Origin of the sequence: Gordonia sp. NPDC062954 (assembly GCF_044543825.1) — a bacterium.
Lineage (GTDB): Bacteria > Actinomycetota > Actinomycetes > Mycobacteriales > Mycobacteriaceae > Gordonia > Gordonia tangerina.
Genome location: NZ_JBITWL010000007.1, coordinates 1 through 56,820 on the forward strand (window position 1 = coordinate 1; position 56,820 = coordinate 56,820).

General features: G+C 66.9%; 56 protein-coding genes and 1 pseudogene (1 of these 57 only partly in view). 33 read left to right on the plus strand and 24 right to left on the minus strand.

Annotated features, from left to right (window positions below):
• Together ACIGKQ_RS09170 and ACIGKQ_RS09175 are read left to right on the plus strand one after the other, a co-directional pair.
• Window positions 1–822: pseudogene (locus ACIGKQ_RS09170) on the plus strand (hypothetical protein); the annotation flags it as partial.
• 379 nt (window positions 823–1,201) lie between these two features.
• Window positions 1,202–2,671: a hypothetical protein gene (locus tag ACIGKQ_RS09175; protein WP_396573342.1), complete on the plus strand. Its 1,470-nt coding sequence runs from the start codon at window positions 1,202–1,204 to the stop codon at window positions 2,669–2,671.
• Between the two features lie 29 nt (window positions 2,672–2,700).
• Here the strand turns inward: ACIGKQ_RS09175 and ACIGKQ_RS09180 are convergent, their stop codons facing one another.
• Entirely contained in the window at window positions 2,701–3,159 is a 459-nt protein-coding gene (locus tag ACIGKQ_RS09180) for a Rieske (2Fe-2S) protein (RefSeq protein WP_396573344.1), read from the minus strand.
• 167 nt (window positions 3,160–3,326) lie between these two features.
• Here ACIGKQ_RS09180 and ACIGKQ_RS09185 point away from each other — a divergent pair, with 167 nt between their 5' ends.
• The 8 genes from ACIGKQ_RS09185 to ACIGKQ_RS09220 all read left to right on the plus strand — a co-directional run bounded on the left by ACIGKQ_RS09185 (window position 3,327) and on the right by ACIGKQ_RS09220 (window position 11,470).
• Window positions 3,327–4,217: a MoxR family ATPase gene (locus ACIGKQ_RS09185; RefSeq protein ID WP_235723628.1), complete on the plus strand. Its 891-nt coding sequence runs from the start codon at window positions 3,327–3,329 to the stop codon at window positions 4,215–4,217.
• A complete protein-coding gene (locus ACIGKQ_RS09190) occupies window positions 4,214–5,308 on the plus strand; it encodes a VWA domain-containing protein (RefSeq protein WP_328715837.1) in 1,095 nt (364 codons plus the stop codon). Before ACIGKQ_RS09185 ends, ACIGKQ_RS09190 begins: the two co-directional genes overlap by 4 nt.
• Window positions 5,309–5,469: 161 nt before the next feature.
• Window positions 5,470–5,949 (plus strand): (2Fe-2S)-binding protein, encoded by a 480-nt coding sequence (locus ACIGKQ_RS09195; RefSeq protein WP_328715836.1) that lies wholly within the window; start codon window positions 5,470–5,472, stop codon window positions 5,947–5,949.
• Window positions 5,946–8,354, plus strand: coding sequence for a xanthine dehydrogenase family protein molybdopterin-binding subunit (locus ACIGKQ_RS09200; protein WP_396573347.1), 2,409 nt, complete (start codon window positions 5,946–5,948; stop codon window positions 8,352–8,354). The genes ACIGKQ_RS09195 and ACIGKQ_RS09200 overlap by 4 nt, the downstream gene beginning before the upstream one ends.
• Window positions 8,351–9,205, plus strand: a complete 855-nt coding sequence (locus ACIGKQ_RS09205) for an FAD binding domain-containing protein (RefSeq protein ID WP_396573349.1) — start codon at window positions 8,351–8,353, stop codon at window positions 9,203–9,205. The genes ACIGKQ_RS09200 and ACIGKQ_RS09205 overlap by 4 nt, the downstream gene beginning before the upstream one ends.
• 2 nt (window positions 9,206–9,207) lie before the next feature.
• The gene (locus ACIGKQ_RS09210) at window positions 9,208–9,894 is read left to right on the plus strand and encodes an SRPBCC family protein (protein ID WP_235723623.1); all 687 of its coding nucleotides are present in this window, start codon (window positions 9,208–9,210) and stop codon (window positions 9,892–9,894) included.
• Between the two features lie 110 nt (window positions 9,895–10,004).
• A complete protein-coding gene (locus ACIGKQ_RS09215; protein ID WP_396573351.1) occupies window positions 10,005–11,189 on the plus strand; it encodes an alpha/beta hydrolase in 1,185 nt (394 codons plus the stop codon).
• A 50-nt stretch (window positions 11,190–11,239) separates the two neighbouring features.
• Window positions 11,240–11,470: a hypothetical protein gene (locus ACIGKQ_RS09220; protein ID WP_235723621.1), complete on the plus strand. Its 231-nt coding sequence runs from the start codon at window positions 11,240–11,242 to the stop codon at window positions 11,468–11,470.
• 24 nt (window positions 11,471–11,494) lie between these two features.
• Here ACIGKQ_RS09220 and ACIGKQ_RS09225 read toward each other — a convergent pair whose 3' ends face one another.
• Window positions 11,495–12,403, minus strand: a complete 909-nt coding sequence (locus tag ACIGKQ_RS09225; RefSeq protein WP_266059653.1) for an alpha/beta hydrolase — start codon at window positions 12,401–12,403, stop codon at window positions 11,495–11,497.
• A gap of 64 nt (window positions 12,404–12,467) precedes the next feature.
• On the opposite strand from ACIGKQ_RS09225, the gene ACIGKQ_RS09230 reads away from it, so the two are divergent.
• Window positions 12,468–13,625 (plus strand): MFS transporter, encoded by a 1,158-nt coding sequence (locus tag ACIGKQ_RS09230; RefSeq protein WP_266059654.1) that lies wholly within the window; start codon window positions 12,468–12,470, stop codon window positions 13,623–13,625.
• An 18-nt stretch (window positions 13,626–13,643) separates the two neighbouring features.
• Here the strand turns inward: ACIGKQ_RS09230 and ACIGKQ_RS09235 are convergent, their stop codons facing one another.
• A complete protein-coding gene (locus ACIGKQ_RS09235) occupies window positions 13,644–14,780 on the minus strand; it encodes a TDT family transporter (RefSeq protein WP_266059655.1) in 1,137 nt (378 codons plus the stop codon).
• 126 nt (window positions 14,781–14,906) lie between these two features.
• Window positions 14,907–15,227, minus strand: coding sequence for a putative quinol monooxygenase (locus tag ACIGKQ_RS09240; protein WP_235723617.1), 321 nt, complete (start codon window positions 15,225–15,227; stop codon window positions 14,907–14,909).
• Window positions 15,228–15,386: 159 nt separating this feature from the next.
• Here ACIGKQ_RS09240 and ACIGKQ_RS09245 point away from each other — a divergent pair, with 159 nt between their 5' ends.
• A complete protein-coding gene (locus tag ACIGKQ_RS09245; protein ID WP_328715844.1) occupies window positions 15,387–16,811 on the plus strand; it encodes an aldehyde dehydrogenase family protein in 1,425 nt (474 codons plus the stop codon).
• Between the two features lie 136 nt (window positions 16,812–16,947).
• Here the strand turns inward: ACIGKQ_RS09245 and ACIGKQ_RS09250 are convergent, their stop codons facing one another.
• Window positions 16,948–18,357: a carotenoid oxygenase family protein gene (locus tag ACIGKQ_RS09250; RefSeq protein WP_287014859.1), complete on the minus strand. Its 1,410-nt coding sequence runs from the start codon at window positions 18,355–18,357 to the stop codon at window positions 16,948–16,950.
• A 305-nt stretch (window positions 18,358–18,662) separates the two neighbouring features.
• On the opposite strand from ACIGKQ_RS09250, the gene ACIGKQ_RS09255 reads away from it, so the two are divergent.
• The gene (locus tag ACIGKQ_RS09255; protein ID WP_396573355.1) at window positions 18,663–20,156 is read left to right on the plus strand and encodes an alpha/beta hydrolase-fold protein; all 1,494 of its coding nucleotides are present in this window, start codon (window positions 18,663–18,665) and stop codon (window positions 20,154–20,156) included.
• Window positions 20,157–20,174: 18 nt separating this feature from the next.
• Here ACIGKQ_RS09255 and ACIGKQ_RS09260 read toward each other — a convergent pair whose 3' ends face one another.
• Both ACIGKQ_RS09260 and ACIGKQ_RS09265 read right to left on the minus strand, forming a co-directional pair.
• The gene (locus ACIGKQ_RS09260) at window positions 20,175–21,008 is read right to left on the minus strand and encodes an alpha/beta hydrolase (protein WP_287014858.1); all 834 of its coding nucleotides are present in this window, start codon (window positions 21,006–21,008) and stop codon (window positions 20,175–20,177) included.
• A 14-nt stretch (window positions 21,009–21,022) separates the two neighbouring features.
• Window positions 21,023–21,439, minus strand: a complete 417-nt coding sequence (locus ACIGKQ_RS09265; RefSeq protein ID WP_328715834.1) for a hypothetical protein — start codon at window positions 21,437–21,439, stop codon at window positions 21,023–21,025.
• 136 nt (window positions 21,440–21,575) lie between these two features.
• On the opposite strand from ACIGKQ_RS09265, the gene ACIGKQ_RS09270 reads away from it, so the two are divergent.
• Together ACIGKQ_RS09270 and ACIGKQ_RS09275 are read left to right on the plus strand one after the other, a co-directional pair.
• Window positions 21,576–22,547: a pirin family protein gene (locus ACIGKQ_RS09270; RefSeq protein ID WP_396573358.1), complete on the plus strand. Its 972-nt coding sequence runs from the start codon at window positions 21,576–21,578 to the stop codon at window positions 22,545–22,547.
• Window positions 22,544–22,996 carry a MarR family winged helix-turn-helix transcriptional regulator gene (locus ACIGKQ_RS09275; RefSeq protein WP_287014776.1) on the plus strand — a complete coding sequence of 151 codons (453 nt, stop codon included), beginning with the start codon at window positions 22,544–22,546 and terminating at the stop codon, window positions 22,994–22,996. Before ACIGKQ_RS09270 ends, ACIGKQ_RS09275 begins: the two co-directional genes overlap by 4 nt.
• A 46-nt stretch (window positions 22,997–23,042) precedes the next feature.
• On the opposite strand, the gene ACIGKQ_RS09280 is transcribed toward ACIGKQ_RS09275, so the two are convergent.
• Together ACIGKQ_RS09280 and ACIGKQ_RS09285 are read right to left on the minus strand one after the other, a co-directional pair.
• Complete coding sequence (locus ACIGKQ_RS09280) at window positions 23,043–23,972, minus strand: LLM class F420-dependent oxidoreductase (RefSeq protein ID WP_287014775.1); 930 nt, start codon at window positions 23,970–23,972, stop codon at window positions 23,043–23,045.
• A gap of 27 nt (window positions 23,973–23,999) precedes the next feature.
• The gene (locus ACIGKQ_RS09285; RefSeq protein WP_396573360.1) at window positions 24,000–24,998 is read right to left on the minus strand and encodes a cation diffusion facilitator family transporter; all 999 of its coding nucleotides are present in this window, start codon (window positions 24,996–24,998) and stop codon (window positions 24,000–24,002) included.
• A gap of 162 nt (window positions 24,999–25,160) precedes the next feature.
• On the opposite strand from ACIGKQ_RS09285, the gene ACIGKQ_RS09290 reads away from it, so the two are divergent.
• Window positions 25,161–25,574, plus strand: a complete 414-nt coding sequence (locus ACIGKQ_RS09290; RefSeq protein WP_287014774.1) for a hypothetical protein — start codon at window positions 25,161–25,163, stop codon at window positions 25,572–25,574.
• 40 nt (window positions 25,575–25,614) lie between these two features.
• Here ACIGKQ_RS09290 and ACIGKQ_RS09295 read toward each other — a convergent pair whose 3' ends face one another.
• Window positions 25,615–26,124, minus strand: a complete 510-nt coding sequence (locus ACIGKQ_RS09295; RefSeq protein WP_287014773.1) for a DUF664 domain-containing protein — start codon at window positions 26,122–26,124, stop codon at window positions 25,615–25,617.
• An 82-nt stretch (window positions 26,125–26,206) separates the two neighbouring features.
• Here ACIGKQ_RS09295 and ACIGKQ_RS09300 point away from each other — a divergent pair, with 82 nt between their 5' ends.
• Window positions 26,207–27,616, plus strand: a complete 1,410-nt coding sequence (locus ACIGKQ_RS09300; RefSeq protein WP_328715833.1) for a YibE/F family protein — start codon at window positions 26,207–26,209, stop codon at window positions 27,614–27,616.
• Window positions 27,617–27,660: 44 nt separating this feature from the next.
• Here the strand turns inward: ACIGKQ_RS09300 and ACIGKQ_RS09305 are convergent, their stop codons facing one another.
• Both ACIGKQ_RS09305 and ACIGKQ_RS09310 read right to left on the minus strand, forming a co-directional pair.
• Window positions 27,661–28,521 (minus strand): hypothetical protein, encoded by an 861-nt coding sequence (locus ACIGKQ_RS09305; protein ID WP_372475003.1) that lies wholly within the window; start codon window positions 28,519–28,521, stop codon window positions 27,661–27,663.
• A 158-nt stretch (window positions 28,522–28,679) separates the two neighbouring features.
• A complete protein-coding gene (locus ACIGKQ_RS09310; RefSeq protein WP_372474997.1) occupies window positions 28,680–29,378 on the minus strand; it encodes a TetR family transcriptional regulator in 699 nt (232 codons plus the stop codon).
• A 159-nt stretch (window positions 29,379–29,537) separates the two neighbouring features.
• Between ACIGKQ_RS09310 and ACIGKQ_RS09315 the strand changes: the two genes are divergently transcribed.
• From ACIGKQ_RS09315 to ACIGKQ_RS09335, 5 genes are all read left to right on the plus strand, one after another.
• Window positions 29,538–30,614, plus strand: a complete 1,077-nt coding sequence (locus ACIGKQ_RS09315) for a ferredoxin reductase (RefSeq protein ID WP_328715832.1) — start codon at window positions 29,538–29,540, stop codon at window positions 30,612–30,614.
• A 1-nt stretch (window position 30,615) separates the two neighbouring features.
• Window positions 30,616–31,818 (plus strand): fatty acid desaturase family protein, encoded by a 1,203-nt coding sequence (locus tag ACIGKQ_RS09320; protein WP_396573363.1) that lies wholly within the window; start codon window positions 30,616–30,618, stop codon window positions 31,816–31,818.
• 37 nt (window positions 31,819–31,855) lie between these two features.
• On the plus strand, window positions 31,856–32,344 hold the full coding sequence (locus tag ACIGKQ_RS09325) for a hypothetical protein (protein WP_396573365.1): 489 nt from the start codon (window positions 31,856–31,858) through the stop codon (window positions 32,342–32,344).
• A 57-nt stretch (window positions 32,345–32,401) separates the two neighbouring features.
• Window positions 32,402–34,234, plus strand: a complete 1,833-nt coding sequence (gene recQ / locus ACIGKQ_RS09330) for a DNA helicase RecQ (protein WP_396573480.1) — start codon at window positions 32,402–32,404, stop codon at window positions 34,232–34,234.
• Window positions 34,235–34,301: 67 nt separating this feature from the next.
• Entirely contained in the window at window positions 34,302–34,799 is a 498-nt protein-coding gene (locus ACIGKQ_RS09335) for a DUF4395 domain-containing protein (protein ID WP_287014769.1), read from the plus strand.
• Between the two features lie 578 nt (window positions 34,800–35,377).
• Here the strand turns inward: ACIGKQ_RS09335 and ACIGKQ_RS09340 are convergent.
• The 7 genes from ACIGKQ_RS09340 to ACIGKQ_RS09370 form a co-directional block, all read right to left on the minus strand.
• On the minus strand, window positions 35,378–35,935 hold the full coding sequence (locus ACIGKQ_RS09340; RefSeq protein WP_266059675.1) for an RES domain-containing protein: 558 nt from the start codon (window positions 35,933–35,935) through the stop codon (window positions 35,378–35,380).
• Window positions 35,936–36,328, minus strand: a complete 393-nt coding sequence (locus tag ACIGKQ_RS09345) for an antitoxin Xre/MbcA/ParS toxin-binding domain-containing protein (protein ID WP_396573367.1) — start codon at window positions 36,326–36,328, stop codon at window positions 35,936–35,938.
• 34 nt (window positions 36,329–36,362) lie between these two features.
• On the minus strand, window positions 36,363–37,310 hold the full coding sequence (locus tag ACIGKQ_RS09350) for an exopolyphosphatase (RefSeq protein WP_396573368.1): 948 nt from the start codon (window positions 37,308–37,310) through the stop codon (window positions 36,363–36,365).
• Complete coding sequence (locus ACIGKQ_RS09355; protein WP_235725354.1) at window positions 37,307–37,858, minus strand: DUF501 domain-containing protein; 552 nt, start codon at window positions 37,856–37,858, stop codon at window positions 37,307–37,309. Before ACIGKQ_RS09355 ends, ACIGKQ_RS09350 begins: the two co-directional genes overlap by 4 nt.
• Window positions 37,855–38,535 (minus strand): septum formation initiator family protein, encoded by a 681-nt coding sequence (locus ACIGKQ_RS09360; protein ID WP_372512274.1) that lies wholly within the window; start codon window positions 38,533–38,535, stop codon window positions 37,855–37,857. Before ACIGKQ_RS09360 ends, ACIGKQ_RS09355 begins: the two co-directional genes overlap by 4 nt.
• A gap of 13 nt (window positions 38,536–38,548) precedes the next feature.
• A complete protein-coding gene (gene eno, locus ACIGKQ_RS09365; protein WP_235725352.1) occupies window positions 38,549–39,832 on the minus strand; it encodes a phosphopyruvate hydratase in 1,284 nt (427 codons plus the stop codon).
• 143 nt (window positions 39,833–39,975) lie between these two features.
• Window positions 39,976–40,728: a lytic transglycosylase domain-containing protein gene (locus tag ACIGKQ_RS09370; protein WP_266059682.1), complete on the minus strand. Its 753-nt coding sequence runs from the start codon at window positions 40,726–40,728 to the stop codon at window positions 39,976–39,978.
• A gap of 171 nt (window positions 40,729–40,899) precedes the next feature.
• On the opposite strand from ACIGKQ_RS09370, the gene efeU reads away from it, so the two are divergent.
• The 3 genes from efeU to efeB are packed head-to-tail and all read left to right on the plus strand — an operon-like array spanning window position 40,900 to window position 44,362.
• Window positions 40,900–41,814: an iron uptake transporter permease EfeU gene (gene efeU / locus ACIGKQ_RS09375; RefSeq protein ID WP_266059683.1), complete on the plus strand. Its 915-nt coding sequence runs from the start codon at window positions 40,900–40,902 to the stop codon at window positions 41,812–41,814.
• On the plus strand, window positions 41,811–43,019 hold the full coding sequence (gene efeO, locus ACIGKQ_RS09380; RefSeq protein ID WP_266059684.1) for an iron uptake system protein EfeO: 1,209 nt from the start codon (window positions 41,811–41,813) through the stop codon (window positions 43,017–43,019). Before efeU ends, efeO begins: the two co-directional genes overlap by 4 nt.
• The gene (efeB, locus tag ACIGKQ_RS09385; protein WP_266059685.1) at window positions 43,019–44,362 is read left to right on the plus strand and encodes an iron uptake transporter deferrochelatase/peroxidase subunit; all 1,344 of its coding nucleotides are present in this window, start codon (window positions 43,019–43,021) and stop codon (window positions 44,360–44,362) included. Before efeO ends, efeB begins: the two co-directional genes overlap by 1 nt.
• 21 nt (window positions 44,363–44,383) lie before the next feature.
• Here the strand turns inward: efeB and ACIGKQ_RS09390 are convergent, their stop codons facing one another.
• Complete coding sequence (locus tag ACIGKQ_RS09390) at window positions 44,384–45,322, minus strand: MazG family protein (protein ID WP_266059687.1); 939 nt, start codon at window positions 45,320–45,322, stop codon at window positions 44,384–44,386.
• A gap of 222 nt (window positions 45,323–45,544) precedes the next feature.
• On the opposite strand from ACIGKQ_RS09390, the gene ACIGKQ_RS09395 reads away from it, so the two are divergent.
• Together ACIGKQ_RS09395 and ACIGKQ_RS09400 are read left to right on the plus strand one after the other, a co-directional pair.
• A complete protein-coding gene (locus ACIGKQ_RS09395; protein ID WP_266059688.1) occupies window positions 45,545–45,715 on the plus strand; it encodes a hypothetical protein in 171 nt (56 codons plus the stop codon).
• 57 nt (window positions 45,716–45,772) lie between these two features.
• Window positions 45,773–46,087, plus strand: coding sequence for a hypothetical protein (locus tag ACIGKQ_RS09400; RefSeq protein ID WP_266059689.1), 315 nt, complete (start codon window positions 45,773–45,775; stop codon window positions 46,085–46,087).
• A gap of 213 nt (window positions 46,088–46,300) precedes the next feature.
• Here ACIGKQ_RS09400 and mfd read toward each other — a convergent pair whose 3' ends face one another.
• Genes mfd through ACIGKQ_RS09415 form a run of 3 tightly spaced genes read right to left on the minus strand, consistent with a single transcriptional unit; the run spans window position 46,301 to window position 51,231 of the window.
• Window positions 46,301–49,897, minus strand: coding sequence for a transcription-repair coupling factor (gene mfd / locus ACIGKQ_RS09405; RefSeq protein ID WP_266059690.1), 3,597 nt, complete (start codon window positions 49,895–49,897; stop codon window positions 46,301–46,303).
• Between the two features lie 54 nt (window positions 49,898–49,951).
• On the minus strand, window positions 49,952–50,485 hold the full coding sequence (locus ACIGKQ_RS09410) for a GNAT family N-acetyltransferase (RefSeq protein WP_235725350.1): 534 nt from the start codon (window positions 50,483–50,485) through the stop codon (window positions 49,952–49,954).
• Window positions 50,486–50,529: 44 nt separating this feature from the next.
• Window positions 50,530–51,231, minus strand: a complete 702-nt coding sequence (locus ACIGKQ_RS09415) for a TetR/AcrR family transcriptional regulator (protein WP_235725349.1) — start codon at window positions 51,229–51,231, stop codon at window positions 50,530–50,532.
• Between the two features lie 46 nt (window positions 51,232–51,277).
• Between ACIGKQ_RS09415 and ACIGKQ_RS09420 the strand changes: the two genes are divergently transcribed.
• The 5 genes from ACIGKQ_RS09420 to ACIGKQ_RS09440 all read left to right on the plus strand — a co-directional run bounded on the left by ACIGKQ_RS09420 (window position 51,278) and on the right by ACIGKQ_RS09440 (window position 55,553).
• On the plus strand, window positions 51,278–51,691 hold the full coding sequence (locus tag ACIGKQ_RS09420; RefSeq protein ID WP_235725348.1) for a nuclear transport factor 2 family protein: 414 nt from the start codon (window positions 51,278–51,280) through the stop codon (window positions 51,689–51,691).
• Window positions 51,692–51,926: 235 nt separating this feature from the next.
• Entirely contained in the window at window positions 51,927–52,571 is a 645-nt protein-coding gene (locus tag ACIGKQ_RS09425) for an ABC transporter permease (protein WP_235725347.1), read from the plus strand.
• On the plus strand, window positions 52,568–53,839 hold the full coding sequence (locus tag ACIGKQ_RS09430) for an ATP-binding cassette domain-containing protein (RefSeq protein WP_235725346.1): 1,272 nt from the start codon (window positions 52,568–52,570) through the stop codon (window positions 53,837–53,839). The genes ACIGKQ_RS09425 and ACIGKQ_RS09430 overlap by 4 nt, the downstream gene beginning before the upstream one ends.
• Window positions 53,836–54,573 carry an ABC transporter permease gene (locus ACIGKQ_RS09435; RefSeq protein WP_235725345.1) on the plus strand — a complete coding sequence of 246 codons (738 nt, stop codon included), beginning with the start codon at window positions 53,836–53,838 and terminating at the stop codon, window positions 54,571–54,573. Before ACIGKQ_RS09430 ends, ACIGKQ_RS09435 begins: the two co-directional genes overlap by 4 nt.
• On the plus strand, window positions 54,570–55,553 hold the full coding sequence (locus ACIGKQ_RS09440) for a glycine betaine ABC transporter substrate-binding protein (RefSeq protein ID WP_235725344.1): 984 nt from the start codon (window positions 54,570–54,572) through the stop codon (window positions 55,551–55,553). Before ACIGKQ_RS09435 ends, ACIGKQ_RS09440 begins: the two co-directional genes overlap by 4 nt.
• A gap of 6 nt (window positions 55,554–55,559) precedes the next feature.
• Here the strand turns inward: ACIGKQ_RS09440 and ACIGKQ_RS09445 are convergent, their stop codons facing one another.
• Window positions 55,560–56,222, minus strand: coding sequence for a TetR/AcrR family transcriptional regulator (locus ACIGKQ_RS09445; RefSeq protein WP_396573376.1), 663 nt, complete (start codon window positions 56,220–56,222; stop codon window positions 55,560–55,562).
• A 96-nt stretch (window positions 56,223–56,318) separates the two neighbouring features.
• Between ACIGKQ_RS09445 and ACIGKQ_RS09450 the strand changes: the two genes are divergently transcribed.
• Window positions 56,319–56,820 carry the start of an MFS transporter gene (locus ACIGKQ_RS09450; protein WP_235725342.1) on the plus strand. 1,013 nt of this gene lie beyond the right edge of the window, so only the first 502 of its 1,515 coding nucleotides appear in the window; it begins with the start codon at window positions 56,319–56,321; its stop codon lies beyond the right edge, outside the window.

The window sequence follows — 56,820 nt, forward strand, 5'->3', positions numbered from 1 at the left end:
AAAGAAGCCTTCGGCCACATGCAAATGTCGGCCTGCCTGAGCGCCGAACACGCCATCCACCTCCAACACCGCATCGCCGACCTCATCGCCGAACGCGTCTGCCGCCGCGACCCCCGCCGCGTCGGACACCGACGCGCCATCGCCCTCGCCGAAATCCACAGCGTCCCCGACGTGCGCCTGGAATGCGCATGCGGCTACGACACCTGCACCGCCCGCACCCGCAAGCGGGCCGCCGACGCGACCCCGTCGGTGGCGGTCGACGACAACGCGGTCACACCCGAGACCACGGCCACGCCCGTCGACGAGAGCACGGACTCCGCCGGCACCGATGAGCCCACCGAACCCGACACCACTACGGTCGAACCTTCTGCCGCACAGTCGACTTCCACCGACACCGCCGCTGATCCGACATCCGACGACGACCCCGGCGACGGTAGCGAATCAACAACGTGGACCGCGCGATGCGATGCACCGACCCCCGACGTGCGCGGACCGTCAGCCGACTGCCCCGACAACGTGGGGTCTGCACACAACCCCACCGAGGTCGACCCGCTCGCACACCACCACGTCGCCGAACACACAGTCGACGACGAAAGCCCAGGCCACCAAAGCCCACCCGACGGAAAACGACGCCCAGTCAACGGGAAACAGCGCCCAGTCGACGGGAAACGACGCACACTCGACGTGCGGCGGGTGCGCTGGAACGAGTCGGTACCTGCCGTCCTCGCACCGGCACCGGCGGTGCTCGAGCCCCGCTGCGCGGCGACCCCGCGCGTCCACCGGATCTTTCGCTACCGCGACTATCGCTGCCGACACCCGTAGGCGCAGGGCCGTCTCGCACGCGAGGCACAGCTATGCGCGGCGTCCACACCCGACCGCAATGGCCGGGCGTTGACGCATGCACATCTGACGGCCATGACCCGACTACGAGCCCCCAGAAATGGGGTCAGTCATCTACATTGACGATTCAGGTTCATACATTTGGTCGATAGATTTGCGATTTCGAATCTCCGTAACGTCATCAGAAGTATCGGGCATCGCACGGTACGAAGCATTGCTGCACTCAGCCCCGCAGCACCTATGTGACGGAGAAATGACATTGGCGCACCGCGGTAAGCATCGCCGACCAGCACAGTTGTCAACGAACCGATTCCGGAGCACATCGACGCGCGCGACAGCGGTATCGGCCGTCGCCGGAGCCGTGTGCATCGCGACGCTCGGCCCGCTCGGACCCGCATCGGCGGGCGCCACCGCCGTCGTCGACGACCTGATCGACGACGGCATCGTCTACGACGCGACCGACGACACCAACGGCCTCGACTTCCTGGACGACGTGCCCGGAAACGCGATCATCGTCGTGACCCCGGGGACCGATGACGCAACGCTCTTCCCGCGCATCTATCCACTCATGGGCAGCCGGACCACCCTGGTGGTCAACTATCCCGAGTCGTTCGGTCCCATCATCGCCGGCAAGACCGGGACACTGCCCTTCCTGGCGCCGCTCTACGACGACTCGAAAGACGTGGCAGTCGACCGCAATCTCGACGTCATGCGCGCGTTCGCCGGCGCAGCGCCCGGAGGGCCTCCGATGGTGGTCTACACCGGCTACTCGCAGGGCGCCGACGCCGTCGGCAATGCAGCCGAGATCGCCCACGAGGGTGGCGACCTCGATCCCACACGGACACGGATCGTCTTGGTCTCCGATCCGCGCAGCCCGTGGGGGATCAAGTCGTGGCTGGCCGATACGCCGATTCTGCCGCAGATCGCCGGCGTGATCGGCATCGAATCCGACGGGGCCCGCAACCCCGGCGCGACCGGGAACACTCCCGTGACGTCGGTGATCGTCGTCGGCGACCCCGTCGCCAACTTCCAGTGGGTGTGGTACCGGCCCGTGTCGTCGCTGATCGTCGACGCCGCAGGGTTTCTCACCGTCCACAGCGGCAACGGACCGCAGACATACGCCGACATCAACCGGTTCGACGACCCGACGGTCTATCACAGCGTCGACGGCAACACACGCTACGAGGTGTACGACGTCGGACATCCACTCGCGCTGGCCACCCAATGGGTGCACGACGAACTGGGCATCCCATACACCGCCGACGATGTCGAGGACTGGAACCGGGCGGCCGAAGCCTTCTATCCGATGCAGCGACCTGGAGTCGAGAACTCGGCCGTTCCGGTCACGGCTGCCCCCACCCCATACAGCGTGACGATGACCTCGGCCGCGGCCACCGGTGCGCCTGACACCGGAGCCGACCAGAGTCAGTCTCTCGCTGCCACAGACACATCGGCGACTGATCCCACCGATGATCCGTCTCCCACATCCGCCCGAATCAGTCCGAGCACGTCGGAGATCGCCGCGGCACCAGACCCGGTACCGCAAGCACCAGAGCCGACGCCGCCCACGACACAGTCCACGCCGCCGTCCGTCGACACCGGGCCGAGCGTCGACAACCAGGTACCGGCCCCGACCGTCGTCGCGGACTCCCCGGACGACCACGCCGACAACACGCCGGACACGACCGGACCGAGTGCTGAGTCCGCGTCGGGCAGTGCCGATCCGGACAGCGGGGTCGCGCCCGACACCGTCAGTTCACCGGAGACGGACACCTCGCCGGAAACTGCGGCGTCCACCGACGACGCCTCGGCGGGCTCGACCGAGAACTGACCGGCGGCGACGAACAACGCCGCCGGGCGTCAGCCCAGCGTGACCTTCCCGTCGGCGACGCTGATCGGTCGCGATGCCAACGGCTCGGTCGCGGGGCCTTCGATGACACTGCCGTCCTCGGCGGAGAACTTGCTGCCGTGACAGGGGCAGATGATCTCGTTGTCGGTGACATCGCTGACCGTGCAGCCCTTGTGGGTGCAGACCGCGGAGAATGCGTTGTACTCCCCGTCGGCAGGGTGGGTGACGACCGTCTTCACCGCCTCCATCACCACACCCCCACCGACGGCGATAGAGGCGGCATCGGGCAGCAGCCCGCCATCCCCGGACGATTCGGCACCGGACGAATCGGCATCGGCCGTGGTGGTGGACGCCGAATCGGTGCTGTCGTCGGACCCGCAGGCCGCGAGTGCGGCCGCACCGGCAACGGCGGCCGCACCGCCGAGCACCTTGCGTCGTCCGATCGTAATGGGCATGTTGACGTTGCTCATGACTCTCCCGGGCTGTGGGTAACTGGCATGACCTCGCGTTCATCGTGCCAAACATCGGGAGCCGCCACACCCGGGCCGCAGGATTGGCCGCAACGCGATCTCCCGGACGTCACGGCGATGTGCGCGGTCCCGACCTACCGGGCCGCGTCTGGGCATAGGCTCGCGAGGTGACCGACGCACGACCCGCCGCCGGATCGCCGCGCGAACTCGCGGCGGCTCTCGAGTCCACCGGCTATCTCGCCGATGACGGTCTGGCCATGGCCGCCTTCCTCGCCTTGCGAATGGGACGACCCCTGTTCTGCGAGGGCGAACCGGGCACCGGCAAGACCTCACTCGCGGTAGCACTGGCCGAGGCGTTGCAACTGCCACTGATCCGGCTGCAATGTCACGAGGGCATCGATGCCTCGCAGGCTCTCTACGACTGGGATTTCCCGCGCCAACTGCTGCACCTGCGCACACTCGAAGCGGCCAGCGGCGGCGCTCTGGACGCCGACGCAGCCGAATCCTCGCTCTACACCGAACGTTTCCTGCTCGCCCGGCCGCTCCTTCAGGCACTCACCGACGCGCCCTGTGTACTCCTCGTCGACGAGATCGACCGCGCCGACGACGAGTTCGAGGCGTTCCTGCTCGAGTTGCTGGACGAGAACGCGGTGACGATCCCCGAACTCGGACACATCCGGGCCGCAACGCCGCCACTGACGATCCTGACCTCCAACCGGACCCGTGAGGTGCACGACGCGCTCAAACGCCGATGCCTCTATCACTGGCTACAACACCCCGACCTGGACCGCGAGATCGCCATCATGCATCGCCGGGTACCGGGCATCGCCGACGACCTGGCCACCCAGGTGGCACAGGCAGTGCACGTCCTGCGCGGCCTGGAATTGCTGAAACCACCGGGCGTGGCCGAGACCCTGGATTGGGCACGCGCCCTGCGCGAACTCGATCGTGATGTGCTCGACGCCGAGATCGCCGCCGCCACCCTCGGTACCGTCCTGAAGTACCGCGAAGATCTCGATCGCGTCGCCCGCGCCGGGCTGGACCGTCTGCTCGCATGACCGGCGAGCTGATCGGCGTCGCTGGGTTCGCGCGGACCCTGACACACGCCGGGCTGCCGGTCGCGACCGACTCCGTCGAAACGTTCCTCCGCGCGCTGCGCGAGATCGACCTCGCCGACGTCGACGCGGTGTATTGGGCCGGCCGGGCAACCCTGTGCCGTGACCCGGACGACCAGCCGCGCTTCGATCTCGCCTTCGACGCCTGGTTCGGCGATCAGGTCCCACGCGCCACCCGACGCCCCACCCAGCCCAAGCACAGCCCGATGGCCGCGCTTCAGACCGCCGGCGAACAGCGCACAGACGGATCGGGGCCACAGCTGGCGGTGGCCGCCGACGACACCGAGGTGCTGCGCCACCGCGACATCTCCTCGCTGTCGGCGGCCGAACGCGCCCACCTCGCCGAACTCATCGCGGAGTTGCGGCCGCGCCCGCCGCGGCGGGCCGCCCTACGTCGTACCCCGGCCCGGCGGGGACGGGTCGATCCACGACGCACCGTGCGCGACATGCTCGCCGCCGGGGGCGAACCGGTACGTCCGAGCCACCATCGATCCGCCACCCGGCCACGCCGCGTGGTACTGCTGTTGGATGTCTCCGGATCGATGAGCCCCTACGCCGATGCCCTGCTGCGCTTCGCGCATGTGGTGACCCGCGCGAACCCGTCCGGGACCGAGGTGTTCTCCCTCGGCACCCGGCTCACGCGACTCTCGGTGGCGTTACGCGCCCGCGATCCCGAACTGGCGCTCGCCGCCGCCGGTCGCGCCGTGCCGGACTGGGCGGGCGGAACCCGGCTCGGCGACACACTGCAGGCTTTTCTGGACCGGTGGGGTCGACGGGGATTGGCGCGTGGCGCGGTGGTGGTGATCTTCTCCGACGGTTGGGAGCGCGGCGATCCGGCGCTGCTCGGGCAACAGATGGCACACCTGCGTCGCCTCGCCAAGGCTGTGTTGTGGGTCAACCCGCACGCCGGTGCGCCCGGCTACCAGCCCGTGCAGGGCGGGATCGCCGCCGCACTACCCCACCTCGACCTGCTGCTCGCCGGACACTCGCTGGCGACGTTGCAGGAACTGCTGGTTGCGGTCCGCGAGGCCTGATTCGTGTCTCGCAGGACACCAGCTCATAACGGCGACGAATCCGGGGCGCCTAGTACGGATTCCGCGATTTCGGTGATCTGGGACACAGTGGTGGCGCAGAGTGACGGTGGAAGGTTTCGCCCGGCGCCAGCCCACGACTGCCGGCATGCATTGGAGGCCCCATGCGCATCACCCTCACCGTCGACGGCACAACCTACACCGACGACGTCGAACCACGGACGCTACTCGTCCATCACCTACGCAATCAGCTGGGCAAGGTCGGCACCGTGGTCGGTTGCGACACGAGCAACTGCGGCGCCTGCACCGTCCTGCTGAACGGACACAGCGTCAAGTCCTGCTCGGTCCTGGCCGTGCAGGCCGACGGCGCCGACGTCACCACCGTCGAAGGGCTCGCCCGCGACGGCACGTTGCATCCCGTGCAGGCGGCATTCCGCGACAACCACGGCCTGCAATGCGGTTACTGCACTCCCGGCATGATCATGTCGACGATCGATCTGCTCGGCGACAACCCGAGTCCCGATGAGCACGCGGTACGCGAAGGCCTCGAAGGCAACCTGTGCCGCTGCACCGGCTACCAGAACATCGTCGCCGCCGTCCTCGACGCCGCCGACAAAATGCAGGCCACGGGAGGTGCCCAGTGACCGCGACCGTCGAACCGAGCGCTGCCGCCGAACACGAGATCGGCAAGGCCCGCGTCCGCAAGGAAGACGACCATCTCATCACCGGCCGTACCCGCTGGACCGACAACATCGTGCTGCCCGGCATGCTGCACATCGCGATCCTGCGCAGTCCGATGGCGCACGCACGCATCGCAAGCATCGATGCCGAGGCGGCCAAGCAGATGCCCGGCGTCGTCGCCGTCTACACCGGTGCCGACCTCGCCGAGGAACAAGCCTCCCTGCCCAACGCAATGCAGATCACGCCGGACATGAAAGTCCCACCGGCGCCGTCGCTCGCAGTCGACACCGTCCGGTTCGCCGGCGAGGCGGTCGCGATCGTCGTGGCCCGTGATCCGTACGCCGCGCATGACGCGTTGGAGAGCATCGACATCGACTACGACGACCTGCCTGTCGTGCTCGATCTCGCCGCCGCCGCGCAGGACGGAGCCGACCTGGTCTATCCGGACATGGGCACCAACGTCCAGGCAGTGTGGGTGTTCGACTCGGCCGAGGCGGGCACCGGCAGCAGTGTGGAGGACGCGATCCGCGATTCCGAGGTCGTCGTGGAACGCACGCTGCGCCAACAACGCCTGATCCCCGCGTTCATGGAGCCGCGGTCGGTGGTCGTCGACCCGACGGGCCCCCAGATCACCATGTGGTCGGCCACCCAGGTCCCGCACATCCTGCGATTGATGCTCGCGATGACACTCGGCATCCCCGAACACAAGTTGCGCGTCATCGCCCCCGATGTCGGCGGCGGATTCGGCGGCAAGCTGCAGGTGTGCCCGGAAGAGGTGCTCGCACTGCTGATCGCCCGGCGCCTGGGCAAGCCGGTGAAATACACCGAGTCGCGCAGTGAGTCGATGCAGGCCGCCCACCACGGCCGCGACCAGATCCAGAAGCTCACCCTGTCGGCGAAACGTGATGGCACGGTCACCGGCATGAAAGTCGAGTTGCTCGCCGACATGGGCGCCACCCTGCGGGTGTTCACCGCTGCGGTGCCCATCCTGGGCGCGTTCATGTACAACAGCATCTACAAGTTCCCGGCTTATCACTTCTCCTGCACCAATGTCTTCACCAACAAAGTGCCCACCGACGCCTATCGCGGTGCCGGACGTCCGGAGGCCACCTTCGCCATCGAGCGGATGATGGACGAGCTCGCCACCGAACTCGACATGGATCCACTCGCGCTCCGCGAGAAGAACTGGATCCGCCACGAGGAGTTCCCGTTCGACACCGTCGCCGGATTGACCTATGACACCGGCAATTACGAGGCGGCGACCGAAAAGGCGAAGGAGCTGTTCGACTACGAGGGACTACGTCGCGAACAGGCGCAGCGCCGCGAACGCGGCGACACGGTGCAACTGGGCATCGGCGTATCCACCTTCACCGAGATGTGTGGCCTCGCGCCGTCGCGGATCATGGGTCAGCTCGGCGGCGGTGCCGGCGGGTGGGAACACGCCGCGATCCGGATGCTGCCGACCGGCAAGGTCGAGGTGGTCACCGGCAGCTCAGCCCACGGCCAGGGTCACGAGACGGCGTGGAGCCAGATCGTCGCCGACCGACTCGGCGTGCCCTTCGAGGACGTCGAGGTCTTACACGGCGACACCCAGACCTCGCCACGCGGACTCGACACCTACGGTTCGCGCTCCCTCGCGGTCGGCGGCATGGCCGTCGTCAAGGCAGCCGAGAAAGTGGTCGACAAGGCGCGTCCCATCGCCGCGCACCTGATGGAGGCGGCCGAGGACGACCTCGAGTTCACCGACGGCAAGTTCACGGTGAAGGGCACCGAGAAAGCGGTCGGCATCACCGATGTGGCGCTCGCCGTGTTCGCCGCGCACGACATGCCCGAAGGCGTTGAGCCGAATCTCGATTCGGAGGCGACATTCGATCCGGAGAACTTCTCGTTCCCGCATGGCACGCATCTGTGCGCCGTCGAGGTGGATACCGAGACGGGGTTCGTGAAGATCCGCAAGTACGTGTGCGTCGACGACATCGGCAGCGTGGTCAATCCACTCATCGTGGAAGGACAGGTGCACGGCGGTCTCGCCCAGGGCATCGCGCAGGCCCTGTACGAGGACGCGATCTACGACGAGTCGGGCACGCTGCTGTCCGGATCGTTCGCGGAGTATCTGGTGCCGGGCACTCCGGATCTGCCGCCCTTCATCACCGACCGCACCGAGACCCCTGCCACCGGAAATGTGCTGGGCGTCAAGGGGGTCGGCGAGGCAGGCACCATCGCCTCGACACCCGCGGTGGTCAACTCGGTCCTCGACGCGCTGCGCCACCTCGGGGTGACCGAGGTCGAGATGCCGTGCAGTCCGATGCGGGTGTGGAAAGCCATCGAGGCGGCCCGCTCCTCGTCCACCCAGGGAGGTGCCAAGTGATTCCGTCCGAGTTCGAGTACGTCGCCCCGACCAGCCTGGCCGAGGCGCTGTCCGCACTGGCCGACGCCGGCGAGGACGCCAAGGTCATCGCCGGTGGGCAGAGCCTGATGCCGGTGTTGCGGCTGCGGTTGAACTCACCCAGCACGATCATCGATCTCGGCCGGATCGAGGAACTGCGTGGGGTGCGCGATGACGGCGACGCGCTCGTCGTCGGGGCGATGACCACCCATCACGACGTCATGACCGATGCTCTCGTCGGCCAACACGCCACGCTGCTCGCCGAGGCCACCGCGACGGTGGCCGACCCACAGATCCGCCACCGCGGCACATTCGGCGGTTCACTCGCCCACGCCGACCCGGCCGGCGATCTCGGCGCGGTGGCCGTCGCTCTCGACACCACCATGACCGTCGCCGGGCCCAACGGCCGACGCAGCCTCGGTGCCGATGAGTTCTTCACCGACATCTTCACCACCGCACTCGAACCCGACGAGATCCTGGTCGACATCCGCATCCCCAAGCACACAGGTTGGCGCGCCCACTACGAGAAGTTCCACCGGGTGTCACAGAGTTGGTCGATGGTCGCGGTCGCCGCGACCGTCGACGTCGACGGCGGGACCATCCGCAACGCCGCGGTCGCACTGACCAACATGGGCGCGGTACCGGTCAGGGCCCGCGGAGTGGAGCAGGCGCTGGTAGGGCAGTCCGCAGACATCGACGTGATCCGGGCGGCCGCCGACCACGCCGACGAGGGCGCCGAACCGATGAGCGACACCAACGCCGACGCCGAGTACCGCACCCACCTGGCGAAGGTGCTCACACGCCGAGCCGTCGTCACCGCAGCGGGAGTCTGACCATGCAGCTTGAACACGCCTTCTCCGTCGACGCACCGATCGACGACGTCTGGAATGCCCTGATCGATCCCGAGAGGGTCACCGGGTGCATGCCCGGTGCCAGCCTGACCGGGGTCGATGGGGACAGCTTCACCGGCCAGATCAAAGTGAAGATCGGCCCGGTTGCCCTGGTGTACAAAGGCACCGGGACCTTCGTCGAGAAAGACGAGAGTGCCCACCGCGCGGTGATCGAGGGCAACGCCAAGGAATCCCGCGGCCAGGGCACCGCCAAGGCATCGGTCACGATGACGCTGAAGGATGAGGGCGACCAGACCACCGGGACCGTTGTCACCGACCTGGCCATCACCGGCAAACCTGCCCAGTTCGGTCGGGGCATGCTGTCGGATGTCGGCGGCAAGATCATCGACCAGTTCTCGTCCTGCCTGTCGAAGAAACTCGGTGAACCGGCGCCGGCCGCGCAACCGGCAGCCACACCACCGTCGGGCGGGCAGCCGGCTGAATCCGAGGGCGCCGGGGCTGCCGCAGCCACCACCCCGGTCCAGCCGTCCACCGAGCCGCACGCCGAGGCAGAGGCGCTTGACCTCATGCAGTACGCCGGCGGCTCGGTGGCCAAGCGCGCGGCACCGCTCGTCGGTGCGTTGGTTCTCGGCGCGATCGTGTTCATCCTGGTACGCCGTCTCCGTAGCTGAGATCGATTCCCCCATCCGGTTGAATCGCGCGGACAACGGCCCGCCGCCGGTGTAGCGTCTGCGACGCAGACCCTGCCGGTCCGGAACCGGGTGGGGACACGGGGGTGATCGTGGCAATTCGGACGACGTTGTGCCGCATGGTCGCCGGCGGTGCATCGATCATGGTGGCCTGGGCCGCCGCCGCGCCGACACAGGCGGCGCCCACGCAGGCGGTACCCACCGTTGTCGCCGCGGAGGTGATCGCTGAGGGCCCGATGGTCGTCGACGGCGCGAGCACCACCTCACGCATCCGATACACCTCCACCTCGGTGCGCGGCGTGCGCACCGAGATGACCGGCACCCTCACGCTGCCGAGCGCGCCGGCCCCGGACGCCGGATGGCCACTGGCGGTGTGGAATCACATGACCGTCGGCGGCGCGGATCACTGCGCCCCGTCTACCGCGACCACCACGCATCCGGAGCTGCCTCGGATGACCTCCGGTGATCGGGTCATCGCCCATCTGCTCGACGCCGGATTCGCGGTGGTGCGCCCGGATTTCGAGGGTATCGGTGGTTCCGGACCGCATCCCTACCTCATCGCGGGATCATTGGCGCGTTCGACCATCGACGCAGCGGTCGCGGTCTCTCGGTACGACTCCCGGATCAGCCACGACGTGGTGGTCGCCGGCCACTCGGAGGGCGCGGTCGCCGCGTTGTCGGCCGGCGCCCGCGAGGCGGCACAGTGGAATGGGTTACGGCTTCGTGCCGTCGCCGCACTGGCCCCACCGACCGAGGTGGCCGCAATCCTCGACGCATTGTCCGGCGTACCGCTGGCGGGCCCCGCGATCAATGAACTGGTCGGCCTGGCCGCGCTGTTGGGCAGTGGCGCGGCAGCAGCGGATCCGGATTTCGCCGACCTGATGACGCACGGTGGTCTCAGTCGATCCGCGACCGTGCTGCTGCCCCACATCGAGGATCGATGCTATGCCGAACTCACCGAGCCCGACTCCTTCGGCGGACTCGCACCGACCCAGCTACTCGGCCCCGCGGGCGCGCAGATGAAGGCGAAGCTGGTGGAGATTCTCGAGCGCAACGACGTGCGGAATCTGCATATCCCCGCGCAGATTCCGGTTCGCGTGGATGCCGGATTCACCGACACGGTGGCACCGCAGCCTCTCGTCACGCGATTGGTCGACACCTACCGCCACAACGGAATGTCGGTGACCTACGTCGAGCATCCGGTCGGCCACGCCGGCGTGGCAACCGAGCCGGGTGCGGCCACCGACATCGCGCGGTGGTTGATCGCACAGGTGTGAAGCCCGGGCAGCACCCGAGCACCGCACCACCCGCGTGATGTACTCGTGCGATGACCACGTTCCCCGCCCTGACAGAGACACCGCTGGCGATGGCGGACGCGAATGCCGCCGGGCTCACCCTCGGCATCGCCGTCTATGCTGCGGCGATCCTGATCGGCATCGGCGTCGGCATCAACGCCGTGACCACCGGGCGCCGACGTCGTGCGGTGATCGCCGCGACCGTGGTGCTGGTGCTCACACTCGCCGGCCTGGTGATCGCGATCGCGAGCAGTATCGGCTAGTCGGGTCGCCCGGGCCGGTGCACCTCACGCCGATGCGGCGAATGCCGCGCGGAGCGCCGCCGTCTGCATCCGGAAGAACTCCTTGGACACCGGCGCGTTCGTCTGGATCAGGTCGAAGGCGTGATAGGCGCCGGGGATCACCTCCAGCGCGCAGTCCACCCCGGACTCGCGTAGGCGCTTCGCGTAGGCCACATCTTCATCATGGAAGAGGTCGAGTTCGCCGACGCCGATCCACGCCGGTGCAAGTCCGGTGAGATCGTCGCGACGAGCCGGCGCGACGATCTCGGGCGCGGCGCCGCCCAGGTAAGCCCCCCACCCGAACCGGTTGGAACTGCTGTTCCACATCCTGAATCGGTTCTCGATCGGCGACGGTCCGGCGGCGCCGGTGCGGTCGTCGAGCATCGGGTAGGCCAGCAGCTGCAGGACCGGTGCGCTCTCGCGACGTTCTTTGACCCGCAACGCCACCTGGGCGGCCAAACCACCGCCGGCACTCGCGCCGCCGATCGCCACCCGGGACGCATCCACACCATCGATCTCGTAGGCGAGCTGCAGGGCCTCGTGGCAGTCGTCGAGTGCCGCCGGGAACGGATTTTCGGGCGCCAACCGATAGTCCACCGAGATCACGACGGCGCCGATTTCGGCGCACAATCGCCGGCACAGGTCGTCGTCCTGCCGGGCCTCGCCAAGCACGAATCCACCGCCGTGAATCCACACCAGGGCCGGCGCCACCGCACGCCCACCGGTAGGCCGGAAGATGCGCACCCCGCCGCCGGAGGGCAGTGACCTCACCTCGACACCGCGATCACGCTGCAGCCGGGCGAGCCCGCCCTGTAGGAAGCGGACGATCCGCAGGCTTCGCGGGCCGGCGAGCCCGCGCGGCAACACACGTGCCGAACGCGCCAGGTCGGGATGAAACTCGTGCTGTGCGGTCATGGTCGACGCTCACCTTTCGCTGCGATTGGTTGAATCCAGGTATAACGCGGCAGAATCTCGCCCGATGAACATCGACGAGATCGGCACACGACGCTTTGCCCTCCCCGCGGTTCTGCTGGTGCTGTTCACCACTGGATGGGGCGCCAATCACTTCGCGTCGATGATCCCGGTCCTGCGGGTCGACAAGGGATTGTCCTCAACTGTGCTCACCGGCGCGTTCGGCATCTACGCACTCGGGCTGCTGCCGGGCCTGTTCGGCGGCGGCACGTTGTCGGATCGGACCGGCCGGCGGCCGGTGGTGTTGACCGGCGCGGTCCTGGCCGGGATCGGAAATCTGATGATGATCGTCTGGCACGAGGAGGCCGGAGTGCTCGTCGGTCGCCTCGTCGTCGGGCTCGGGGCCGGACTCACCATCAGCGCCGGCACCGCCTGGGCTGCGGACCTGCGCGGCCGATCCGGAGCGACGCTGGCCGGGGCCATCCTGACCACCGGCTTCGCCCTCGGCCCCGTCATCACCGGTCTGCTCGCCGAGTTCGTCCCGCATCGACTCGAGATGCCGTTCGCGGTGTCCGGGATCGCGTCGATCGCCGTGGCCGCGGCGGCAGTGGCACTCACGCCCGCGACCCCGGCACCCACCGCGCACGGCGCATCCGTCGACGATCCAGGGCGACGATCTGTGGGTGCCGCGTTGTCCTGGTCGGTGCCGATGGCGCTGTGGGTGTTCTCGTCGGTGACCGTCGCCGTCGTGGTGATGGCCGAGCGCATCGCCGACCGCTACGACGGCGCGTGGGTGCCCGGCCTGGCGGCCGCGTTGAGTCTGGGGTCGGGAGTGATCATCCAGTTCGTGGTGCGCCGACTGCACAGCGGCCCGTCGGCCGGGGTCGTGGGGGCAGCGCTGGCAGCCGCAGGCTTCCTGCTCGCAGCCGCGGGAGGCGCGCACCCGAGTATGGCCCTGTTCGTGATCACCGCGATCGTGTTGGGTCTTGCCTACGGTCTGTGTCTGCGCGACGGACTGATGGATGTCGAGACGATGACACCGTCGGAGAACCGGGGTGCGGTGACCGGGATGTTCTATGTCGCCTGCTACCTGGGGTTCGGATTGCCGGTGCTACTCACCAGCATTCGGCCCTCGACCGGTGTCGTCGCCCCGCTGGTCGTCCTGGCGGCCGCCGCCGCAGTGGCGTCGCTCGCCCGTGCCCTGCGCCTGCGCCGCCGCGTCTGACCGGCTCGCGACGCAGCGTCACGCAGGCAAGAAGACGCGACCACCGATCGCACCCCGTACGGTCCGGGCGGCAACGGTCACCCAGGCCGCGAGCAGAACGACGTAGAGCGCGGCACCCAGATCGCGAATCGGCGTGGAGTCCAGGGCGAACCCCAACGCGCACAGGCCCGTCACACAGGTGCCGACGGGAAAGGTGAAGCTCCACCAGGTCAGCGCAAACGGCAGCCCGCGGCGCACAGTTCGTACGGTGACGGCCACGGCGAGTGTGAACATGGCGATGCCGAAGCCACCCATCACCAACCCGTAAACGATGCCGAACACGGTCAGACCGACCGCGATCGGTGCGTGCCCACCGGTGAACACCAGATGCGACTGGACTGCGAGGAGGTTGGCCGCGGTGATCGACTGGCCGACCATGCCGAGCGTGATCCAGATCGTCGGGGCCGACCGCGACACCGGCACCCCACCGCGGAGCAGTCGGGCATAGATCAACGTCATGGTCATCAATCCGAGGATCAAACTCATGCCGAACAGTGCATAACAGCCGGCCAGCATCGTCAGTCGCAGCTGTCCAGCCGGAACGTAGGCCACCAGTGCGGCGCCCGTGGACGCCGACACCATCGGGGGCACCACCGGCATCAGCCAGGCGGGCAGGGCCGCGTGTTCGGACTTCTGCTCGGCGGTCATCATCGCGAACGGCACCCAGACCGCGGTCGCCACGCCGATCGCGGTGCCGGCTGCCCACAGCACGCCACTGATCGACAGTGCGACCGCGCCGCCCAGGATCGGCTCACCGAGATGCAGGGTGCCCGCGCCGACGGTGAGCAGAGCCATCGGCAACGCACCGTAGAACTGCGACATCACCGGGTCGGTGGCATACCGGCGCGCGGTCTCGCCGTGGCGACGCCAATGCACGGCGAACGCGACGCTGATCGCGACGAGCAGCACCGACGCGAGCAGCCAGATCGCGGTCGCGAACGCGGTGATGATCGCCGACTGCACCGGCAGCACGATCGCCGCGTTCGCGACGATCCCGGTGCCCATCACCGCAGCGAACCAGTTCGGCGTCAGGTGCTCGAACACCTGACGCGGATGGTCGAGATCGGGAAGGAGACGACGACGGACAACTCCGGTGCGCTCGAGCGTGGCGGTCATGGCTCCACTGTCGAGGAATCGCGCGTCCTCCGGCAGAGGGCCCGACCTTGTGTGCCCACAACCACCAATTGTGGGGCGCCACCGTCCCCGCTTGTGACCTCCGCACCGTATCGGCGGCAGACGGGATCAGTCCACCGACATCTCCCCCAGCTCCGACCAGCCGTCCTGATCGAGCGTGACGTTGATGATGTCGGGCGTGCGCTGCAGATACTTCGGCAACTCGGTCGTCGCGACCTGGAAGTGCGAGCTGTTCACATGCGCCTCGGCGGCGTCATCGTCGAACGCCTCGGTGAGCACGTAGGTGTTCGGATCGTCGAGACTGCGCGCCCACTCGAAGAACCTATTGCCCGGCTCGGCGCGGGTGGCCTCGGTAAAACTCTGTACGAGATCAGGCCATTGATCGGCGAATTCGGGCTTGATGGGCCACTTTGCCACGATGAAGATCATGCTCCCACTGTAATGATCCCAGCCCTGTCCACCACCTCGTCGCCGTCTCAATCAGAGACGGATATATCTGACAACCACCGTTTCCCGGAAGCCTCGTCGGCGATACCCGGAGGCGGCATAGTGTGGTGGAGACAACACGTGTCGAGTCGGAGGTACTACATGCGCGAGATCACCAAGTTCTACATCGACGGTTCGTGGGCCGAGCCCGCCGAGCTCAACCTCATCGACGTGATCAATCCGGCCACCGAGAAGGCCGCCGGCCACGTCGCCCTGGGCACCGCCGCCGACGTCGACAAGGCCGTCGACGCCGCCCGCAAGGCGTTTGTGACCTGGAGCCAAACGTCGGTGGACGAACGGGTCACCATCCTCAACGCCGTCGTCGCCGAGTACCAGAAGCGGATGCCCGATCTCGCCGCGGCAGTCACCGAGGAGATGGGCGCGCCCAGCGGCCTGGCCAACAACGTCCAGGTACCGATCGGACTGGCGCATTTGATGACCGCGGCCGCCCAGCTACCCACCTTCAGCTTCAGTGAGGATCGCGGGACCTCGCGGATCGTCAAGGAGCCGATTGGCGTGTGCGGCTTCATCACCCCGTGGAACTGGCCGCTCAACCAGGTCATGTGCAAGGTGGCCCCGGCGCTCGCGACCGGCTGCACCATGGTGCTCAAGCCGTCAGAGGTGGCCCCGTTCAGTGCCGCGATCGTCGCCGAGATCTTCGATGCCGCAGGCGTTCCCGCCGGCGTGTTCAACCTTGTCAACGGCGACGGCCCGGGCGTCGGCACCGCACTGGCCGCGCACCCGGGGATCGACATGGTCTCGTTCACCGGTAGCACCCGCGCCGGCATCGAGGTGGCCAAGAACGCCGCACCGACCGTCAAGCGCGTGGCCCAGGAACTCGGCGGCAAGAGCCCGAACATCATCCTCGACGACGAAGATTTCGCCGCCAACGTTGCCGGCGGTGTCGCAGCGATGATGATGAACTCCGGCCAGTCCTGCAACGCACCCACCCGAATGCTGGTCCCCTCGTCCCGGATGGCCGAGGCCGAGGAGGCGGCGAAGTCGGTCGAGGCCACCCTCACCGTCGGCGACCCGAGCGGTGACGTCCGGTTGGGTCCGGTGGTGTCCGAGCCGCAGTTCACCAAGATCCAGGGACTCATCGACCGCGGTGTGGCCGAGGGTGCCAAGGTGGTGTTCGGCGGGCCGGGACGCCCCGATGAGCTGCCCACCGGCTACTACGTCCGCCCCACCGTGTTCTCCGAGGTCACCAACGACATGGAGATCGCACGCACCGAGATCTTCGGCCCGGTGCTGGTGATGATCGGCTACGACTCGCTCGACAACGCGATCGAGATCGCCAACGACACCGAGTACGGACTGGCCGGCTATGTGTCCGGCAAGGACGTCGACGAGGTGCGCAAGGTGGGCGCACGGATCCGCGCCGGTTCCATCTCACTCAACGGCGCACAGCTCGATCCGGTCGCACCGTTCGGCGGCTACAAGCAGAGCGGTAACGGCCGTGAGTGGGGCGACTACGCTTTCGACGAGTTCCTCGAGGTGAAGTCGCTGCTCGGCTACGACGCCTGACACACCTCCCCGGGCCCCCCTCTCACGACCCGGGTTCTCCTCTCCCGACGACCGCTCTCGTATCACCTGCGAGGGCGGTCGTCGTGTGTCCGGGGCCGCCCCGGTGTCACGTCGCGGGTAGTCACATCGCGGGTAGTCACATCGCGGGCAGCCACGCCCCGTGCAGCCCCGCCGGCACCCTGATCGGCATGTGCACGGTGGCGAGCGGACCGGCGGCCGGATCGTCGGCGGGCAGGATGTAGAAGTACGACGACATGTCGGTCGGATCGGTACCGAACGCGCCCCAGTAGTCGCGCTCGGTCCCGGGCAGATAGATGGGCTCGCCGATCGCCACCGCTGGACGCCAACAGGACTCGCTGCCGGAACGGAGGTCGTGGAACCAAAGGCTGTCGAGTTCGCCGGAGTCGCCGGCACTCTTGCCGACCGTCGCCACCTGCGTATGTGACCGGGTGAGCATCCGGTCGTCGACTCGTGGGAACTCGACGTTGACACTGGTGCCCATGGTGGTCCGGACGATGGTGCCGCGGGCCGGGTCGAGTACCGCCCGAACCAGAGCGGAGGTCGCCGGGGTCGGCATGTCGGCGAAGCCACCCGGGTAGGTCCACTCGACGTAGTCGACGGTCACCGTGTCCGCGCCCGGTGTGTCGAACCCATTCGCGAAGTGCCACACCCACATCGGCTCGGCGTCGATCCAACCGATCGCGGAACCGTCCCGCGGGATCAGCGCGATGCGGGTACCGGAATCCGGTTGCCACCGCAGCAACCCGCCACCACTGAGCAGCGCCTCGATGTCGAAGACCAACGGGCACAGGAACAGCACGACGTAGCGCGACGTCAAGGCCATGTCGTGGATCATCAGGGGTCGGTCCACACCGTCCACCGGTGTCGGCGGTCGGAGCGTCTGACCGTCGCGGCCGATCACCGCCCACGTGAGGTACGGCGCCTCCAGTACGTAGTTGAACAGCACCAGCTCACCGGTCTCGGGGTCGAGCTTCGGGTGCGCGGTACTGCCCACTGCCATCGCGCCGTCGCAGTCGTCGCGCGCGATGGTCGCCAGGTCGGCCGGGTCGAGCCGGTAGGGCTGATCGGATTCGGCCATCGCGAGCAGCCGACCACCGTGTTCGACGACGTTGATGTCGGGCAGCTGGCGGAACGTTCCGGCGAGCTCTGGCCCCACCTCGGTGGCGGGCGGCGTGTACCCGTCGGTCAGGCCCGACCAGATGGCATGGCCGGCCTTCTCCTCGGCCACCACCATCGGTGTGCGGACGAAACGGTTGCGATAGTGCGCGGCACCGTCGCCGATGTCGAGTCGGTGCACCATCGCGTCGCCGTCGAGCGGATAGACGTAGGAGCCGATCGGATCGAACCGAGGATTCGGTCCGTTGCGCAGATAACTGCCGTGCAGGTCGTCGGGGATCTCGCCGGTCATCGCGAGGTCGCTGACGTCGACCTCCTGCCGTTGCGGCGCGAACACCCCGGACAGATGCGCATGGTGTGCCATGTCCACGGGTGCGGGGCGAGTCGGTGCAGTCTGCTCGGCGGACATTTGGATCCCCACTGTCGTTCCGATCGCCCACCACGACGTCCGGTCCGGCGCCACCGGGGCAGGGCCGCCCGAAGGGTACGGCCGCTCCCAGTGTCCCGCCTGGCACAGACGCGCGCTCGTCAATCGCGAAACGCTTGCCGCTGCCCGCCCTGTGGTCGCTGCCTCGCAGCGGATGCACAGTCGATGGCACAGCAACGATCGGTAACGCCCGCCTGCCCGGCAACGACAGACCGGGCAGCGCACGCCAGGACCTCCGCGAGGTGAGTCGTCGTGCATCGGGGGAAGTCGTAGATGTCAGGAGTCGCATGCCCAGCCAACCGGAACAGCCGGATTCGTCCATGATCGCCGACGGGTGGCGGGTGGCGCCCGACGCCACTGCCCCGACACCCCGGCGCAGTATCCGACGTCGGGTCGCGGGCCTGTCCGCCGTGGTGGTGCTGAGCCTGGGCCTGTTCGGCGTGGGATCGCTGCTCTCCGGCGGCAACACGGCATCGGCCATGGCGGGACATCCCGAGGTGTTGCGTGAGGGCTGCACCTGGGATTCGTCGGGCAACTACGTGCAGAACTGCAAGGTCTGGTCGGAGTCGCAGAACAAGTTCGTCACCGTCCAGATCCGAGCCTCCAACGGCAGCGATCAGGGCATCTACCTGCTCGACGGCATGCGCGCGCAAGAGGACCGCTCCGCGTGGACCAACGATGTGCAGGCCGCCCAGGTCTACGACGGCAGCACCGACACCACTCTGGTGATGCCGGTCGGCGGGGCGTCGTCGTTCTACACCGATTGGGACGCCGGCGCCGGTGCGGAGAACACCACGATCCAGCAGGAGACGTTCCTGACCGAGGAACTCCCCGACTACCTCGCCGAGAACTTCGGCGTCAGCAAGAACAACAACGCGATCGTCGGCCTATCCATGTCGGGTGGCCCCGCGGTGACACTCGCCGAACGTCATCCGGACCAGTTCAAGGTCGTGCAGGCGATGTCGGGTTACTACCAGACCGACAACCCGATCGGTGCGCTCGGCGTGTTCGCCAGCCAGACGATCGTGTCGAACTACACCAACGGCATCGTCAACATGTGGGGCGAACCCGGCAGTCAGCGGTGGACCGACAACGATCCGTCGAAGAACGTCAACAAACTCAACGAGAACGGGCAGGTGCTGATCATCTCGTCCGGCAACGGATTCCTCACCTCGAGCGAGATGGCGAAACTGTCCCAGCAGGATCAGATCAGCGCCATGGCGCTCGAGATGCTCTCCGCGGTGTCGACGGTCCTCATGCAACTGCAGGCCGCGCAGAGCGGCGCATCGGTGATCTCGCTGCCCAACTACGGCGGCCACACCTGGGAGAACTGGGGTCGCGGTCTCGCCGACGGCAAGGACCACGTTCTCGAGGCGCTGCGAAACAACCCGCCGGTGACCGAGAAGGTGCAGGTGGTTGACGCCTCCGGCACCCCCGACCCCGAAGGCTCCACCAAGGCCACCCAGGCCGCCCTGCTCGCCGCCAAGTCCACGCCGGCGCTCGACACCGTCGATCTATCGGCCGACCCGAGCACGTCGGCACAGTCCACGGCATCGAGCGCGTCGACCGATTCGACGTCGGCGTCGGCCACCGAGTCCGGGGAGGCTTCGACATCTTCGTCCGCCGACGACACCCAGCCCAGCACATCCACCCCGACGTCGGAGTCGCCGGCTTCCGAGTCCGGTACCGACACCGGGGAGTCGACGGTCCCGCCGAGCACTGCCCCGTCGGTCCCGACCCCGGCGCAGTCATCGATCCCGACGACAACGCCGGTGCCCTGATCCGATCCGCGATGACGCTCAGGCCGGGGTGTGCGCCGCCAGCCAGTCGACGACGTCGGTGATCACCCGGTCACGCTCGGGTTCGTTGAAGATCTCGTGATACAGGCCGTCATAGATGGTCAACGTCTTGTCCGACGATCCGGCGAGGCGTTCGACCAGTTCGCTACCCGCCGGGCTGGTCAGTACGTCGTCGCCGCCGTGCATGACCAGCAGAGGCAGCTGCAGTCGCGGTAGTCGGCGTGGAAAGGACTGCATGGTGGTGAGCATCGCAGCCCCGAGGTCGGCGGGGATCTTGCGGCGGATGACCAGCGGATCAGCGTTGTAGTCGGCGACCACCCGCGGATCACGCGAGATGGCGCTCGCGTCGAGTGCCGTGGTGGGCAGCCCCGGGGCCACCCGGGCCAGCACCGGCGCCAGTTTCATCGCGATGGGCGACATGTCGTCGCCCGGCACCACCGCCGCGCCGGACAGCGCGAGCCCGGCCAATCGATCCTGGTGGTCGAGCGCATAGTCCAGCGCGATACACCCACCCATGCTGTGCCCGACCAGAAAGGTCGGCCGGTCCGCGACGGCGGTCTCGCCGATCACGCGGTCGAGATCGTCGGTGAAGTCGGCGAAGCGCCGCAGACGCAGACGTTTGCCGCCTGAGCGACCGTGGCCCAGATGGTCGGGCACCACGGTCCGGTTGCCCGCCGCCACCAGTCGATCGACGACGTGGGTGTAGCGGCGACCGTGTTCGCCGAGGCCGTGCGCGATGACGACCACCGCCCGCGGCTGATCGATCGGGTCGATGACGTCATAGGTGATCGTCTCGCGATGGCCGCCGACAAAACTGTGTTCCACGCGCTGCATATCCACTCCCGTTTTCAGCTCCGTATGCCGAGCCTCGACGCGACGCCGCGGCCCACCGACTCGATCGCGCCCAGCGGCCGCAGCGCGGCCTCGCCGATACCCACGAGCGCCTCCACCCTGGTGACCACCTGTTCCAGCCGCGCGACGATGTCTCCCATCGACGCCACCGTGCTGTCGACCTGATCGAGCGTGACCGACAGCTTGGACAGCGTGTCGTCCATCGTGTCGATGGCCCCGTCGAGACCGCCGATGGTCTTGTTCATATCGACGAGCGTGTCCCCGAGGTCGGCGAGAATCCCCTCGACCTGATCGACGGTCATGTCCGCATTCAGCGCCGCCTGCGCGAGCTTCTTGAACCGCTGACGTTCGGGTCCGCGCGTGTCGGCGCCCCTGCCCCCGATGTCCCGATTGCCCAGTCCCTTGTCGGCCATGGCCTCCATTATTCACGCTCGATCATTTCCGGCGAGACGTTATGAACCCGTCGGGTCATTCGCCTGGAATAAGGCTCGGCTCGGCCCGGTTGAGCACGACATAGCTCAGATTTGAGCTACCTGGAAGGAGCTGGACATGCCTGCTGTCACCGCCGATACCCTCACCCTGCCCCGTGTGCGCACCGCCGCCCCCGACGAGGTCGAGCGCCCGGTGAAGTCGGTCACCACCGGTCCCCGCGGCCACGAAGGTGAGGGGTTCCCCGTCGTCCGTGCGTTCGCCGGTGTCTCGCCGGCCGACCTCGACCCGTTCGTCCACATGGACCAGATGGGCGAGGTCGACTACGAGCCGGGCGAACCGAAGGGAACCTCGTGGCATCCGCATCGTGGCTTCGAGACCGTGACCTACATGATCGACGGACGGTTCCAGCATCAGGATTCCACCGGTGGCGGCGGGCTCATCGAGAATGGTGCCACCCAGTGGATGACCGCAGGTGCGGGCATCCTGCACATCGAGACGCCACCGGCCGAACTGGTCGACTCCGGCGGGCTGTTCCACGGCATCCAGCTCTGGGTGAATCTGCCGGCGGCGGACAAATTCCTGGCACCCAAGTACCAGAATTTGGAGGGCGCCCAGGTGGGACTGCTCAGTTCTGATGACGGCGGCGCCTTGATCCGTGTTGTTGCAGGCGACGTCGACGGCCACACCGGTCCGGGATCGACCCACACCCCGATCACGTTCGCGCACGCCACCGTCTCCCCCGGTGCGCGGCTGTCGATCCCGTGGCGCCCCGATTTCAACGCACTGGTGTACGTGCTCTCCGGCCGCGGTACCGTCGGCGCCCAGGCACGCCCGATCCGGCAGGGCCAACTCGCTGTGTTCGGCACGGGTGACCGCATCACCGCGACCGCCGACGCCGGCCAGGACTCGAATCGTCCGGCGCTGGAGCTGCTGATACTCGGTGGACGCCCCATCCGCGAGCCGGTGGTCCAGTACGGGCCGTTCGTCATGAACACGCGTCAGCAGCTGATGGAGGCCATCGAGGACTTCCAGGCGGGCCGTCTCGGCGTCATCCCGCCGGACGCGCTCATGCCGCACACCGGTCGGTGAGCGCCGATCCACGCCCGGCGGCCTGGCAGAACTTCATCGAGACCAGTGCCCGCCTGCAGACCATCCTCGACGAGGATCTCAAGACCACCGCGGGCATGTCGCTGGCGGACTACCAGCTGCTGATGTTGCTGTACGACGAACCGCAACGCCGGCTACGCATGCGCGAGTTGTCCGACCGACTTGTCTTCTCCACCTCGCGCTTGTCATATCAGGTCGACACGCTCGTCCGACGCGGCTGGCTGTGTCGCGAGCGCGCCGACGAGGACAGGCGCGGCAGCTATGCCGTTCTCACCGACGCCGGAGCCGCGGCCTTCCGTTCCGCCGCAACAGATCACTTGCGTTGTGTGCAGAAGCTCTTTTTCGACGCCGTGTCCGTGGACGACGGCGCGGTCCTGCTCGACATCATGACGCGACTGTCGAAGCATCTGTCCGAGAAGGGAGTCCGATGACATGCACCGGCATGTCCCACGTTGGGTCGACCCTTCGTGACAGACCTCAGCGGAGGTGCGGCATGACGTCGGCCGCCACCACCTCCAGGTGGTCGAGGTCGCTGAGGTCGAGGGTCTGCAGGTAGATCCGGTCCACACCGGCCTCCCGGTACCGTTCGATTTTCTCCACGACCTCGCCCGGGGTGCCTGCCGCTCCGTTCTCCCGCAGCTCGTCGACCTCACGACCGATCGCCTCGGCTCGGCGCGCCAATTCGGCGTCGGTCCGCCCACAGCACAGCACGAGCGCAGCGGAGAAGGTCATGGTCTCGGGGCGTCGGCCGGCGGTGGCGCATGCCGCCCGCACCCGGCCGATCTGCTCGGTAGCGGTATCGATGGGTGCGAACGCCACATTGAATTCGTCGGCGAAACGGGCGGCCACTGCCGGGGTGCGCTTCTTTCCGGCGCCGCCGATGATGATCGGCGGCCGCGGTTGCTGCTCGGGTTTTGGCAGAGCGGGCGAATCGGACAGCGCAAAGTGTTTGCCCGGGTGGTCAAATCGACGGCCCGCCGGGGTGCCCCACAGTCCGGTGACGATCTCCAGCGACTCCTCGAGCCGGTCGAAGCGTTCGCGCAGCGGGGGGAAGGGAATGCCGTAAGCCGCATGTTCGGCCTCGAACCAACCGGCTCCGAGCCCCAGTTCGACTCGCCCGCCTGACATCTGATCGACCTGCGCAACCGAGATGGCCAGCGGGCCGGGCAACCGGAAGGTCGCCGAGGTGACCAGCGTCCCGAGCCGGATGCGAGACGTCTCGCGCGCCAGCCCGGCCAGCGTCAGCCATGCATCGGTCGGTCCCGGCGTGCCCTCGACGTTCATCGCGAGGTAGTGGTCCGAACGAAAAAAGGCGTTGAACCCGAAATCCTCGGTCGCCCGCGCCACACGCAAGAGGTCGTCGTAGGTTGCACCCTGCTGGGGTTCGGTGAAGATGCGTAAGTCCACGGTTGCCAACCTACGCGCCGGGCGGCGTCACGGTGACAGTGACGGTTCGGCCGCGGTGGACAGGGTCAGGACCGCCTCCACGATCGGCTCGTGCGCCTCGATCTCGCGCTCCACTCGACGCAGATGTTCGGCAAGTTCGTGCTCGGCGAGATCCCCGACCATGTCGACGGCGGCGACCAAGTAGTACTGCATCGGTCCCACATACTCGATGTGCAAATAGGTGATCCGCTCGATGTCGGGATGCTCGAGCATCTTTCGGAGGATGGACGATCGAGTCCGCGGCATCGCCGTCTGCCCCAGCAGGAACTCGCTGTTGCGTTTGATCAGAAAGATCGCGATCACGCCCAGCAGGATGCCGACGAGGATCGACCCGATCGCATCCCAGACCGCCGACCCGGTGATCTGATGCAAAGCCATACCGAGCGCGGCGAACGCCAGCCCGGTCAACGCCGCGGCGTCCTCGAAGAACACCGCCCGCAGGGTCGTGTTGGATGTCCGATTGAGGAAGCGGAGCGGATGGATGGCGAACCGCTCACCCGCCACCCGCGCCTGACGAATCGACTGCGCAAACGAAACACCTTCCAGCACAGCCGATATCGCCAGGACGAGATAACCGATGAGATAGTTGGCGTCGGGCTCGGGTTCGGTCAACGAGGTGATGCCGTGCATCACCGACACCGCCGCGCCGACGGCGAACAGTCCGAAGCCTGCGAACAGCGACCAGATGTAGGTCTCACACCCGTAGCCGAAGGGATGGCGTTCGTCGCGGCCACGCGAACCGCGACGTTCGGCGATCAACAGAAACACCTCGTTGCCGGCGTCGGCCCACGAATGCGCGGACTCTGCCAACATCGACGCCGACCCGGTGATGGCCGCCGCAATCGTCTTGGCGATGGCGATGAGCACGTTCATCACGAACGCGATGACCACGGTCAGCATCGAGTCGCCCGACGCTCCCGAGTCGTCGTCGACAGTCGGTTCTGCCGCCGATCCGGCCGACTCGGGCGGCGTGGAGGGCTCGGTCATGCGCCGATCGTCTCACGGGTCTGCCGACCCCTCACGCACTGACCCGATATACCCCGTCCGATTCGGCGATACCTCTTCGAGGCCGGCTGCCCCAGGCACCCATCCATCTGCGACAGGGCGCCGAATAGCCCATGTCCGCACCCAACAACTCGGAGGATCACCATGCACACCATCACCAAGGCCGCACTACTGGCAACGACCGCCGCCGCCGGCGCGATCGGCCTGACCCTGTCGGCACCGAGCGCACAGGCCGCACCACAGGTGTGCCCGGCTCTACCGGGCCAGACCGCCACCATGGCGGACTGCTCGGCGTCCTCCGGTCCGACCGGCCTGACACTTGCCATCGTCGACAACGGCGGCACGGCCACGGTGACCGGCGACAACTACTCCGGTCCGGCCGCAATCGCGGTGGGGCCAGGCGCAGAAGTCTCGATGACGGGCGTGCGGCCTGGGCTTGCCATCGGCATCGCCGGACCGGGCGCAACCGTAGTGGTCGACGGAAAGAATGGACCGACCTGCGCGGGTGGACCGGCGTTCGCCGGTGACTTCCAGACCCTGCAGGGCTGCATGTCGTGACCGCAGGGCTGAGTCGGCAGCTCTGCCGGCAGCTGCCGACTCAGCCCACCAGCCCTCGGATGTAGGCGGCCTGCCCGATGTGCTGGGCGTCGTCGTCGAGAACGCTGACCAGACGGACGCCGAGGGTCACCGGCGGATCCCAGTTCTCGTCGATCACCCGGTCGAGATCGTCGTCGGAGAGTGTACGCAGGTAACCAACCGTCGCGGCGTGGGCGGCGTCGTGGTACTCCGCGAGCAGCCCGGGCTCGACGATGACCTGAGCCACCTCGTCGGGTGATTGGCCGTAGCCGGATGCCGACCGGTCGAAGGGCAGCGCGAATCGGTCGTAGAAACCGCCCGAGGTCCACACCTCGTCGGCGCCGGCGACGCCGGCGACGTCGGCGACCTGGGCGTCTTGGACCCGCGAGATGTGCCAGATCAGCCACGCGATCGTGTTCGCCTCCGGCGCCACCCGCTCGACGAGCTGCTCGGAGGTGATGCCGTCGAGGACGGCGTGGACGTTCTCCCACACGCGGCCGAAGCCGTCGATCAAGATGTCTGTGGAGCGCATACTTCCACTTCTACTCCTCGAATCACGACCGCATTGCCGTCTGCGAGCGCCGCAGGCTCCACCCCACCGCTAAGGTGTCGACGTGAGTCATCCAGGTCGCGGACACGGACACGGTCATTCGCACAACCTGTCGGAGATCCCCGCCGTGCTGTCGCCGTTGGCACGATGGTTCGTGATCGCCACGCTCAGCGTGATCGGCGTGGGCGTGGTGGTCGGTGCCGTCGTGCTGTGGCCCTCGGACACCGAGCACAGCATTCCCATGCAATTCCGCTCCGCCGACGGTGGATCGATCCAGACCGTCGACGCCCATGTCGTCGACACCCAACGGGCGGACTGCCTCAATCCGCTGACCGGCACCGTGCAGGACAGTGCCGAGTTCCAGCTTCCCGGCGCCTCGCCGACCGGGCCGTGTATCGCGGCGACCGTGCAGCTCGACGATGGCGACGATCGGGGACGACACACGCTGCTGGAGATCCCCACCAACCGAGCGCAATCCGGCTCCGAACCCGGTGCGCTCGCCCCGCCGGCAGACCAGCTCGACCAGCCGCAGGCGGGACAGCCGACCCTTGCGGTCGGGGACAAGATCCGGCTCAGCGTGGTCCCGGGCCCGGACGGCAACACGCGCTACACCTTCTTCGACTATCGGCGCACGGTACCGACCATCATCTGGGCGTTGCTGTTCGTCGGTGCCGTGGTGCTCGTTGCGGCCTGGCGCGGGCTCCGGTCGATCATCGGGCTGGTCTTCGCGTTCCTGGTCCTCGGCATCTTCACCCTGCCGGCCATTCTGGACGGGAAGTCGCCGGTGGCGGTCGCGGTGGTGTCGTCGGCGGCCATCTTGTTCGTTGTGCTCTACCTAGCGCACGGCATCAGCCTGCGAACGAGTTCGGCCCTGTTGGGCACCTTGGTGTCGTTGGTGCTCGCCGGCGTGCTGAGTTGGTTGTCCATCGAGACGATGCACATCACCGGCCTGTCGGGGGATCAGACGGTCAACCTGCAGGTGTATCAGAGCAGTATCTCGATCAGTGGGCTGCTGCTCGCCGGGTTCATCATCGGCACCCTCGGCGTGCTCAACGACGTCACGATCACCCAGGCGTCGGCGGCGTTCGAACTCGCCGCCGCCGGCGAGCCCACTCGGCTGGCGACCTTCCGCGCCGCGATGCGAGTGGGCCGCGACCACATCGCCAGCACGGTGTACACGCTGGTGTTCGCATATGCAGGCAGTGCGCTGCCCCTGTTGCTGCTCTTCTCGGTGGCCCAACAACCCTTCGGCTCGCTGGTCACCACCGATGCGATCGCGGTGGAACTGGCCCGCTCGTTCGTGGGCGGCATCGCAATCGCGTTGTCGGTTCCACTCACCACGGTCATCGCGGCCGCGCTGACCCGCCCCGCCGGCGCCACACCGGCCGGCGCGGGGTCGGAGCCGCCCTCGCCGCCTCCTGCGCCGGCGGCGACGCCACGCCCGGGTGGCCGCCACGCACGCCCCGACCTCTGACCGTCACGCAGCCGCCGTTGGTCGACACCTTTTGCGTACGCGAGTCAGCATCGTCCCGTCGGCAGTTGTGGGAGGTTGCGCTCCAGCCAGTCCCCCACCCGATTGAGCATCCGGGTGCCCGTGGTGAACGAGCCGTTGCGCGGAATGGCCGCCATCGAGACCGCGACATCACCGCGGGTGGTCGTGATCACCGCGAGCTGCCGGACCAGGTACCCCGCCGACCGGGAGGTCGCCGGTCCCCAGCCACCCTTCACCGCCGTCACCGCCCCCTTGTTCGGCGCCATCGTCGCCACACCCCACTGCTGGTTGGCCGCCACGTTGCTCATCAGCCGGATCACATCCTCGCTACCAGGCATACAGGGCAGATGCGCCCCGAAACGTGCCTGGTCGGCCAACGCCCACGGGGTGTAGCCGGGGTAGGACGGCGGGTCATCCGCCTCCGAACTGACCTGCGTGCGGGTGTCATGCCCTTCGCGCAGTACCGCGGTCACCGCGTCGACCGAACTCTGGCCACCCCCTAACGCACCCCACAGCTCGCCGGCGGCGTCATTGTCGGAGAACGTGATCGCCTTGTCTTCCTCTGCGGCCACGGCCGCACCGTACCGGCGCTGCGCGGCCAGCGACACCGGCACTTTCAAGGTCGACCACGCACGGCCGGTGGTGAGGTCACCCATCGTGATGACGCGATCGGAACCAACCGCCACGATCGCCAGTCCCACCTTGCCCGGTTGTGATCTGCGCATGCTCTTCTGCATCTTCGCGAAACTGCTGATGAGCTTCTTCTCGGTGGGCACCGGCGGCTCGAGGAACTTCGCGATCTGCGGCGGCAGCGGCGGGAGTTGAGGTGGCCACCACGCGGGTGAGGCAGCAGCAGTCGCCGATCCGAGGAGCAACGAACCGGCGATTGTCACGGCGGTCACCGTGACAATCAACTTCACACGAGTCACTTGCGTCTCCCTAGTCACATCAGTAACAGGAGACTAAACGGGATCACCCCTCGATGCCCAGCTCGATACGAAGTTGTAGTAATCCGCTCACCTGCCACGCTCGTGGCGATACGACACTAATCCGTACGAACTCGCCACTGCCCCATGCCGAGGAACACCATGACCAACTGGCGCTCGGTCCGGGCGACGATATCGCGCTCGGCCTCTCGACCGCGGTAATCGTTGTCGAGGAGGTCGGCGACCGCGGTCAGCATGATCGTGACGATGAGTTCGGCGGCCAGTTCCAGATCTTCCGGCGACCACTGCGCCAGGTCGGGCAGCCGCGACAGATCGATGGCGAGTTCCTTGGAGAACAACCGCAACTCGGTGTCGATGGCACGACGGATCTCGGCGATACCGCCGTGCTGCTCGCGTACCAGAAACCGGAACTGCGCCTCGTTGTCGTGGACGTGGCGCAGCAGGATCGCCAGCGAGTTCTGCGCCGTCGGCAGAGCTTGCCGAGCGGCGAGATCGCGCCGCCCTTCGCGCAGCGTGCGCCGCAACACCCGCATCGAATCCTCGACCAGCGTGACGCCCAGATCCTCCATAGAGGCGAAATGCCGATAGAACGCGGTCGGCACGATGCCTGCACCCCGCGCCACCTCGCGCAGACTGATGCTGCCGAAGCTGCGCTCGGCGACGAGTTCCATCGTCGCGTCGAGCAGACCCTGCCGGGTACGACTCTTACGCTCGGCCCGACTCTCCGAAGTCCGCCCATCCGGCTCGCCGACAGCACGTGACGGACGCTGCCGCGCGGTGTGTCGAGACCTGGTCACGGTCCGAGTCTAGAGCGGGATGACTCCGCCGCCGGAGACCGCGTCAGTCCCCGTGATAGCCGTCACAACAAAAGTCCTTGACGACACCGGCGCCGAACATGCCACACTGTTTTGTGTACATATGTTCACTCAAGTGAGCACACGAACGGAGCCAGGCCCATGAGCATCCGCCTTCCCTCGGTCCTCGGGACCATTGTCGAGAGCGCCCTCTCGCCACATCCCGTCGACCGCTATCTCGAACTGATCGACCCGATGCTGACCTGGCGCGACATCCGCGCCAAGGTCATCGCGGTGGACCGCCCGACCAGCCGGGCCGTCCGACTCACTCTTCGCCCCACACACCAGTGGACCGGCCACCTTCCCGGACAGTATGTCCAGCTCAGTACCGTCATCGATGGCGTCCGGCACACCCGGTGCTTCTCCCCCGCGAACGCTCCGTCACCCCGCGGGGACCTCGAGTTGACGGTGACCGCCCACGAGGGCGGGTTCGTCTCGCGGTACCTGTTCGACCACGCGCACGTCGGCATGGTCGTCGGACTGTCGGCGGCGACCGGCGAGTTCGTCCTACCTACCGAGCGTCCCCGCTCGGCAGTCTTCATCAGCGGCGGCAGTGGTATTACACCTGTACTCTCGATGATGCGAACGCTCGTAGCCGAGGGCCACCACGGAGCCATCACCTTTCTGCACTACGCACGCACACCGGATGACGTGGCCTACCGGACGGAACTGGCCGCGATCGCCGCGAACCACCCGAGGGTCGACCTGCGGGTGCACTACACCCGCGACGCCCACGGCGAGCATTTCACCGGCGCACATCTCGACGACATCGACCATTTCGCAGATGCCGAGTTGTTCGTGTGCGGACCGGCTGCACTGATGGACGCCGTCGAGCGCCATCACGACGTGGCCGGACTGACCCAACCGCTGCACCGCGAGGCGTTCACGCTGGCAGTGCCGATCTTCGTCGACCCCGACGCACCCGTCGACGGCGAGCTGACCTTCCTGCGATCCGGCAGATCGGCGACCAACGACGGCCGCACCATCCTCGACCAGGCGGAATCGGCCGGGCTCCGGCCCGACTCCGGCTGCCGGATGGGGATCTGCTTCTCCTGCACTGCGATCAAGAAATCCGGCTGCACCCGCAACGTGCTGACCGGAGACACCGACAGCGAAGCCGACACGCAGATCCAACTCTGTATCAATGCGCCCGTCGGCGACGTGGAAATCGAGGTTTGACATGACCATCATCGACCACCCCACCACCGGCACCGCCCTGGTCGGTATCGACGCACCCGTCCCACACGAGCCCACCACCGTCGACGACCCCAAACACATCGTGCTCAGCTACGAGCAAGTGGAGGCACTGGGCCGCGAACTCGACGAACTCAAGGCACGGGTCGTCGCCGACCTCGGCGAGAAGGATCGCGAATACCTCTACTCGGTCATCCGCGCCCAGCGTGGCTTCGAGATCGCCGGTCGCGCACTGATGTACCTCGGCTTCTTCCCGCCCGCCTGGATCGCGGCGGTCGGCGCACTGTCGGTGTCAAAGATCCTCGACAACATGGAGATCGGCCACAACGTCATGCACGGCCAGTACGACTGGATGCGTGAGGACACCTACAACTCACGCGAATTCGAATGGGACACCGTGTGCCCGGCCGACCAATGGCGCCACAGCCACAACTACATGCACCACACCTTCACCAACATCATCGGCGAGGACCGCGACATCGGCTACGGCATTCTGCGGATGGATCGCGACCAGAAATGGAATCCCTACTACCTCGGTAACCTGGGCTATGCGACCGCGCTGATGCTGCTGTTCGAATGGGGCGTGATGCTCCATGACCTGGAGGTCGAGAACATCGTCGCCGGCAAACGCAAATGGTATGACGTCAAAGGTCTCGTCAAGGGTATGTGGCGCAAGGCCGGTCGACAGGTCCTCAAGGACTACGTGGTGTTCCCCGCCCTCACCGGCCCCCTGTTCGTGACCACGCTGCTGGGTAACGCCTCAGCCAACCTCGTTCGCAACCTGTGGACCTTCTCGATCATCTTCTGCGGCCACTTCCCCAGCGGCGCCCAGACCTTCACGGCCGAGGAGTGCGCCGACGAGACGCGCGGCCAGTGGTACCTGCGACAGATGCTGGGCTCGGCGAACATCACCGGCAGCCCGCTGTTCCACATCATGAGTGGCAACCTTTCGCATCAGATCGAGCATCACCTGTTCCCCGACATCCCCGCCAGCCGGTATCCGGAGATCTCCGGCGAGGTTCGCGAGATCTGCGAACGTTACGGCCTGCCGTACAACACGGGTTCACTGAGCCACCAGTTGGCCTCGACCTGGAAAAAGATCGCCAAACTCTCACTACCGAACTTCCTGACCCGCGACGACAACGACCTGGTGGTGACCGTGGAGCGCTCGCCGTCGGCTGTTGCGTGAGGCACGGTCTGCCTGTCCCGGTGGCAGAATACTGAGCATGGTCGACAGCATCGAACGCAACAAGGACCTCGTCCAGGAACTCGTGGAGTCGACAGCCACGCACGTCGGCCGGATCGCCACCATCATCACCGGCGCTGTCGCCGATGTCGCCCGCGAGATCGGCGATCTCGTCACCGACGGCTTCGAGATGCGCGACGCGGCGCGTCGGGCCCGCGACGACGAAGAGCGCGGCATCATCGACGTCGAGGAACACGACGACATCGGCGACGGGCCCGTCGTTCTCGAAGAGGTCGAGCTCGAACAGGCCCAACTCGAAGCCACCGACCCCGGCGTCGGCGATCCCGAGGGCGTTGCACCCGGAGAGGCCGAACCCGCGGCCGACCTCGAATCGTTCGAATCCGGCGAGGACGTCCTACCCGGTGATCCGGTGGATCTCGGCGAGATCAACGAAGCCGAGCTCGGCAGCGCCGAGGCGGTCCCGGAAGAGCCGGTCGATCTCGGAGAGATCCCGGGGCAGGCGCCCTGAGGACCGGCCGGCCGGTTCGGTCGGCTCCCGCCAGTAACGTGGTGCCCTGTGGCGGACATGTGGCACGTACTGGCATCGACCTTCGGTTACGAGTCGTTCCGCGGTGATCAGGAACAGATCGTCGATCATGTGGTCTCCGGCGGAGATGCAGTTGTCCTGATGCCCACCGGCGGCGGCAAGAGTCTCTGCTACCAGGTGCCCGCACTGGTCCGGGAGGGCTGCGGGGTCGTCGTCTCACCGCTGATCGCGTTGATGTCCGATCAGGTCGCCGCGCTGCGCGAACTCGGGGTGCACGCGGCGTATCTGAACTCAACGCAGACTTCCGAACAGCGCGCCGAGGTCGAATCGGCTTTTCGCAGCGGTGAACTCGACATGCTCTATGTCGCACCGGAACGTCTCAACACCGCAGGCTGCCGGGCCTTGTTGCAGAGCGGTCGGATCTCGCTGTTCGCGATCGACGAGGCCCACTGCGTCTCGCAATGGGGACACGACTTCCGGCCCGATTACCTCGCACTCGGCGAGCTCGCCGAACTGTGGCCGGATGTCCCGCGCATCGCGTTGACCGCGACCGCCACCCGCCGCACGCACGCCGAGATCACCGAACGCCTGCACCTCGCCGACGCCCGGCACTTTGTCGCCGATTTCGACCGTCCCAACATCACCTACCGCATCGTCACCAAATCTGAACCCCGCAAACAACTTCTCGACTTCATCCGCACCGACGGCCACGTCGACGGGCAACCGGCCACCGGGATCGTCTACGCACTGAGCCGCGCCTCGGTGGAGAAGACGGCGGCGTTCCTGGCGGCCAACGGCGTCGACGCGATGCCGTATCACGCCGGCCTCGATCGCGAAGTCCGCCACGACACCCTGGAGCGATTCCTGCGCGCCGACGGCGTCGTCGTGGTCGCGACCATCGCCTTCGGCATGGGTATCGACAAACCCGACGTGCGGTTCGTCGCCCACATCGATCTACCCAAGAGCGTGGAGGGCTACTACCAGGAGACCGGTCGAGCCGGGCGCGACGGTCTGCCGTCGGTGGCGTGGATGACCTACGGGTTGGCCGATGTCATGCAGCAGCGTCGACTCATCGACCAGTCCGACGGCGACGCGAATCACCGGCGGGTCCAACAGCAGCACCTCGACGCGATGCTCGCGCTGTGCGAGACCGTGGACTGCCGACGCGCTCAACTACTGCGGTACTTCGGCCAGGACGCGCAATCCTGCGGCAATTGCGACACGTGTCTCACCCCACCGAAGACCTTCGACGGCACGGTGCCCGCACAGAAGTTGCTCTCGACGATGGTGCGACTGCAGCGGGATCTGGGCGATCCGCCCTACGGCGCCGGCCACCTCATCGACATCCTGCGCGGCGCCGACACCGCCCGCATCCGAGAGCGCGGACACACGCGGCTGACCACCTACGGCATCGGCACCGACCTCGACGCCGCCGCCTGGCGCAGCGTGATCCGTCAGCTGGTGGCCTCGGGGATCATCGCACCCCAGGGCGACTACGGGGTGCTGACCCTGACCGACAAGAGCGGGCCCGTGCTGCGCGGCGAGACCACCGTGATGTTGCGGACCGATCCGGCTCGGCCGGCCGGCGGGCGCAGCACCCGCGGGTCACGCTCGGCACCCGATTTGCCCGACGCCGACCGCGGGCTGTTCGAACATCTGCGTGCGTGGCGCAAGGCCGAGGCATCGCGGCGCGGTGTGCCGCCGTATGTGGTGTTCAACGACGCCACCCTGCGTGAACTGGCGGCGCTGCGGCCGGCGTCGACGACGCAGTTGCGATCGGTATCGGGCATCGGCGACGCCAAACTCGAGCAGTACGGCGACGACGTACTCGCCGCGATCTCGGGGTTCGATGCGGAATCCGAACCGGCGTGAGCGGAATCATTGCCCGGGGTCGCGACGTTGTCTACCTTCGGCAGAGCTGTTCTTCAGGAGGTTTTCGGTGTCCCCAACGTTGCCGTCGGCGCTGACGTTTCCCAATCCGGTCAACGACTACGCGGCCCGTTCGACCGCGGGTCTGGTGATCGCGCTCGCCGTGGTGGCGATCGTGGTCGACCACCCGGTGCCCTACGCCCTGCTCGCGCTCGGCTTTCTGCTACGGGTGATGGCAGGTCCTCGGTTCTCTCCGTTCGGCCAGCTGTCGGTGCGGTTCATCGCACCGAAGATCTGGCGCAAGACCAAACTCGTGCCCGGCCCGCCCAAGCGGTTCGCCCAGACCATCGGGCTCGTGTTCAGCGGCAGCGCGTTGGTGCTGTCGCTGCTCGGCCTCGGCGTCGCGGCCCAGATCGTAACCGGCGTGCTCATCGTGGCGGCGTCCCTGGAGTTCGTGTTCGGCCTGTGCCTCGGGTGCGTCGCCTTCGGGTTCCTGCAGCGACGCGGAATCATCCCCGAGACAGTGTGCGAGGCGTGCAACGATCTCTCGCTGCGCTTGGCTGCGTAGACCACACCCCAACCGCGGGTGCAGCCGTCCGCGCACACCCGCATTCGCTGGTCGAGTAGCCCGCGAACGAAGTGAGCGAGCGTATCGAGACCCCCGGCGCCCGACAGCATCTCACCAGACCTCGATACGCCGACTCGCTGCCGCTCGCCGACTACTCGATCAACGGGTAAGTCCCGGCCACTCGATCAACCAGCGAACAGCCCGCACCCCAACCGCTGGTCGAGTAGCCCGCGAACGAAGTGAGCGAGCGTATCGAGACCTCCTGCGCCTGACAGCATCTCACCAGATCTCGATACGCCGACTCGCTGCCGCTCGCCGACTACTCGATCAACAGGTAAGTCCCGGCCACTCGATCAACGAGCGAACAGCCCGCGCACCCCAACCGCTGGTCGAGTAGCCCGCGAACGAAGTGAGCGAGCGTATCGAGACCCCCGGCGCCCGACAGCATCTCACCAAATCTCGATACGCCGACTCGCTGCCGCTCGCCGACTACTCGATCAACAAGTTGGGCCGACTCGCTGCCGCTCCATCACCGGTTGGGTTGCAGCTACTCGATCAACGGTGGGGTCCGCGGTGTCCTACCGCTCCACCGGTCGCAGGAGCGACTCGGCGGCGTCGACGATCGCCGGATGATCGAGGTCCAGTTCGTCGACGGCCACCACCTCCGGCCGTACCCACGACGCGAGCACACTCCATTGCGGCCGGTGAAACGACCACCACGACACCGCGTCCCAGGCACGATCACCGCGCGCATCGGCCTCGGTATAGATCTGCTGACCCCACCGCTGGGTGACGGTCAGATTCCGTACGACGACCTGCGACGGTCGTAGCCCCAGGCGCACCAGGTGGGCGGGGTCGTCGAGGTCGAGTATGCGCAGGTCATCGGGCAGCCGAAACGTGCCGAGGGCACGACGAGCTCCCGGCAGCTGGGGGAACTCGAACATGTCATCCACCCAGGCACGCAGGTTGCCAAAGGATTCGCCGCAGGCGGCCTCCGCATGACGCGACAGATACCAGACATGCCGGTCGGGGTGATCGATACGTCCCCCGATCTGTGGCCGATGCTCGTACAGCGGGTGGCCGGGCCGTCCCGCGGCCGCCGAGTCGAGGTAGGGAAAGACCCGGTAGACCAGCACTCAGGCCGCCCCTCCCCACGCCTCGGCGTCGAGAGCCGTCAGGACCGCGGCCGCGCCGGACAACCGCAGCGCGTCGATCGGGCGCGCCCCGCCGAGGTGAACGTTCTGACTGATCAGCCACGTCTGTGCAGCTCGTTCACCCCAGATCAGCCGCGCGCGGGCGAAGATGTGCTCGAGGTCGATCAGCAGCGGCCCCGCGATCGGTCCCGGATACTCCTCACCGGAGATCCATCGGGTCGGCTGCGATCTGCTGACGCCGATGAGCTCGGCCAACCGCGCCTTGCCGAAAGTGTCGGCGAGGTAGCTGACGCGGGCGGGTGCCAACGGATCGGCGGGATCGGCGCCTCGTGGTCGTCGCGATCGAGGCATGGCGCGGACACGTGCTGAGGTCATGTCCCCATGCTACCCAACAGAATTGTTGGGTGGGTCAGTTAACGAGGCCCATCGCGATGCCGTCGAGGATGTCGTGTTCGCTCACCACCAGTTCACCGACGGCGGACCGCTCGGCGATCTCCCTCGCAAGTTCCGCCGTCACCAGCGCGCCGCCACCGATCACGTCCACGCGGCCCGGATGCATCGGCCCCAGTGCGGCGCGCTGCGCCCGGGTCATGTGCACCAGACGCGCGCACACCGCGCCGAGATCGGCGAAGGACATACGTGACAGGTGGATCGCCTCCGGGTCGTAGTCGACGAGTCCGGCTCCCACCGCCGCCAGTGTTGTCATCGTGCCGGCCACACCGACCCAACTGTGCACGCCGTCGACGGCAACCGCGTCGAATGCCGGCGCCAACCGTGCGCGGGCGAACTCACGCGCCGCCGCGATCTCGGATTCGGTGGGCGGGTCGGAGGGCAGACACCGTTCGGTGAGCCGAACACAACCGATGTCGGCCGAATGCGCGGCATGGACGCCACCCGCGTCACCGACGACGACCTCGGTGGAACCGCCGCCGAGGTCGGTCACCACGAATGGCCCGCGGGCGGGGTCCAACTCACCTACCGCACCAGCGAAGGAGAGTCGCGCCTCCTCGTCACCGGTGATCACCTCGGCCCGTGAACCCGGTACCACCGCACCAAGCAGCTCCGCGGTCATCGCGAAGAACTCATCACGATTGGCCGCGTCCCGCGTTGCCGATGTCGCGACCATCCGCACTCGTTCGACCCCCAGCGCGGACATCGTCGTCACGTAGTCGGCCAACGCGCTGCGTGTGCGTTCGATGGCCTCTCCGGCGAACCTGCCGGTCGCATCGACACCCTGCCCGAGCCGGACGACCCGCATCTCGCGGTGCAGATCGATCAGACGCCCGGTGTCGTCGGGCCGCGCCACCAGCAGTCGGATCGAATTGGTGCCGCAATCGACGGCGCCGACCACCGTCACCGGGCCACACCTCCGCTTCCCTGCTCCCCGTCGGCGCCGTCGGTGGCGTCGGTGGCGCGCGGCCAGGCCTCCGGGATGGCGCTGCCGCGCAGTCCTTGCTCGGCGGCCAGCGCGACCGCCTCATCGCCGAGCGGATTGACTCCCGGGCCCTTGGCGAGCGAATGGGCCATCAACACGTGCAGACACTTCACCCGGTCGGGCATTCCGCCGCCGGAGAAGTCGGTACCCAGCGGTTCAAGCTCGTCACGCTCGGCCAGATACGACTCGTGCGCGCGCCGATAGGCCGCCGCCAACTCGGAGTCGGTGACCAGACGCGCCGTCATCTGCTTCATCACCCCGGCCGACTCCTGCCGACTCGCCTCGGCCGTCAACCTCGGGTCGGTGAGGTAGTAGAGCGTCGGGAAGGGAGTGCCATCAGGCAGCCGGGGCGACGTCTTGATCACCGCCGGGCGGCCGTCGGGCGTGTAGAAGCTCACCTCGATCACGCCACGCGGTTCGCGTCCGAGCTGTTCGGCGATGGTGGCGAGATCGGCGTCGGAGACACTCACTTGATGGTCGGTGGGGTCGACACGGACTCCCACAGATTGCCGTACCACGGGCTCCGGGCCCGCTCCTCCGCCTGCTTCTCGGCAGCAATGCGCGCATCGTCGCCGGGGAACATCATCACCAACGCCTTCTCCCCTGGCCGGACGAACTGTAGCCGCTCACGCGCCTCCGCTTCGATATAGGCCGGATCACTTTGTTCGTTGACCTTCTGCTGATAGTCGCTGACCTCGGACCGGAGCTGGTCGTTGCTCGCACGCAGTTGCTCGAACTCCGCCCGCTGCGAGAAGTACGTACGCACCGGCATCGCCAGCGTCAACGCCACGACGCTGACCACAAGCGCGAGCACGATCGCGCGCTTCGCGTCGAGCCCCTCCCAACGGGCGACCCACGCCGCACGGTCGATCCGACGCCGCGTGGCTCGCGACCGGTTCGACACCCGCGGGGCCCGCCGCACGACCGGCTGTTCGACCATGTCGTCGACGCCGACGTCATCGACGTCGACGCCGTCGTGCACCTCGTGCTCACCTGTCTCGGTGACCGAGAAGCGATGGGAGCGAGCCGACGCAGAACGAGCCGCCGTGGACCGGGACCGGGCCGGACCGCGCGTCCTGGTGCCGCGACGGTCCGCCCGCGTCCGATTACGCCGATCGCCTCGCTCCCGGCGCCCGCCCGATGTCATGGGTTCCAGCTAATCACGAACCAAACGAGAATCGTGGGAAGGCGAGGTCGCCCGCGTAGCGTGCCGCATCGCCCAGACCTTCCTCGATGCGCAGCAGCTGGTTGTACTTGGCGACACGCTCACTGCGGGCCGGTGCACCGGTCTTGATCTGGCCACATGCACATGCGACCGCGAGGTCGGCAATGGTGGTGTCCTCGGTCTCACCGGAGCGATGACTCATCATCGTCTTGTAGCCGTTGTTGTGCGACAGCGCCACGGCATCCAGCGTCTCGGTGAGCGAACCGATCTGATTCACCTTGACCAACAGCGCGTTGGCGACACCCTCGGAGATGCCGCGCTCGAGGCGCTCCGGGTTGGTGACGAACAGATCGTCGCCGACGAGCTGCACCTTGTCGCCGACCGCCTCGGTGAGCTTCGCCCATCCGGTCCAGTCGTCCTCGGCGAGTCCGTCCTCGATCGACACGATCGGGAAGTCGGTGACCAGCTTCTCGTAGAACGGCACCATCTCCTCGGTCGAGTAGTCGCGACCCTCGAGCTTGTACACACCGTCGCGGTAGAACTCGGTGGCCGCCGCATCGAGTGCGATCACCACGTCCTTGCCGAAGGAGTACCCGGCCTTCTCGACCGCCTCCCCGATCACGGTGATGGCCGCGTCGGTGTTCGGCAGATCCGGCGCGAAGCCGCCCTCGTCACCCAGCGCGGTGGCCAGGCCCTGCTTGGACAGCACCGACTTCAACGCGTGATAGACCTCGGCGCCGCAGCGCAGCGCCTCCTTGAACGTGGGCGCACCGACCGGGGCGATCATGAATTCCTGGAAGTCGATGCCGTTGTCGGCGTGCTCGCCGCCGTTGATGATGTTCATGCACGGCACCGGCAGGATGTGCGCGTTCGGGCCGCCGATGTAGCGGAACAGCGGCAGGCCGGCCGATTCCGCGGCGCCCTTGGCGACCGCCAGCGAGACCCCGAGAATGGCGTTGGCGCCGATGCGCCCCTTGTCGGGAGTGCCGTCACAGTCGAGCAGGGCCTGGTCGACGAGGCGCTGCTCCTCGGCCTCCAGGCCGATCACGGCAGGCGCGAGTTCGGCCAGCACACCTTCGACGGCCTTCGTGACACCTTTGCCGGCATACCGGTCACCGCCGTCACGCAACTCGACCGCCTCGTGTTCGCCGGTCGACGCGCCGGAGGGAACCGCGGCGCGGGTGAAGGTGCCGTCATCCAGAACAACTTCGACCTCGACGGTCGGATTGCCTCGCGAATCCAGGATCTCGCGCGCACCGACCTGCTCGATCATTGCCACAGTTCTAGCCCCTTTGTCCTCGACGGAACGACGCCACGTCGGCGCCGACAGGTACGCGTCAAAGCCTAATCGCTGCGCGCAACGCACACGCGGCAAGGGAGGGACTCGCGCGCTTACCGCTCGGTAGGGATCGCCGCCGAAGGTCAGTAGCGGATGTTGATCGAGTACGCGTTGGCACGATCGCGCACGTCGAGGACATACGGGGTCGAGTTGTTGTAGACCTTGACGGCCTTTTCCCACCCTTCCGGCGTGGTCATGTCGCCGCCGGAGGACACACACAGGTACCGCGCAGCCGACAGCGCCGCGTCGTCGATGTTGTCGGGGTCCGGTCGTCCGTCTCCGTTGGCGTCGACGCCGTAGCGCTTCCATGTCTCCGGGATGAACTGGAATGGGCCCATCGCGCGATCGTGGACGGCGTCTCCGTCCATCGTGCCGCCGTCGGTGTCGTGGATCTGCATGTTGCCGCGCGTGCCGTCGAGAGCGACCCCGCGGATCGGCGGCGAGGTGTCGCCGTTGGCGGCGATGTCGGTGCCGCGATGGGTGCCGTGTTTGCTCTCCACGGCCGCAACCCCCGCCAGCGTCGTCCAGGCCAGCCCGCACTCGGGATGTTGCTGGCGCTGGATCTCGGCGGCGTTGCCGTAGGCCTCCATGGCGATCAGCGGGATGCCCGTCGACTCCGAGATCGGCCGCGCCCAGTCACGCAGCTGTTCGGCCGTCCGACCGGGTGCGTTGATGTCGATATACGGAGTCGGCGCTCCGGCGCCCGGTGGGATGCCGTCGGGGATGTCGGGGCGATTCAGCGACGGCAGATCCAGGCAGGCCGTTGCGGCCAAGGCCGTCACACCGACGATCAGCGGAGCGAGCACCAGCCGCCGCGTGGCCGAAAGCCGACCCATCCTCTGTCCTCCACTCACTACGCCACTCACGGGACCGGGCCCCCGTCGACTGAACAACTTCCGACCAAGACTTTCGGTTCCCGGTGCCCGGAGGTTACTGTCACGTGGTTAGCCTCACCAAACCACGCCGCGCGGGGTGACGGTGGCAACGACGCGAGACAGAGAGTCGGCATGGAGTACCTGGCTGCGGGTGGTGCACCCTCGGTTTTTGCACAGATGTTCGGCAGCGGACTCATCGGACTCCGCGAAGGCCTCGAAACGGGCATCGTGGTGATGGTCCTGATCGCATTCGCCGTCAAGTCCGGCCGCCGCGACGCCCTGAAATGGATCTGGGCCGGCGTGGCCGCGGCCGTGGCGATGGTCATCACGATCTTCCTGATCATCCACCTGGGCACGTCGACGGTCACCTCACTGACCGCCGAACTCATCGCGGGTCTGGCATCGCTGGTCGCCGTTGTCATCGTCACCGCCATGGTGTTGTGGATGAGCAAGGCCGCCGCACACATCTCCGCCGATCTGCGGACGGAGATGTCGGACGCCCTGCTCACCAGCGCCGCCTCGGTGTTGGGTCTGTCCTTCCTAGCGGTCGGCCGGGAGGGTTTCGAGACCGCATTGCTGATGGTGGGCTACGCCGAGAGTGTGTCGGGTGGCCTGTGGCCACTGCTCGGCCTGCTCGTGGGCATCGTGGTCGCGATCGTGCTGACCGTGATGCTCTACCGAGGGGCGGTCCGCCTCAACTTCCACACGTTCTTCCTCTACACCGGAATCTTCCTGATCTTCGTCGCTGCCGGCATCCTCGCCTACGGCATCCGTGCGTTGCAGACGGTCGGCTGGCTTCCCGGCGGCAACACACCCGCCTTCGACATCAGCTCGGCCTACGACCAGTCATCCTGGTACGGCACGATCCTCGCCGGCATCTTCAACTTCCGGCCCGATCCCACCGTTTTCCAGGTCGTGGCGTGGTGTGTGTACGTGGCGGTCGTGCTCACGTTGTTCCTACGCGCCAATCGTCGACCACCACCCGCCAAGCAGAACGCGGACACCCCGGCGCACTCCGAGCCGGTATCGGAAAGGAATCCCCGTTGAACCCGAGAAGTTCCACCGCGGTTGTGTTGCTGGCGCTAACCGTGTCCGCTCCCCTGCTGCTGGCCGGCTGCACATCCAAGGCCGGTTCCGACGGCGCGATCGCGGTCACGTCCTCCAACGACGCCTGCGATCTCGACGGCACCGACGCCCAGACCGGCGACGTGAACTTCACGGTCACCAACAATGGTTCCAAGGTCACCGAGTTCTACGTGTACGGCAACAACAATCGCGTCCTGGGCGAGGTGGAGAACATCGGGCCGGGCCTATCCGGCAACCTGACCGTCGAGGTCACCGACCCGGGCACCTACACGGTCGCGTGCAAGCCCGGCATGGTCGGCACCGGTATCCGTGAGGAGATCACGGTGTCCGGCGAGAAGAAGGACAAAGAAGAGGTCCCGGCGGATGTCAACGCCGCCAAGGAACGCTACCTCGATTATGTCCGCGGGCAGGTCGCCGGACTCGCCGCACAGGCCCAGATCTACGTCGACCACATCAAGGCGGGCCAGCTCGATGAGGCTCGCGCGATGTTCGGACAGGTGCGCACGTTCTATGAGCGCGTAGAACCGGTCGCGGAGTCGTTTCCCGACCTCGACCCGGCGATCGACATGCGTTGGGATGACACCGAGGGCGGCGAGCAACCCTTCACCGGCTTCCACCGCACCGAGCGAATCCTGTGGCCCCCGCAGGCACAGGAGGTCGGCGAGGGGCCGGGTCAGATCGCTCCCGATGACGCCGCCGACGCCACGGCCAACGACGATCAGGCTGCTGCCGACACCGCCGCGGGCGAACTGCTGGCCAACATCAACTCGTTGAAGGACGAGGTCGACAAGCCCGACTTCACCTTCGAGACCCGTCAGTTCGTCCAGGGACCGCAGGCGCTCATCGACGAGATCGCCGCCACCAAGGTCGGCGGCGAAGAGGACCGCTACTCGCACACCGATCTGTGGGACTTCGCGGCCAATGTGGACGGCGCCGAGACATTGATCGCGGAGATGCAACCGATCATCTCCGCCAAAGACCAGGCACTCATGGACCGGATCACCGCCCAATTCGCCGACGTACGCACCGCGATCGACCAGTATCGCGAGGGCGACGGATACGTCACCTACACGCAGGTGAGCGACGCGGAGCGCAAGGAACTGTCCAACAAGATCGACGCCCTGTCGGCCACACTGTCGCAGGTGCCCGGACTGGTACTGAGCTGATGACCGATCCCACCCCGACGCCGGACGAGTCGGCACCAGCGGATTCGGATGCATCCGGAACACCGACGAGGCAGCGCTTCTCGCGGCGGGCGTTGCTCGGTGGGGCCGGTGTCGGAGTGGTGGCGGCGGCCGCCGGCGGGGTCGCGGTGGGCCGTGCAACGGCTGCCGAGCAGGTGCCGCACACCTCGGGGGTCGTCCCGTTCCGCGGTGAACGACAGGCCGGGATTGTCACCGCCGTCCAGGATCGGCTGCATTTCGCCAGCTTCGACGTGATCACCGACTCCCGCGACGACCTGATCGCGATGCTCAAGACCTGGACGTCGGCGGCCGAGCGGATGACCCGGGGTGAGACCACCGTCGAGGACGGGGCTGTAGGACTCGGCGACTACACGCCGCCGGCCGACACCGGTGAGGCGCTCGGCCTCGGTGCCGCCAACCTGACCCTGACCATCGGTTTCGGGCCGGGACTGTTCGGCCCCAGCGCCTCGGATCCGCATCGTCGTGACCGATTCGGTATCGCCGACCGGAAACCCGCCGCGCTGGTCGACCTTCCCGCCTTCGCGGCCGAGAAGATCGAGCCGTCACGGTCTTTCGGCGACATCTGCATCCAGGCGTGTGCCGACGACCCGCAGGTGGCGGTGCACGCCATCCGCAACCTCGCGCGGATGGGGATCGGCGTCGTCGCGGTACGGTGGTCCCAGCTCGGGTTCGGGCGCACCTCCTCGACCACCCGGTCGCAGGAAACACCCCGCAACATGTTCGGGTTCAAGGACGGCACGGCCAACATCCGTTCCGACCAGACCGATGTGCTGGATCAATGGGTGTGGGTGGGCAAGGACGACAATCCCGCATCCGCGCAGTGGATGACCGGCGGCACATATCTGGTGGCCCGTCGAATTCGAATGGACATCGAGCCGTGGGACCGGGCCAACCTGCTCGAGCAGGAACAGATCATCGGCCGCACCAAAGGATCCGGCGCCCCGCTCGGGCAACAGGACGAGTTCGACACCCCCGACTTCAACGTGACCTCCTACGGCGCGCCGATGATCCCTCGAACCGCGCACGTGCGGTTGGCGCACCCGGACAATCTGGGCGGCATCCAGGTCCTTCGGCGCGGCTACAACTTCACCGACGGTTCGGACGGGTTCGGACACCTCGACGCCGGGTTGTTCTTCATCGCGTTCAACCGCGACAACGGCAAGCAATTCGTCCCGATGCAGCAAGTCCTGTCGCGGCAGGATGCGATGACCGAGTACCTGATCCCAAACGGATCGTCCACATTCGCCATCCCACCCGGGCTGCAACCCGGCGAATGGTGGGGTCAGGGCTTGTTCGAGGGGTGATCCGGCCCGTCACCGTCACTGTCACTCGCTGACCGGGCCCTGCCCCTCGCCGACCGGGTCCTGCCCCTCGTTCAACACCGACAGCCAGCCGTCACGGTCGCGCAGCGTCATCCCGGCAGCGTCAGCCCGCTTTTCGGCGTTCTGCACGTCCGCCATGAGGTCGCGAACGCGTTGCCGGACGACTTCTTCGATGCTCTCACCGCCGGGTTCCACCGCGACCCGACGGATTTGCTGATCGACAGTGTCCACCGGAAAGCCGGCAGCGTCGAGTCGCTCGAGCACCTTCTGTGCCAATGCCAGGGCCGGTGCGGTCGTGGCGATGCCATCGAGCACCGAACCCCGCTTCTTCTCGGCGGCCTTGCGTTCCTCCCACTCCCGGATCTGAGTCTCGAGATCGGCATGGGCACCCGAGAGCACCCCGGGGGTGCGTCCCCGCACCTTGTCGGTGAAACTGCGTGCCACATCGTCGATGTCGAAGGGACGGTCGGCGTCGTCGGCAGCGATACGCGCGTGAAAGAGCACCTGCAACAACAAGTCACCCAGTTCCTCGCGGAGCAGGTTCCGGTCCCCGTCGTCGATCGCGTCGAGGAGTTCGTAGCACTCCTCGAGTAGATAACGCCGCAAGGAGACGTGCGTCTGGGTGCTCTCCCACGGGCCGTTGCGCCGAAGGGTGTCCATCAGCGCGACGGACTCGAGCAGCGCCTCACCCGGCAGACGGGTGGCGCTGATGACTTCGTCGCCACGTTCGATCCGCACCCGCACCAATCGATGCGTCCGGTCGGAGGACAGCAACGTTGCGCCAGGGTCATCGCGTTCGGCCCACGAGGCCCCGGTGATCCCGAGGTCCCACAGGGTGGATGGATGGATGTCCTCGGTCACCGCGAGCGCTCCTGCCAGCAACGGCACCGCGCGAGTGGGCAACACGTCGGGGCGCATCGGGTCGAGCAGGATCACTGTCATCGGCGATCGGACTCCTTCGGACGCAGGTGCATCGAACGTATCCCAGGATGCGCCGAGACCGCTTCGGGACCCGCCGTTCCCGCATCCTGACCAACACCAGCAATCGCCGACCGTGCGCCCGCATTCGCCGACCGTGTCCCACCGTTCGCCGACCGTGTCCGAATTCCACAGGTCGTCCGCATTATCCACAGGTCATCGCCGATTCCGAGGAGCACGAAACCGATGCCCCTCGGTACACGTCTGATGGCCATGACACGAAATTCTGAAATCCAGGAAAAGCGGCTCGTCAGAAGACAGCGGGTGATCGAGCGCAGCGGCATGACGGTCGACGGTATCGAGGTGACGACTCCCGTTCGCACCGCGTATGACCCGGGTCGACAAGCACCGGACTGACGCGCCCTCGGCCGGCTCGACGATCTGGCGCGCGCGACTGACTTCTCGATCGCCGAGTTGCACACGTACGCCGACGAGCACAATGGTCACCGCGGCATACGACAACTGCGGTTACTCATCCCGCTCATCGACGGGCTGTCGGAGTCCCCACCGGAGAGTTGGCTTCGTCTGCTCACGATCCGTGCCGACCTCCCGACTCCGGAACTGCAGATTCGGGTGGCAGACAAGACCGGTCGGATCTACGCGCGAATCGACCTCGGCTACGAGAAGTACCAGATCGCGATCGAATACGACGGCGAGGACTTTCACTCGACTCCGGAACAGCGAGCTCACGACGCAGCCCGGGATGCCCAACTCGACGACGATGGTTAGATCGTCATCCGGCTAACCGCAGAGGATCTCCGAGTCCGGCCGTGGGAGGTCATCATGAAGATCGAGAGTGCACTCCGGTCGCGCGGTGCCTACTTCTGATCACCAACGAACGGAATCACACGCACGATCGACCCAACGCCCAACACGATCGACGCAACGCCGGACACGATCGACGCAACGCTGAGCACGATCGACGATCAATCCGGAGTCAGGTCAGGACGATTCGGGACGCAAGCCGAGCAGGAACGTCGTCAGGTAGTCGATCAGCTCTTCGTCGCGCAACCTCGCGGAGCCGACGCCCCCCGTGCGCGGGATGGGCAGGGTGATGACCGAGGTGGTCGCCCGGTAGCCCGCCGACGGATACAACCGCTTGAGCCGCACCTGCTCGCTGTCGAGCAGCGTCATCGGCGAGATCTTCACGCCCGTGCCCGCCAGCCCCACCTCGGTGACGCCACGCTCGCGACAACGCAGCCGGAACCGGGCAATCGACGCCAACCGGCGGGTCTCCTCGGGCGGCTCGCCGTACCGGTCGGCGAGTTCGGCCAGCACGCCGTCGACGGCGGCGTCATCAGTGGCCCCGGCCAGCTTCCGGTAAGCCTCCAGCCGCAGTCGGTCGGAGTCGACGTACTCGACCGGGATGTGCGCGTCCACCGGTAGGTCGATGCGAACCTCTGTGGGCTCACTCGACGCGACGGGCTTTCCGTCGGCGGCCGCCCGGTAGGCCTCCACCGCTTCACCGACCAGACGCACATACAGGTCGAATCCCACGCCGGCGACGTGACCGGATTGCTCCCCGCCCAACACATTTCCGGCGCCGCGCAATTCGAGATCCTTCAGCGCCACCGCCATGCCGGCACCGAGTTCGTTGTTCTGCGCGATGGTGGCCAGCCGGTCGTATGCCGTCTCCGTCAGCGGCCGCTCCGGGCTGTACAGCAGGTATGCATAGCCCCGCTCCCGGCTGCGTCCCACCCTGCCCCGCAGCTGATGGAGTTGCGAGAGACCGAGGTTCTCGGCCCGGTCGACGATCAACGTGTTCGCGTTGGAGATGTCGAGGCCGGTCTCGATGATCGTGGTGCACACCAGGACGTCGTACTCGCGGTTCCAGAACCCGGCGACGGTTCGCTCGAGCTGGTCCTCGTTCATCTGCCCGTGCGCCACCACCACCCGCGCCTCGGGCACCATCGCCGCGATGTCGCGGGCGGTCTTGTCGATGGTGGATACGCGGTTGTGGACATAGAACACCTGGCCGTCGCGCAGCAGTTCGCGCCGGATGGCCGCCGCGACCTGTTTCGACGAGTATCCACCGACGTAGGTGAGCACCGGGTGACGCTCTTCCGGCGGCGTCAGGATCGTCGACATCTCCCGGATGCCGGCCATCGACATCTCCAGCGTTCGCGGGATCGGTGTGGCCGACATCGTCAGCACATCGACGTGGGTGCGCAGGGACTTGATGTGTTCCTTGTGCTCCACACCGAAGCGCTGTTCCTCGTCGACGACCACCAGGCCTAGGTCTTTCCACGTCACACCGGTCTGCAGCAGTCGATGGGTGCCGATGACGACGTCCACGTCACCGGCCGCCATGGCATCGACAATCCCCTTGGACTCCTTCGCGTCGGTGAAGCGCGACAGTCCGCGCACCTTCACCGGGAAACCCGCCATGCGTTCGGTGAAGGTCTGCAGATGCTGTTGCGCGAGAATGGTTGTCGGCACCAACACCGCGACCTGCTTGCCGTCCTGAACCGCTTTGAACGCGGCACGAACCGCGATCTCGGTCTTACCGTATCCGACGTCGCCGACGATGACGCGATCCATCGGGACCGGTCGCTCCATGTCGGCCTTAACCTCCGCGATGACCGTCAGCTGGTCGACGGTTTCGGTGAAGTCGAAGGCGTCTTCCATCTCGCGCTGCCAAGGCGTGTCCGGGCTGAACGCGTGCCCGGGTGCCGCGTGCCGGGCCGCATAGAGTTGCACGAGCTCCCCGGCGATCTCCCGAACAGCCTTGCGCGCCTTACGTTTGGTGTTCTGCCAGTCCGATCCGCCGAGCTTGGACAGCGACGGTTGTTCCCCGCCGACATAGCGCGAGAGCTGGTCGAGCGCGTCCATCGGCACATACAGGCGGTCGCCGGGCTGACCGCGCTTGCTCGCGGCGTATTCCAGAACCAGATACTCGCGACGGGCTCCCGACACAGTTCGCTCGATCATCTCGACGAACTTGCCGATGCCGTGCTGATCGTGCACCACGAGATCGCCGGCACTCAATGCCAGCGGGTCCACCTGGTTACGACGTTTGGCCGGCAATCGTCGCCCGTCGCGCACCCCCGCGACCCGGTTGCCGGTCAGATCGGTCTCGGTGACGATGACCAATCCCGCATCGGGACAGACCAATCCGGCTCGCAAGGTGCCACCGAACACCGACACCTGGCCGGGCTCGGGACGGGTTCCGGGCTCGACGATGACGGCGGGTACCTCGGCGTCGGCCAGACGCTCGCCGACGCGCTGCGCCGTGCCCTTACCGGCCACGACGATGGCGGCGGACCCGCCGGTCCGCACATGCGCCCGCAGGCTCGCGAAGGTCGCGGCGATGTCGTCGTCGTTGCCGCGCGGAGCGGGTCCCGCGGCGAGGTCGAGCGACACCTCGTCGTCACTGCCGGTGGCGAGCGGACTCATCGTCCACCAGGAGCGTCCGGCCGCCACCGTGGTCTTCTCGACATCGTCGATGGCGCGATAAGCACTCGCCTGCAGGTCGATTCCGCCGCCGCCCGCCTCCCTCCCGTCGATCGGCGCATCGGCGCCCAGCGCCGCCGCGGTCCACGACGCCTCCAGGAACTCGGCGCCGGTCTGCGCGAGATCGGCGGCGCGCGTGCGGATCTTCTCTGGATCGAGCAAGAGGACTCCGGTACCGTCCGGCATGACCTCGGTGAGCAGCTGCATCCGGCCGTCGACCAGCATCGGGATGAGGGCCTCCATGCCCTCGACGGGGATGCCTTCGGCGAGCTTGGCGAGCATGTCCGCGAGAACCTTCTCACCGGCGTGCTCGGTGGCCAGATCGGCGGCGCGGGCACGCACCTGCTCGGTCAGGATCAGCTCGCGGCCCGGATGAATCCGCACCGACGACGCGTCGATCTCCGGCTGGCTACGCTGATCGGCCACCGAGAACGCCCGCATCTCGGAGATCTCGTCGCCCCAGAACTCGACACGCACCGGATAGTCGGCGGTGGTCGGAAAGACGTCGAGGATGCCACCGCGCACCGCGAACTCACCGCGCCGCCCGACCATGTCGACGCGCTCGTAGGCCATCTCGACCAGGTCGACGAGCAGTTGGTCGAAGTCGAGTTCGATGCCCTCGCGCAACTCGATGGTGCGCACCGACCCGAGGCCCGGCGCCATCGGCTGCACCAGCGAACGCACCGTGGTGACCACCACGCGCAGCGCGCTACCGGCGTCGGGCTCGGCGAGTCGATGCAGCACCGCGAGTCGTTGCCCAACGGTGTCGGCGCTGGGCGAGAGCCGCTCGTGCGGCAGCGTCTCCCACGACGGGAACTGCGCCACCGCGGCCGGGTCGTCGAGCAGTTCGGTCAGCTCGGTGGTCAGATCGTCGGCTTCACGACCGTTGGCCGAGACCACGAGCAGCGGCGCCCGCACGGAATCGTGCTGGGCGGCGGCCGCCAGACAGGCGACCACGAAGGGGCGGGCGGCGTCGGGCGCGGTGATGTCGAGTCGTTCCTGACCGCGACGTCCCAGCAGGTCCGCGATCGCCTTGTCGGCACACGTCAGCGCGGCAAGCCCGTGCAGGGCGGGGGTAGTCGACACTCCTGCGATTCTAACGGCGCGGTTTCGGTGCTCTCCGCACCACCCGCGACCTGGTCAGTCCACTGATCGTTGCAGGTAGACGCAGTCGATCCACTGGTCGAATTTGTATCCGACCGCAGGTGTGCGGCCGACCTCGACGAAACCGTTCTTCAGGTGCAGTGCGATCGACGCCTCTCCCCCGGTGGCGGCGATGACCGCGATGATCTGCCGAACATTGCCGGGTTCGGCGGCGTCGAGGAGCGCTGCGAGCAGACTCGTCCCGATACCACGCCCGCCGGCGCCGGGCCGTAGGTAGATGGTGTCCTCGGCCGTCCGGTCATAGGCTCGCTTGTCGCGGAACGGACCGAGGTAGGCGAATCCGAACACGTCCCCGGCGACGCCGGCCTCGACACCGTCGGCCCCCACTCCGCTGCCCTCGGCGACGAGGAAGGGTCGACCCGCCGCGCGGATAGCTGCGATCTTGGCTGCCCAGTCCGCCGCGGTCGGTGCCTCGTAGTCGAAGGTGGCGACCGTGTGTTCCACGTAGTGCCGGTAGATGTCGGCGATGGCGCCGCAATCGGTGTCGGCGACGGGACGGATGGTGACCATGGTGTCGATGATGCCCGACAGCAGATCGGTCGGTCTCGCTCCGCTCAGGCCTGACCTTCGGCGGTGGTTCGATCGCGCGATTCCACGTAGTCGGGGCCGACGAGGTGCGGCGCCGGGTCCAACCGGGTCAATCCGTTCCAGCAGAGGTTCACCAGATGCGCGGCGACGACCTCTTTGGACGGTTCTCGCACATCGAGCCACCACTGCGCGGTCACCGACACCATCCCGACCAGGGCCTGGGCGTACAGCGGCGCCAGTGCGGGATCGAAGCCGCGACGTTCGAAGTCGCCGGCAAGGATGTGTTCGACCTGGCTGACCGCATCGTTGAGCAGACTCGAATAGGTCATGGTGTCGGTGGCGTCGGTGCGGTCACCGCGCACCAGGATGCGGAAGCCGTCGGTGCGTTCCTCCATATAGGTCAGCAGGGCCAGGGCGACCTGTTGGATGCGATACAGCGACCGGTTCTTGGTGAGCGAGGAGGTCACCATCTCCAACAGGGTCTCCATCTCCCGGTCGACGACGACCGCGTAGAGACCTTCCTTACCGCCGAAGTGTTCGTAGACGATGGGCTTGGATACTCCGGCGCGCTGGGCGATCTCCTCGACGGAGGTGCCCTCGAATCCTCGCTCGGCGAACAGTCCGCGGGCCACCTCGATCAGTTGGAGCCTGCGTTGGGCACCGGTCATGCGCGCCCGAGGCGCGCGCTGCACCTCTTCGGACGGATCGGTCGGCCGGCTCACTGCCATGCCCCAACCCTAACGACGACGGCCTCGGGTGGGGTAATCAATAGAGATGCTGACCTTGGAAGAAATCTCTGCACGCCTGGAGATACAGCAGGTGTTGACCGATTACTCGACCGCCGTGGACGCCGGACATTTCGATGACCTCGGAAAGGTCTTCACCGACGACGCCACCATCGACTACAGCGCGATGGGCGGTATCACCGGCGGTCTCACGGAGGTGAAAGCGTGGCTGGCCGAGGTACTCCCGGCCTTCTCGGCGTACTGCCACCTGCTGGGCAATCACGACATGCTTGTCGACGGCCACACCGCGTCCACGCGCACGCTGTGTCTCAACCCGATGCAGACGCCGGACAACTCGACCTTTCTGTTGGGACTCTGGTACGTCGACGCCTGGCGACATACCGAGGCGGGGTGGCGGATCACCGGGCGTCGCTTGGAGAAATGCTTCGACAAGCAGTTGTGACCGTTTCGTCACCCGTGGACCAATTCTTTCGAGAATTGTTATCCGAAGATCATCAGCACAGCTCAGACGGCATTGTCGACGACCTGAACGAAAGCTTTCCGGCTACTGAGCATTCGCAAAACCCTCAGCGCAATGCATTCCGGCGTTAGGGTTGTGTGCGGTTCAGCTCCGGACGCCAGCCAGCGGTCTGCGACTGACAGGCCAGGCGTCGGGGTCGACGACGAGGGGGTTCGGTGTGCAGCTGTGGGACTACATCCAGGGTCACGCGGCGAATCTGACGTTCCTGACGTATCAGCATGCGTCACTGGCGTTCCAGACCGTCCTGGTGGGCACGATCGTCGCGGTGCTGACCGCGGTGGTGGTCTATCGGGCGCCATTCTTCTCCGCGTTCACGCTCACCACCAGTCGCGTCGCGCTGACGATTCCGTCGCTGGCGTTGCTCGCGCTGCTGATCGTGCCGTTCGGGCTCGGTGTGGTGCCGTCATTCATCATGCTCGCGTTCTTCGCGACGATGCCGATCATCGGCAATGCGATCGTCGGGTTGCGCTCGGTTCCTCCGTCGGTCATCGAGTCCGCACGCGGAATCGGCTTGCCGCGTTGGCGCATCCTGGTGTCGGTCGAATTGCCGATCGCCTGGCCGGTGATTCTCACCGGCATCCGGGTGTCCACCCAGATGATCATCGGCATCGCGGCGATCGTGGCCTATGTGCTCGGTCCGGGGCTGGGGTCGCTGATCTTCAGCGGCCTGTCGCGCCTCGGTGGAGCCAATGCGCTCGAGATGGCCCTGACCGGAACGATTCTCATCGTCATCATCGCCCTGGTGTTCGACGGACTGCTGGTCCTGCTCGGCCGCCTCACGATCTCCAAAGGACTGCAATGACTGAATCGTCAACCGCGTCAACGGCCCCCGCGCGTACGGTCACCGGGGCGTCGATCCACCTCGACGGCGTGATGAAACAGTACCGCGGGCAGGACAAGCCGGCGGTGGCCAGACTCGACCTGGAGATCGAGGCCGGCAACATCGTCACCTTCGTCGGCCCCTCGGGCTGCGGCAAGACCACCACGCTGAAGATGATCAACCGGCTGATCGAGCCCACCGAAGGCCGCATCCTGATCGACGGCCGCGATGTGACCCACGAGAACCCGGACAAGCTTCGCCAGAGCATCGGCTACGTGATCCAGTCCGGCGGTCTGTTCCCACACTGGTCGGTCGCCAAAAACATCGGTGCCATCCCGCGTGTGCTCGGCTGGGACAAGAAGCGGATTGCCGAGCGTGTCGAATACCTACTGGATCTGGTCGGGCTCGACGCGGCCGAATTCGCCGATCGCCTGCCCAAGGACATGTCGGGTGGCCAGCAGCAGCGGGTGGGTGTGGCACGAGCTCTGGCCGCCGACCCACCGATCCTGTTGATGGATGAGCCGTTCGGCGCGGTCGACCCGATCACCCGAGTGCGGCTGCAGGACAGCCTCATCGGCATCCAGCACGAGCTCGGCAAGACCATCGTCGTCGTCACCCACGACTTCGACGAGGCCACCAAGCTCGGCGACAAGGTCCTGATTCTTTCCGAGGGCGGCCACATCGAGCAGTACGCGCCTCCGGAGGACATCCTGGCCAACCCGGCCACCCCGTTCGTGGAGGATTTCATCGGTTCCGGTGCCACATTGGCGCACCTGACGCTGTCGCGGGTACGCGACGTCGAAGCAGCGCCGGTCACCACCGCCCGGGTCGGCGAGGATTCCCAGACCGTGCTGGGGCGCGCACACGCCGCCGGGCACACCTGGGTCGTGGTGGTGGACAACCACGGTCACCCGCGCGCCTGGCCGTCGCTGGATGAGCTGGCCGCGAAACCTCAGGTCTCCGACTACATCGATCGCCGTCTGCCGGTGGTGGCGCGATCATCGACGCTCAACGATGCCCTCGACTCGATGCTCGCCGCGAGCCAGGGCGGCACGCTGGTGACCGACGGACGCGGCGCCGTGGTCGGATCGTTGTCGATCGACACTGTCATGGAAGTGATCCGCGGCCAACTCTCCGAGGCACGTCCCGAGGAGGAGCGCGACGGCTACATCGAACATGCCGAGGGTTCGTCGACCGACGAGATGCCGGTGATCGTGGCGGCCGACGACGAGGTCGACGAGCACTCATGAAACGACTGAGACGTCTCCCGATGGATGTGTGGTTCGAACCGCTCATCATCGTCGTGCTGCTGGTCGGTTACATCGTCTGGTATCAGGTGACGACGCTGACCGAGACCGAGCAGGCTGCACTCGCCTGGGACAACCTGCGTGTGACCATCTATGACCACATCAAGCTGACCGTGGTGGCGACGGTGATCGTGGTGGCCATCGCCATCCCGTTGGGCATAGTGCTGACGCGGCCGTCGATGAAGTGGCTCAACCCGATCGCGGTCAACATCGCCAACATCGGCCAGGCCGCACCGGCGGTCGGTTTGCTGGTGCTGTTCACGTTCTGGCTGGGCACCGGATTCCGGACTGCGGTGGTCGGTTTGGTCGTGTACGCCGTGCTGCCGATCCTGCAGAACACGATCGTCGGTCTGCGTCAGGTGGATCAGCGCACCGTCGAAGCCGCGCGCGGTATCGGGTTGTCCGGCCTGCGCACCCTGGTGCAGGTGGAATTGCCGCTGGCAGTTCCGGTGATTCTCAACGGCGTTCGGACTGCGCTGGTCATCCTGGTCGGCACAGCGACACTGAGCACGTTCATCGGTGCGACCAGCCTGGGCACACTGATCACCACCGGCGTGACCCTGTTCCTTCCGAAACTCCTGATCTCTGGGGCGGTGCTGGTGGGTCTGCTCGCGTTGACCATCGACTGGCTCGGTCGCCTCGTCGAATTGGTCGCGACACCGAGGGGGATCGCGTGATCCGCCGGCGCCGCGGCGCGCGCATTCTCGTCGCCGTACTCGTTGCGGCGCTGGCGTTGGCCGGATGCGGTCTGGTCAGTTCATCGGGCACGTTCCGCAAGGCGTCGCTGCCGGACGGCGCCACTCCTCTCGCAGGCGCCGAGATCACGGTCACCTCCAAGAACTTCACCGAGAGCATCATCCTGGGCAAGATCGCCGCCACCTATCTGGCAGCCGCGGGTGCCGACGTCAACGACATGACCAATGCGCCCGGCTCCGCCTCGTCGCGGCAGGCGATGCTCAACGGCGCCGCGGACCTCACGTGGGAGTACACCGGCACCGCGTGGGTCACCTATCTCGGCGAGACAGAAGTCATCGCCGATCCGCAGGAACTGTGGCAACGGGTCCACGACGTCGAGCTGGCCGAGAACGACCTGGTGTGGTTGCCGCCGGCCAACTTCAACGACACCTACGCATTCGCGGCATCAACGCCGGCGGCCGAGCGGCTCGGGGTGGCCACCATGTCCGACATCACCCGATTGCCGGTGCCGGATCGCACGTTCTGCATCAACGATGAGTTCTTCAGCAGGCCTGATGGATTCCTACCGATGTTGCAGACCTACGACATGCCCTACAACACTCCGAATGGGGTCCCGACCGGCAATGTGACACAGATGGATTCGGGTGTGGTCTACACGTCGACCGCCAACAGCGCGCCATGCAACTTCGGCATGGTGTACACCACCGACGGCCGGATCAAGAACCTCAATCTTGTTGTGCTGGAGGATGACAAGAAGTACTTCCTGCCCTACAGCGGAACCGTGGTGGTACGCAAGGAGATCCTGGACGCACACCCGGAGATCGCTCCGCTGATGGAGGAAGTCTCGGGCCGGTTGACCGATGATGTCATGCAGGAACTCAACGGCCAGGTCGACATCGACGGCGAGGATCCCTCCGATGTCGCCTACGAGTGGCTCAAGAACGAAGGACTGATCGAGTAGGTACGTTCACCGATCCCGACTCGCACCCTTCTGAATCTGCACGATCTGCGCATCGGTGAGCGGCGATCCCCACAGCGGATCGCGACCGTCGGCGCGGATGCCGTCGAGGATCAGGCCCAGGTATCGGCGCCAGGTACCCGGCGCCGTCGGGGCGAGACTCTCGGCAACCGTCCTGAGCATGGTGAGAATCGGAAAGAAGTCGTTCGCTTCGAGGTCTGGTCGGATCACCCCGGCCGCATGCGCCCGCGCCAGGACCTGCTGCAGCCGCTCGGTCAGCACCGCCTTCGCGGCGAGGATGTCCGGATGTGAGTGATCGATCGTCATGATCATCGTCGCGAGGCCGCGGTCGGCGGCCATCGACGACACCACGAGGGTCAGGATGTCGACGACGGCCTGCCACGGGTCGGACTCGTCGAGAGTCTCGCGAGCTCGTTCGGCGACCTCGGTGAGGTGTTGGGTGAGCACGCCGACGATCAGTTCGTCTCGGTTGGCGAATCGTCGGTAGACCGTCCCCACCCCGACACCCGCATGTGCCGCCACATCGTCGAGCGTGACCTCCAGACCTCGCTCGGCGAACAGCTCGCGGGCGGACGCGATGATGCGCTGCCGGTTGCGTTCGGCGTCGGCGCGGAGTTTGCGTCCGCCGACCTCACCGTCGGTGGTGTTCATGCTCACAGAATAACAAGTGGAGGAATGATCTCCACATGACGTACGTTGGAGCCAACAACCGGAGGAACCACCTCCGCCTAAGACCTGGAGGCTTGGATGAGCATTGTCTACGACGACCTCGACGATCCATCCGTCGAGAAGGAAACCCACGAGGCGCGTCAGCATCGGCTGCGCTGGGTGGTGCTGGGCGTCCTCGCTCTGGCGCAGTTGATGGTGGTGCTGGACGCAACCATCGTCAACATCGCCCTGCCGCATGCGCAGGAGTCGTTGGGCTTCGGCAACGAGGACCGGCAGTGGATCGTGACCGCGTACGCACTGTCGTTCGGCAGCCTGCTACTGCTCGGCGGTCGCCTGTCCGACCTGTGGGGGCGGCGCACCACTTTCATCGCCGGTCTGATCGGTTTCGCGGTGATGTCGGCGATCGGCGGTGCCGCCGTGAACTTCGAGATGCTGGTCGCCGCGCGAGCCGGCCAGGGCATCTTTGGCGCCCTGCTCGCTCCTGCCGCATTGTCGCTGCTCACCACCACTTTCACCGATCCGTCGGAGCGCGGCAAGGCCTTCGGCATCTTCGGTGCGATCGCCGGCGGCGGGGGCGCTT

Excerpts from the sequence above, each read along its gene's own strand:
- ACIGKQ_RS09250 (WP_287014859.1), bottom strand. The coding sequence starts at position 18,357 with ATGTCCGCCGAGCAGACTGCACCGACTCGCCCCGCACCCGTGGACATG.
- ACIGKQ_RS09325 (WP_396573365.1), top strand. The coding sequence starts at position 31,856 with ATGGTCGACAGCATCGAACGCAACAAGGACCTCGTCCAGGAACTCGTG.
- ACIGKQ_RS09410 (WP_235725350.1), bottom strand. The coding sequence starts at position 50,485 with ATGGTCACCATCCGTCCCGTCGCCGACACCGATTGCGGCGCCATCGCC.
- ACIGKQ_RS09445 (WP_396573376.1), bottom strand. The coding sequence starts at position 56,222 with ATGAACACCACCGACGGTGAGGTCGGCGGACGCAAACTCCGCGCCGAC.
- ACIGKQ_RS09345 (WP_396573367.1), bottom strand. The coding sequence starts at position 36,328 with ATGACCTCAGCACGTGTCCGCGCCATGCCTCGATCGCGACGACCACGA.
- ACIGKQ_RS09180 (WP_396573344.1), bottom strand. The coding sequence starts at position 3,159 with ATGAGCAACGTCAACATGCCCATTACGATCGGACGACGCAAGGTGCTC.
- ACIGKQ_RS09390 (WP_266059687.1), bottom strand. The coding sequence starts at position 45,322 with ATGACAGTGATCCTGCTCGACCCGATGCGCCCCGACGTGTTGCCCACT.
- ACIGKQ_RS09395 (WP_266059688.1), top strand. The coding sequence starts at position 45,545 with ATGCCCCTCGGTACACGTCTGATGGCCATGACACGAAATTCTGAAATC.
- ACIGKQ_RS09320 (WP_396573363.1), top strand. The coding sequence starts at position 30,616 with ATGACCATCATCGACCACCCCACCACCGGCACCGCCCTGGTCGGTATC.
- efeU (WP_266059683.1), top strand. The coding sequence starts at position 40,900 with ATGGAGTACCTGGCTGCGGGTGGTGCACCCTCGGTTTTTGCACAGATG.
- ACIGKQ_RS09265 (WP_328715834.1), bottom strand. The coding sequence starts at position 21,439 with ATGGCCGACAAGGGACTGGGCAATCGGGACATCGGGGGCAGGGGCGCC.
- ACIGKQ_RS09235 (WP_266059655.1), bottom strand. The coding sequence starts at position 14,780 with ATGACCGCCACGCTCGAGCGCACCGGAGTTGTCCGTCGTCGTCTCCTT.
- ACIGKQ_RS09210 (WP_235723623.1), top strand. The coding sequence starts at position 9,208 with ATGCAGCTTGAACACGCCTTCTCCGTCGACGCACCGATCGACGACGTC.
- ACIGKQ_RS09295 (WP_287014773.1), bottom strand. The coding sequence starts at position 26,124 with ATGCGCTCCACAGACATCTTGATCGACGGCTTCGGCCGCGTGTGGGAG.
- ACIGKQ_RS09290 (WP_287014774.1), top strand. The coding sequence starts at position 25,161 with ATGCACACCATCACCAAGGCCGCACTACTGGCAACGACCGCCGCCGCC.
- ACIGKQ_RS09285 (WP_396573360.1), bottom strand. The coding sequence starts at position 24,998 with ATGACCGAGCCCTCCACGCCGCCCGAGTCGGCCGGATCGGCGGCAGAA.
- ACIGKQ_RS09360 (WP_372512274.1), bottom strand. The coding sequence starts at position 38,535 with ATGACATCGGGCGGGCGCCGGGAGCGAGGCGATCGGCGTAATCGGACG.
- ACIGKQ_RS09370 (WP_266059682.1), bottom strand. The coding sequence starts at position 40,728 with ATGGGTCGGCTTTCGGCCACGCGGCGGCTGGTGCTCGCTCCGCTGATC.
- ACIGKQ_RS09435 (WP_235725345.1), top strand. The coding sequence starts at position 53,836 with ATGAAACGACTGAGACGTCTCCCGATGGATGTGTGGTTCGAACCGCTC.
- ACIGKQ_RS09430 (WP_235725346.1), top strand. The coding sequence starts at position 52,568 with ATGACTGAATCGTCAACCGCGTCAACGGCCCCCGCGCGTACGGTCACC.
- recQ (WP_396573480.1), top strand. The coding sequence starts at position 32,402 with ATGTGGCACGTACTGGCATCGACCTTCGGTTACGAGTCGTTCCGCGGT.
- ACIGKQ_RS09270 (WP_396573358.1), top strand. The coding sequence starts at position 21,576 with ATGCCTGCTGTCACCGCCGATACCCTCACCCTGCCCCGTGTGCGCACC.
- ACIGKQ_RS09255 (WP_396573355.1), top strand. The coding sequence starts at position 18,663 with ATGCCCAGCCAACCGGAACAGCCGGATTCGTCCATGATCGCCGACGGG.
- ACIGKQ_RS09225 (WP_266059653.1), bottom strand. The coding sequence starts at position 12,403 with ATGACCGCACAGCACGAGTTTCATCCCGACCTGGCGCGTTCGGCACGT.
- ACIGKQ_RS09220 (WP_235723621.1), top strand. The coding sequence starts at position 11,240 with ATGACCACGTTCCCCGCCCTGACAGAGACACCGCTGGCGATGGCGGAC.
- ACIGKQ_RS09240 (WP_235723617.1), bottom strand. The coding sequence starts at position 15,227 with ATGATCTTCATCGTGGCAAAGTGGCCCATCAAGCCCGAATTCGCCGAT.
- ACIGKQ_RS09260 (WP_287014858.1), bottom strand. The coding sequence starts at position 21,008 with ATGCAGCGCGTGGAACACAGTTTTGTCGGCGGCCATCGCGAGACGATC.
- ACIGKQ_RS09230 (WP_266059654.1), top strand. The coding sequence starts at position 12,468 with ATGAACATCGACGAGATCGGCACACGACGCTTTGCCCTCCCCGCGGTT.
- ACIGKQ_RS09245 (WP_328715844.1), top strand. The coding sequence starts at position 15,387 with ATGCGCGAGATCACCAAGTTCTACATCGACGGTTCGTGGGCCGAGCCC.
- ACIGKQ_RS09315 (WP_328715832.1), top strand. The coding sequence starts at position 29,538 with ATGAGCATCCGCCTTCCCTCGGTCCTCGGGACCATTGTCGAGAGCGCC.
- ACIGKQ_RS09190 (WP_328715837.1), top strand. The coding sequence starts at position 4,214 with ATGACCGGCGAGCTGATCGGCGTCGCTGGGTTCGCGCGGACCCTGACA.
- ACIGKQ_RS09415 (WP_235725349.1), bottom strand. The coding sequence starts at position 51,231 with ATGGCAGTGAGCCGGCCGACCGATCCGTCCGAAGAGGTGCAGCGCGCG.
- ACIGKQ_RS09195 (WP_328715836.1), top strand. The coding sequence starts at position 5,470 with ATGCGCATCACCCTCACCGTCGACGGCACAACCTACACCGACGACGTC.
- ACIGKQ_RS09420 (WP_235725348.1), top strand. The coding sequence starts at position 51,278 with ATGCTGACCTTGGAAGAAATCTCTGCACGCCTGGAGATACAGCAGGTG.
- efeB (WP_266059685.1), top strand. The coding sequence starts at position 43,019 with ATGACCGATCCCACCCCGACGCCGGACGAGTCGGCACCAGCGGATTCG.